Raw genomic sequence first — 57,671 nt, 5'->3', positions numbered from 1 at the left:
GCAGCCCACCGAGCTCGCGCCCGGGCTGCCCGAGCAGCGTGCCGAGCTCCAGATGAGGGTGCCCGCGGCGGCCGGGATCGCGGCCACCGAGGCGGCGGGATCCGGGCCCGGCGGCCACTGAGGGCCTGTCTTTGAACCACCGCCCGCGCCCCGACGCCCGGCACGCACGCCGGCGGCGAGCCCCGCGCGGACGGGCGGGTCTGGACGCGCGGCACACTGAGCCGTAACGTCTGCGGTCAGCAATAACTACCACTGCTAGTTTTAGCTGAGCCGCACAGGTTCTCAGGGACGCCGGAGGCATCCTCATGTCCGCACCCGCCAAGCTGCCCCCCTTCGACCCGGCCGACCCCCTCGGGATCGACGACCTGCTGAGCGACGAGGACCTCGCGATCCGCGACACCGTCCGCTCCTGGGCCGCCGACCGGGTCCAGCCGCACATCGCCGAGTGGTACGAGAAGGGCGAGGCGCCCATCCGCGAGCTCGCCCTCGAACTCGGCGGCATCGGCGCGCTGGGCATGTCCCTGACCGGCTATGGCTGCGCGGGCGCCACCGCCGTCCAGTACGGACTGGCCTGTCTGGAGCTGGAGGCCGCCGACTCCGGCATCCGCTCGCTCGTCTCGGTCCAGGGCTCGCTGGCGATGTACGCGATCTGGAAGTACGGGTCCGACGAGCAGAAGGAGCGCTGGCTGCCCGGTATGGCGGCGGGCGAGATCATCGGCTGCTTCGGCCTCACCGAGCCGGACCACGGCTCCGACCCGGCCGGGATGCGTACCTACGCGAAGAAGGACGGCACCGACTGGGTGCTCAGCGGCCGCAAGATGTGGATCACCAACGGCTCGGTCGCCGGGGTCGCGGTGGTCTGGGCGCAGACCGACGACGGCAGCGGCGGGATCAGGGGATTCGTCGTCCCCACCGACACCCCCGGCTTCTCGGCGCCGGAGATCAAGCACAAGTGGTCGCTGCGGGCCTCGGTCACCAGCGAGCTGGTCATGGACGAGGTGCGGCTGCCCGCCGACGCGGTGCTGCCGGGGGTCACCGGGCTCAAGGGCCCGCTGAGCTGTCTCTCGCACGCGCGGTACGGAATCGTGTGGGGCGCGATGGGCGCGGCCCGCGCCTCGTTCGAGTCGGCGGTGGAGTACGCGAAGACCCGCGAGCAGTTCGACAGGCCCATCGGCGGCTTCCAGCTCACCCAGGCCAAGCTCGCCGACATGGCGGTCGAGCTCCACAAGGGCGTCCTGCTCGCCCACCATCTCGGCCTGCGGATGGACGCGGGCAGGCTCCGTCCGGAACAGGTCAGCTTCGGAAAGCTCAACAACGTCCGGGAGGCGATCGAGATCTGCCGCACCTCGCGCACGATCCTCGGGGCCAACGGGATCTCGCTGGAGTACCCCGTGATGCGGCACGCCACCAATCTGGAGTCGGTGCTCACCTATGAGGGCACCGTGGAGATGCACCAGCTGGTGCTGGGCAAGGCGCTCACCGGGCTCGACGCGTTCCGCTAGGACGGCGCCGGGGGCCGCGGCGGTCCGGTGAGCACCTCGCTCAGCTCTGGTTGAAGAAGCCGCCGGTGGCGCGGCCCGCGGCCTCGCCGCTGAGGATCTGGGTGTCGGCGGGGGTCAGCAGGAAGACCCTCGTCGCCACGCGCTCGATGGAGCCGCGCAGCCCGAACGTCAGACCGGCCGCGAAGTCCACGACGCGCTTGGCGTCACCGGGCTCCATGGCCGTGAGGTTCACGATGACCGGGACGCCCTCGCGGAAGAGCTCGCCGATGCCGCGCGCGTCACGGAAGCCGTCGGGCGTGACCGTGGCGATCCGGCGGCCCTGCTCCTGGGCCGCGTCGGAGGCCACCCGCACCCGCGGGTCCGTCACCCAGGCTTCGCCGGACGCGGCTTCCTCGGTGTACTCGTCGTCGTAGTAGCGGTCGTCGTTGTCCTCGACAAGTCCCAGCCAGGCACTCGCCTTGCGCACCGATCCCATGGACGCCTCCTCTCACAGCGGACTTCTTCTAGCTACTTCTCGCGTTCCGCACCCCTATGGTCGTCCATGATGCGGATACCGCGCCAAGTGGATAGCCGCCGTGCAGGGGATTCGTGACGGGACTGGTGCAGAAGATGTGGCGAATCGTCAGCTTTCTTCCGCTGTATGACGGGTAACGGATACAAAATATGAACTTCCGTCCAGACGGGTGATGCGGCAGACGTACGGGTGAACGGATCGCTCGATACGATGCCTGCCGCACTGTTGAACGAGGCGTGGGGCGGGGTGCTCCACGGCACCCGGGGGAGCGTCGTGTTCGGAATCGTCAGGCCCTGCTCGCATCGGCTCACCGAGGGGCTGCGGACCGAGTGGATGGCCCATCTCTGCGGGCTCTGCCTGGCACTTCGCTCCGACCACGGCCAGCTCGCCCGGGTGGTGACCAACTACGACGGCCTGATCGTCTCGGTGCTGACGGAGGCTCAGGTCGAGAGCGCCACCGGGCGCAGGCGCACCGCCGGGCCCTGTCCGCTGCGCGCGATGCGGACGGCCCCGGTCGCCCAGGGCGAGGGCGCCCGGCTCGCCGCGGCCGTCTCGCTGGTCCTGGCCTCGGCGAAGGTCCGCGACCACGTGGCCGACCGGGACGGCCTGTTGAAGCGCAGGCCGGTGGCGCTCGCCGCCCGCCGGCTCGCCGCGAGCTGGGACCGGGCGGGCGCCCGTACCGGCGCCTCCCTCGGGTTCGACACGGCGGTCCTGGTCGACGCGGTCGACCGGCAGACCGGGATCGAGGCGCTGGCGGGGCCGGGCACCCCCCTGCTCACCGTCACCGAGCCGACCGAGACGGCCACCGCGGCGGCCTTCGCGCACACCGCCGTACTCGCCGGACGGCCGCACAACGCCGACCCCCACCCGCCACCGCGGTCTCGCGAGACGCACCAAGGCAGTCGCCCTCGCCGCAGGGCTCCTCGCCGCCGGCGCCCTCGCGGTCCCCACCGCACACGCCACCCCGTCCCAGGCGTTCAGCGCCTCCCAGCTCTCCGCGGCCGGTGCCGCCGTGCTCGGCGCCGATGTCGCGGGCACCGCCTGGAACGTCGACCCCGCCACCCACACGCTGGTCGTGACCGCCGACTCCAGCGTCAGCAAGGCCGACATAGCCAAGATCAAGCGGCAGGCCGGCGCCAACGCGTCCGCCATACGTGTCGAGCGGACCCCGGGCAGGTTCAGCAAGCTGCTGTCCGGCGGTGACGCCATCTACGCGCCGAGCTGGCGCTGCTCCCTCGGCTTCAACGTCAAGAAGGGCAGCACCTACTACTTCCTGACGGCCGGTCACTGCACCGAGGGCTACCCGAACTACTACACCAGCTCCTCGCACTCCACGAGCATCGGCCCGACGGTCGGCACCAGCTTCCCGGGCAACGACTACGGCCTGGTGCAGTACAGCAACACCTCGCTCTCCCACCCGAGTGCCGTGGGCAGCCAGCACATCAGCAGCGCGGCCAACCCCACGGTCGGCCAGACGGTCACCCGGCGCGGCTCGACCACCGGCATCCACAGCGGCCGGGTCACCGCGCTCAACGCCACCGTCAACTACGGCGGCGGCGACATCGTGTACGGCCTCATCAGGACCACGGTGTGCGCCGAGCCCGGTGACTCCGGCGGCCCGCTCTACGCCGGCTCGACCGCCCTCGGCCTCACCTCCGGCGGCAGCGGCAACTGCTCCTCCGGCGGCACGACCTTCTTCCAGCCCGTGGTCGAGGCCATGAACGCCTACGGCGTCAGTCTCTTCTGACGGTCGAACATCCCGCTGCCGCGGCAGCGCGAGCCCTCGTCCGGCCACCGGACGGGGGCTCGTTCCCTGCGCCCGTCCGACGGGCCGGACTGGACGCGATGCGCCTTTTTGGGAGGATGTTCACGGCGGAGAGGCGACCGGACACACGGGGTGAGTCAGTGAAACGCATCGGAGTGACCGGTCACCGAGACATTCCCTCCGAGGCGCTGGGGGAGATCCGCACCTGTCTGCGGAGCCTGCTGTGCGGACACGACGGGTCGCTGGAGGCCCTCTCCAGTCTCGCGGCCGGCGCGGACCAGCTGTTCGCGGCCATCGCCCTGGAGTGCGGCGCCGCCCTGACCGTGGTCATCCCCAGCGGCGACTACGAGACGGGCTTCGCCGAGCCCGCCGAACTCGCCCGCTACCAGGGGCTGAAGAGGCGGGCCAGCCAGGAGGTCCGGATGGACTTCCCGCACGCCACGGACGAGGCCTACTACGCGGCCGGCGCCTATATCGCGGACAACTGCGACCGTCTGGTGGCCGTCTGGGACGGCCAGCCCGCGCGCGGGCTCGGCGGCACCGGCGACATCGTCCAGTACGCCCGCGGCCTGGGGAAGTCGGTCACGGTGGTGTGGTGCGACGGGGTACGACGTCCCTGACGCCCCATCAGGACAGTCAACTGCGGAGCCGGACCAGCCAGTCGGTGTGCTGGGGCGACACGACCCGCTCGGTCTCGTAGACCGCCGCCGGCCACTCCCGTTCGCTGACCGTGTTCTCCATGGCCACGTGCATCTCCTTGAGGTCCTGCTCCACCAGGGAGTGCGCCGAGATCAGCGGCTGGTGGCGGCGGATCTCGCTCCACGCCAGACACGCGGCCGCCGCCGCCGAGAGCAGCCCGGCGACCTTGACGTCCTGGGCCGCGCCGAACATGTGCAGCGTCGCGAAGAGCAAGGCGAGAACGGTGAGCAGGGTGATCGCCGAGGTCCACAGCGCGGTGGCCCGCCGGGACGCCTCCTGTCGGCGCCGGTACCAGTTGCGCTGCTCGATCAGACGGTCCCGGACGTACGTCTCCTTGCGTACGGCGAACGCCTTCGCCCGTAACTCCCGCATGGGCGCGGTGACGAGGGGCACATCGGCCAGGCCCGATGCCCGGTCCTCGCGCGGATCCCGCCAGCCGACCTTGCGCAGTTCCCGCAGTCCCTCCTCCAGACGGAGGGTGAACAGACCTTCGGGATCGGCCGCCTGGGAATCGAAGGGGGTGCCGTGGACGGCGTACCTCCACGACATGGATTTGATGAACTCGGCGGCCGACCGGTTCAGTTGCCAATGCGATTTCGCGTGCCCGCGGGCGGCGTGGAAGCTCACCGCGAGCACCCCCGCGTACGCCAGTGCGCTGAGCGCGCTGGTCAGCTGGAAGTCACCACCGAGCGTCATCTTCCAGGGCAGTGCCGCCAGCGCCGCCCCCACCACCAGCAGGCACAACTGCCAGCGGGTGCTGTTCACCGCGGCCCGCTGGCGCCCTATCGCGAGTGAGTCCGCGTGATGGAAGAGACCCGGCAGGTCGGCGTTGCGGAAGACCATGCTTTGCAGAGGACCGGGAATCGCCGTCACATCCACCCCTGTCTGCGGTTTTAGTCATCACTCTTTCGATGGAACGACCCGTTCCGTACACCTTCCGGCATTGCTGGGTCACGCCTTTGCGGCAAGCGGTCGTGCTCAGTTGCCAACAGTGGCCAAGAGAGTAAAGTCGTGCCGCCGACACTGCAACGGTGCATGTCGTCGGTACCACTGTCCACATGCAGGAATTACCCATCAAGGACGGCCGTGAAGACCTCCGTGAATTCTCTCTCCTTCGCCCCTGCGAAGAAGAGCCGTGTGCCCCTGGCCGAGATCGACGTCCGCGGCGCCGACGCCGCCAGGAAGCTCGGCCGCGTGCTGCCCTCGTCCCTCGGCCGCCCGGTGCAGGCATCGACCTTCAACTCGGCGCTCTAGTCTGTCGGAGAGCTCTAGACTGGCGGAATGACTGGACCCGTGGTCCCTTTCCGCGAGATCGTGCTCAAGGTTCACAGCAGATGCGATCTTGCTTGTGATCACTGCTATATCTACGAAGCCCCTGATCAGAGTTGGCGTACCCGCCCCAAGGCAATCTCTGACGAGGCGATTTCCTGGACGGCCCGGCGACTGGCCGAGCACGCCGAGAAACACGTACTGCCCTCCGTGTCAGTGATCCTGCACGGAGGGGAGCCGCTGCTGGCGGGCCCCGCCCGGCTGCGGAGGGTCTGCGAGGAGCTGACCGCCGCCCTCGACGGCGTCGCGGAGCTCGATCTGCGCATCCACACCAACGGCCTCCAGTTGAGCCCCCGCTACCTCGATCTCTTCGACGAGTTCAACGTCCGCGTCGGCATCTCCCTGGACGGGGACAAGGCCGCCAACGACCGCCACCGCCGCTTCGCCGACGGCCGCACCAGCCATCCCCTGGTCCTCAGGGCCGTCGAACTGCTCCAGAGCGAGCGCTACCGCCATCTCTTCCTCGGGCTGCTCTGCACCATCGACGTGGCCAACGACCCGGTCGCCGTCCATGACGCGCTGATCGCCCTCGACCCGCCGCGCATCGACTACCTGCTGCCGCACGCCACCTGGGACGCGCCCCCGGCCCGGCCGGGCGGCTCCCCGACCGAGTACGCCGAGTGGATCCTCAAGGTCTTCGACCGCTGGGAGGAACAGGGCAGACCGGTTCCGGTCCGGCTGTTCGAGTCCGTACTGTCGACGTTGAACGGCGGCCCCAGCCTCACCGAGTCCCTGGGCCTGGCCCCCACCGACCTGGTCGTGGTGGAGACCGACGGCACCCTGGAGCAGGTCGACTCGCTCAAGAGCGCCTACGACGGCGCCGCCGCCACCGGGTTCGACGTCTTCCGGCACTCCTTCGACGAGGTCGCCGCCCATCCCGGCGTACGGGTGCGCCAGCTGGGCCTGGCCGGGGTCGGACCCGAGTGCCAGGGGTGCCCGGTCGTCCGCTCCTGCGGCGGCGGGCTCTACACCCACCGCTACCGCTCGGCGAACGAGACGGCGGGCCGGGACGCCTTCGACGGGCCCTCGGTCTACTGCGAGGACCTGGAGGCGCTGGTACGGGGCATCGAGACCCGCACGGCCGCCCGTCTCGTTCCGGCCACCCTCACCGACCCCGGTGAACTCCTCGCGGCCGAGCACGAGCTCACCCGCACCCTGCTCGCCCGCCTCCACGCCGATCTGGCCTCGACCCCTACCGCGACTGCTTCGGCACCCCGGTGCTGCCGCGCCTGGGGCTCGCCGAGGCCGACGAGTGGAGCGGACACCTGGGCGCGGCCTGGGGGCTGCTCTCGGCCACTGTGCCGGGCCACGCGGCCGCCGCGGCCGCCGCGCTGACCACCCTCACCCCGCTCGCCGGCGACGGCGGGACGGTGGCCGGGCGGCACGGCTACGGGGCGCTGGGGGTGCCGGTGGGGCTCACGGGGGACGCGTTGGCCCTGGGGCTGCTGCGCGGCTTCCGCAGGGCCAGGTTCCGGGCCCTGCGCGATGTGGCGGACCTGTACGCGCTGGACGGCGGCTGGCACCACCGGGCCGACTGGCGGGAGGAGCCGGTACCGGTTTCGGTCCTGCTGGCCGAAACGCATGAGCGGGTGGCGGTCGCCGCGTACGACAGGAGTGCACGCACTCTGGCGGAGACCCGGCGCGCGCTGGAAGCTCTTCAGGGGGCGGCCGAACTCACCGTGGGCGGGAAGAGCCTGGTCGCCGACGTCCTGCTGGAGTGGGAAGAGGCAGCCCGTGGATGAGCGAGCCCGTGCGGCGCTGGAGAGCGAGTTACGCGACGACCTGGTCGCCATGGGGGTCAAGGAGGGGGACACCCTGCTGGTGCACGCCTCGATGAGCGGTCTGGGGCACGGCCCGAGAGTGCTGGGCCAGGCCCTGCGGTCGGCGGTCGGCGGCTCGCTCAAGGGCACCCTGGTGGTCCCGGTCTTCACCGCGGAGAACTCGCTCACCTCCACGGCCCATCTGCGCCGGGCCAGAAATGCGCGGGGCTCTGCCGCGTACCGGGACTTCAAGCGGCGAATGCCGCCTTTCGACCCCGACCTGACCCGAAGTCAGGGAATGGGCCGGTTGGCGGAGTGGGTGCGCACCTCCGAAGGGACGGTGCGCAGCACCCATCCCCAGACCTCCTTCGCCGCCTGGGGCTGCCGTGCCCTGGAGCTGATGGAAGGACATGAGCCCGATTGCCATCTGGGCGAGAAGTCGCCGCTGGGGGCGCTGTACCGCGCCGATGCCCGGGTTCTCATGATCAATGTCGGATTCGATGTCTGCACCGCCTTTCACCTCGCGGAATACCGCTATCTGTCGAACCCGCCCAAGAAGGTGTACAGCTGTGTGGTGCGGGACGGGAGCGGGCGCCGGGGATGGTTCCACTATCCCGACGTCGATCTCGACGACAGTGACTTCGAGGCGGTCGGGGCCGACCTTCCGGAGGAAATGCGCAAAGGGTGGCAGCTGGGACGGAGAACCGCCCGGTTGTTTTCGATCAAGGGGGCGGTGGACCATGCGGTGGACTGGATGACCGAAAAGCGGCCTTGTTTGACCGAACGGTGAGGGGATGGAGCGCCGTGCGCTCCGGAATGATGTTCTTCAATACTGCAGGACGGGGGTCGTGTGCACGCATCAGCGCAGCCGCGTCCGGCCGACCAACATCGGCCCTACTTCTTTCTGAGTTACGCGCATACGCCGAGGTACGGGGCGGGCGGCCCGGACCCCGACATGTGGGTGGAGCGGCTCTTCCGTGATCTCTGCGGCCATGTGATGGCCATGACCGACCTGCCCGCCGGTGCGCCCGCCGGCTTCATGGACCGGGAGATACGCTCCGGCGAGGGCTGGTCGGAGCGCCTCGGCGAAGTCCTCGCCTCCTGCCGGGTGTTCGTACCGCTGTTCTCGCCGCGCTACTTCGCGAGCGAGATGTGCGGCCGTGAGTGGTACGCGTTCGAACAGCGGACCATCCAGCACCAGGCGTACACCAACCGCCCGGCCGAGGCGATCGTGCCGGCCCTGTGGGTGCCGGTCCCGCCCGAGCAACTGCCCGGGCCCGCCGAGCGGTTGCAGTTCAATCACCGGGCCTTCGGCGACCGCTATGTCAGCGACGGCCTCTATGGGCTCATCAAGCTGCGCATATTCGCCGAGGAGTACGAACGCGCGGTCTACGAGCTCGCCAAACGGATCGTCAGCGTCGCCGACGCCACCGCCATACGGCCCGGCCGCCACGTCGACTACCGGCTGGCGCCCAGCGCCTTCGGCGCGGCCCCCAGCGAGGGGCCCCGCCCCATGCACGTCACCGTCGCCGCACCCACCCGCCACGAGCTGCCCGAGGGCCGCGACGACGTGTACTACGGCGACAGCCCGCTGGAGTGGAACCCCTACCATCCCATCTCCGCCCGGCCGCTGGCGCTGGTGGCGGAGGACATGGTGCGCTCGCTCAACTACCAGACCACCGTCTCCTCCTTCGACGAGGAGGTGCTGCACCTCGACGGCAAGCAGCCGCCCTCGCGGCCCGAGGTGCTGCTGGTGGACCGGTGGGCCCTGGAGGACGACGACCGGCGGGCCCGGCTCGCGGCCTTCGACGCCGAGCACCGGCCCTGGGTGAGCGTGGTCGTCCCGTGGAACCGGGACGACCAGCAGAGCCGGGCGTCGGAGACCGAGTTGTCGCACCGGCTGGAAGAGACCATGCCGTCCAAGATGCGCCAGGGGCGGGCCGCGTGCCGGGCCGCAGCCAAGGGCGTGCCGAGCATGGAGGCCTTCGGGCAGATACTGCCCCAGGTCGTGGAAGCGGCGGCACAGCAGTATCTGAGACACGCGACGGTCTATCCGCCCGCAGGGGGCGGGCACACCGAACGGCCGCGCCTGGTCGGGCCGATGGGCACCGATTTCGGCACCACGCAGTACATCCCCGACAGGCTCGATCACGCGCCCGATGCGGAGGAGACGGATGACAGCCAGTCGTGACGGACGCATCGTCACGTTCTACTCGTACAAGGGTGGTACGGGCCGCACCATGGCCCTCGCCAACACGGCCTGGATCCTTGCCGCCAACGGCAAGCGGGTCCTCGCGGTGGACTGGGACCTGGAGGCCCCGGGGCTGCACCGCTTCTTCCACCCGTTCCTGGACCCCTCGACGCTCGGCGCCACCACCGGGGTCATCGATCTCATCACCGAGTACGCCTGGGCCGCCACCAGTCCCGTGCCGCGCTCGGACGACTGGCACCGCGACTACGCGCGCATCCAGCCGCACGCGGTCTCCCTCACACCCGAGGCGCTCGGCTGGCAGTTCCCCGACGGCGGCACCCTGGACTTCGTCTCCGCCGGCCGGCAGAACCGCGAGTACTCGGCGACCGTCTCCACGTTCGACTGGGACAACTTCTACGACCGGCTCGGCGGCGGCCACTTCTTCGACGCCCTGCGCGAGGACATGAAGGAGAACTACGACTACGTCCTGATCGACAGCCGCACCGGTCTCAGCGACATCGCCGACATCTGCACCGTCCACCTCCCCGACGTCCTGGTGGACTGCTTCACCCTCAGCGACCAGTCCATAGACGGCGCCGCCTCCGTGGCCCGCCAGATCGACGAGCGCTACAGCGGCCAGAACATCCGCATCCTGCCCGTCCCGATGCGCATCGACGAGGGCGAGAAGGAGAAGGCCGACGCCGGCCGGGCGCTCGCCCGCCTCAAGTTCGACCGCTTCCCGGCCGGACTCTCGGGTGATGAACTCACCACGTACTGGGGCGCGGTGGAGATCCCGTACCGCCCCTACTACGCCTACGAGGAGACGCTGGCGACCTTCGGCGACGAGGCCGGGCTCTCCAACTCGCTGCTCTCCGCCTTCGAGCGCCTCGCCTCCGTGGTCACCGAGGGCCGGATCACCTCGATGCCGACGGTCAACGAGGAGATCCGGCTGCGGATCCGGGACGCCTTCACCCGCCGCAGGCCCGCCCTTCCGGCCGATCTGTTCCTCAGCTATGTGGCCGAGAACCGGATGTGGGCGGACTGGATCGAGTCCGTGCTGACCCGGGCCGGGTTCCGGGTGGTGCCCCGCGATGTGTCGGCCGAGCCCAGCAGCGCCGACGGGGAGGCGGTCGCCGCCGAGAGCGCCGCCCGTACCGTGGTCCTGCTCTCCAGCGCCTACCTCAAGTCGGCCCGCGCCGTGGAGATCTGGTCCCGGGCCGCCGCCGAGGACCCCTCGGGCGCCCGCCGCCAGCTGCTGCCGCTGCGGGTCGGCGACGTCCGGCTCACCGCGCCCTACATCGACCGCAACCCGGTGGACCTGTTCCGGCTCGACGAGGTGCACGCCACCACCGCGCTGCTGCGGGCCCTGGAGCGGCCGGTGCAGATCAGCGACGGGGTGGCGCCCGGACCGCGGTTCCCCGGCACCGTCCCCAAGATCTGGAACGCACCGCCGCGCAACCCCGGCTTCACCGGCCGCTCGCTGGTCCTGGAGCGGATGCGCGACCAGCTCGGCGGCGGCCTCGCCGTCGTCCTGCCGCAGCCGCAGACGCTGTACGGACTCGGCGGCGTCGGCAAGACCCAGGTGGCCCTGGAGTACGTCCACCGGTTCATGGCCGACTACGACCTGGTCTGGTGGATCTCCGCCGAGCAGCCCGACGACGTGGTGGCCGGCCTCGCCGAACTCGGCGTACGGCTCGGGGTGCAGGGCGGCGACGACATGAACTCCGCCTCCCGCGAGGCCATCGACCTGCTGCGGCGCGGGGTGCCCACCTCCCGCTGGCTGCTGGTCTTCGACAACGCGGACGACCCCGAGCAGCTCAAGCGGTTCTTCCCGCCGGGCGGCCCGGGCCATGTCCTGGTCACCTCAAGGAACCAGACCTGGTCGCAGTACGGCGACGCGCTGCCCGTCGACGTGTTCCTGCGCGAGGAGTCCGTCGAGCACCTCCAGCGGCGTGCCCCCGGGCTCTCCGTGGACGACGCCGACCAGGTCGCCATCGCGGTGGGCGACCTGCCGCTCGCCGTCGAGCAGGCGGCGGCGTGGATCGCGGAGACCGCGACGCCGGTCGCCGCCTATCTGGAGCAGCTGGCCCAGCAGGCCCCCAGCGTCCTGGCGCTCAACCAGCCCGCCGGATACCCCGAGCCGGTCGCCGCCACCTGGAACGTCTCCATCGAGCGGCTGAAGCAGCGCTCACCCGCGGCGGTCCGCCTGCTCCAGCTCTGCGCCTTCTTCGCGCCCGAGCCGATCTCCGCCAATCTCCTCTACAGCAAGGAGATGATCGACGCGCTCAAGCCGTACGACGCCACGCTCCAGGAGAAGCTGGTGCTCGGCCGGGTCATCCGGGAGATCGGCCGGTTCGCCCTCGCCAAGGTCGACCAGGTCGGCAGCTCCATCCAGGTGCACCGGCTGGTCCAGGCCGTGATCCGGGCGCAGTTGAGCGACGAGGAGCAGATGGACGCCCGGCACGCCGTCCACCGCATCCTCGCGGGCGCCCGGCCGGACGCCGACGAGCCGATCGACAACCCGGAGACCTGGGCGCAGTTCAACACCATCTGGCCGCATCTGACCCCGTCGGGGGCGCGCCTGTGCGACGAGCCGGAGACCCGTCGGCTGCTCATCGACCGGGTGCGCTATCTGTGGAAGCGCGGTGACTTCAACGCGGCCGCCAACCTCGCCGAGGACCTGCGCGAGGAGTGGCGCGAGAAGCTGGGGCCCAACGACCTCCAGTATCTGTATCTGCGCTTCCACCTCTCCAACATCCTTCGCTCGCGCGGCCGTTACGTCGAGGCGATGGAGCTGGACGAGGAGACCCTGTCCCGTCAGACGGAGGTGCTCGGCGCCTCGCACCCGCACACGTACATGACCACCAGCGCCCTGGCGATGGACCTCGGCGCGCTCGGCCAGTACAGCAAGGCGATGGAGCTGGCGACCGAGGCGCACGAGGGGTTCCGGCAGATCTTCGACGAGTCGCACCCGCGCACCCTCGCCGCCGCCAACAACCTCGCCCTGAACATGCGGATGCTCGGCCAGTACGCCCGGGCCCGCGAGCTCGACCAGGACGTCTACGACCGGCGCACCGAGGTGCTGGGCCCGGAGCACCCCTACACCCTCTCCTCCGCGATGAACCTGGCGCGGGACCTGCGGGAGGTGGGGCGCTACGAGGACTCGGTGGCGCTGCTCAGCCGGACCTACGACCTCTACAAGCAGCAGCTGGGCCGGGCCTTCCCGGGCACCCTGGCGGCGGCCAAGAGCCTCGCCGTGTCGCTGCGCCGGGCGGGCCGGCTCGACGACGCGCGGCGGCTGACCACCGCGACCCGCAACCGCTACCGCGCCAAGTACACCTCCGCCAACCCCGACTGGCTGGCCTGCGACCTCAACATGGCCGCCGACCTGTTCGCGGCCGGGGACTCGGCGGCGGCGCGGGACGCGGCCCAGGAGGTCGTCGACCAGTACATCAAGGTGCCGGGGGAGCGGCATCCGTACACCCTGGCGGCCACCAACAACCTGGGCATCTACCAGTGGGGCTGCGGGTCGCTCGACGCCGCCGACACCCTGTTGGAGAACACCATACGGACGATGCGCGACATACTCGGCGAGAACCATCCGCACGCGTTGTTCGCCACCGTCAACCTCGCCAATGTGAAGGCCGACATGGGTGATCTGGAGAGCGCCCTGGAGATCGAGCGCAACGCGGTCGCACGGCTGCGGGAGGTGCTGGGGGCGCACCACCCCGAGACGCTCGCCTGCGCCGCGAACATGGCGGTGACGCTCGACGGGCTGGGTCGCAAGGAGGAGGCGACGCACGTACGGGCGGAGGCCGTGGAGGAGCTCCAGCGTCTGCTCGGCGACGAGCACGCGTTCGTCCGGATCGCCCGGGACGAGCGCAGGGTGCAGCGGGACCTGGAGCCGCTGGCGGTGTGAGACGACCGGCGGTGTGAGACGAGGGGACGGCCGGTGCGACCGGAGTGATCGCACCGGTTCCCTCGCCGGGTACCGCGTGCGGTCAGTCCTCCTCGATCAGCCAGGTGAGGATGTCGGGCAGGGCGTGCAGGGCGTCGAAGTGGGCGGCGGCCGGCTCCAGTACGGCCGTGGCGCCCGGGATGCGTTCGGCGAGCCAACGGGAGTGGCCGACCGGTGAGAACACGTCCTTGACGCCGTGCCAGAGCAGCACCTCGCCGATGATGTCGGCGGGGTCGAACCCCCATGGGCTGCTCAGGGCGAGCGCGTCGTCGATCCACCCGTACGCCGAAGTGCGCAGCGCCTCCTGGTAGTTGCGCAGCAGCATGGAGCGCACACCCGCGTCCTTGACCACCATCCGGTCGGCGTGGGTGAGGTCGCGGCGCAGCTCGTCCAGGAGCTGGATGGGGTTCTTGCGGATCTCGTCGGAGCGCGGGATGAGCCGGGCCGCGAACTCCTCGGGGTCGACCGTGGCGGTGGTGTACTCCTCCACGTTGTAGGCGGTCATCCCGTCGAACCAGTCGAGCCCGGCCGCGTCCCGGGGCGCCAGGGTGACCAGCGCCGCGGTTCTGGTGACCCGCTCGGGCAGCAGGGCGGCGCAGGCCAGCGCGTGCGGGGCGCCGCCGGAGCGGCCGACGACGGCGAAGCGTTCCAGCCCGTAACTGTCCGCGATCGTCTTCACGTCCTGGACGACGTCGGCGACGCTGCGGCCCTCCAGCCGGTCGGAGCCGCCGTAGCCGGGCCGGTCGTAGGCGATCAGCTGCATCCGGCGCTGGTAGAGCACCATGCCGCGCGGCGCGGGGCCGAGACGGCTGCCCGGGGTGCCGTGCAGCAGGAAGACCGGCCTGCCCCGCGGGTCCCCGAAGCGCTCCACCATCAGATGCCGGCCGTCGGCCGCGCGCACCCGACCGCGCACTCGTGCCCCCTGAGGTCGTGGATCGCGATACCGATCGCCGGGCCCGTGCTCGTACCGCCCATATCGGTTGTCGTATACAGGCATCGACTGTTGCGGCATTCCCCTCCCGCCCGCGGTTTACCCATTCAGTGGAGTGTGACCGGGACTCCCCCTGGGACGGAAGCGGAGTTACCGTCGAAGTACACGTCCGATTCGGACCCTTGGGGGCCGTGATGGTCGAAGCAGTGGTGGCGACGGCCGTGGCCGTCGGTTCCGTCGGCATCGTGTATGTGATGGCGGCGGCCCGGGTCGTCAAGCAGTACGAACGCGGTGTGGTCTTCCGGCTGGGCAAACTCAGGGGATCGGTGCGCGGCCCGGGATTCACCCTGATCCTTCCGTTCGCCGACCGTCTCCACAAGGTGAACATGCAGATTGTGACGATGCCGGTCCCGGCGCAGGACGGGATCACCCGGGACAACGTCACGGTCCGGGTGGACGCGGTGATCTACTTCAAGGTGGTCGACCCGTCCGACGCGGTCATCCAGGTCGAGGACTACCGCTTCGCGGTCTCCCAGATGGCCCAGACCTCACTGCGCTCGATCATCGGCAAGAGCGACCTCGACGATCTGCTCTCCAACCGCGAGAAGCTCAACCAGGGTCTGGAGCTGATGATCGACAGCCCGGCGATGGGGTGGGGCGTGCAGATCGACCGGGTGGAGATCAAGGACGTCTCGCTGCCGGAGACGATGAAGCGCTCGATGGCCCGTCAGGCCGAGGCCGACCGGGAGCGCCGGGCGCGGGTGATCAACGCGGACGCGGAGCTCCAGGCCTCCAAGAAGCTGGCCGAGGCGGCCGGGGTGATGTCGCAGCAGCCCGCGGCCCTCCAACTGCGGCTGCTCCAGACGGTGGTGGCGGTGGCGGCCGAGAAGAACTCGACACTGGTCCTGCCGTTCCCGGTGGAGCTGCTGAGGTTCCTGGAACGGGCGGCCCCGCAGGCGGCGCAGCCACCCTCGGTGGTGACGGGTACGGAGACGGCGGCTGGTGCGGAGGCGGCAACCGGCGTGGAGGCGGCAGCCGGTGCCGAAAGTGAAGGCAAGGCTCCGTAACTCAGGGGAATCCGGAGCGAGTTCCAGGAGGGGGCTCAGGCGTCGGCGCGGGCGCCCACTTCGAGCGGGTCGTCCCCCGCGCCCTCGTCCCTCTTGCGCAGCCCGGCCATGACCAGGGTGACCACGGCCCCGCCCACCGCCCAGGCGGAGAGCACCAGGAGCGGGCCGGTGACCGAGTTGCCCCGGAAGTACGCGATGGAGCGCGCCACCCAGGTGCCCGCGCCCGGGGGCAGCGCGGGGCCGATCGCCTTCCAGAACGGCGGCAGCAGCGGATACGGATAGGCGCCGCCCGCGCTCGGGTTGCCCAGGACGACGACGACCAGGATCGCGAGGCCGATGCCGACGATCCCGGCGAGGCCCTGGAAGGCCAGGGTGGTGGCGCCGACGGCGAACACCACCAGGGCGCCCAGGCCCGCCAGGCTCGGATAGCTGCCCGGCAGCGCACCGAGCACCGGCCCGATGATCAGGGCGCCGAGCAGCCCGGCGGCGATCGAGTACACCGCGAGCGCGGCGAGGCGGATCACCGCCCGCTGGGTGTTGGCGGGCCGGGCGCCATGGCTGATCGCCAGGATCGCGGCGCACAGATAGCCGCCCACGCACCAGCCGACGACCAGGTAGAACGAGGACAGACCGCGAGCGTCCTGCCGGTCGGCCGGAGCGACGTCGACCACCTTCACGGTGCGCTGCTCGGCCTTCTCGATCGCGGTGACCACCAGCTCGACGGCCTGCGAGAGGGACGCCCCGCCACCGCCCGCGACGAGCAGGGTGTCGGTGGTGGACCCCGGGTCGACGATCAGCGCGCCGTCGATGTCGCGGTCGCGCAGCTTCCGGGTCGCCTCGGCCCGGTCCTTGACCGCACGGGCGTCCAGCGCGCCGCCGGGGAGCGCGTTCAGCCGCTGCACGGCCTGGGCGCTGATCTCCGCGGGCGCGACCACCCCGAACGGGACGTCCTTCGGCTTGGGGCTGTGGAAGGCCCCGGCATAGGACGCGATGAACGCGACCATCAGTCCGAGCACCCCGATGACCAGCAGCGCGGCCCGCACGGTGACGGCGCTCTTCACCTCGTCGACGAACGTCATGTCCCTCACGCTCCGGGGCGCGGCAGGGCGGCGCAGTCGGGGCGGGGCCGAATGGCTGACGTCCGCGGAGCGAGGTGCCCCATACGTATCGAACATGTGTGTCGTACGTGCGTTCGAAATTGGTCTATGGTGAAAGGAGGGGGAAGTGAGAACGACTGGTCCAGGAGGTGCGGGTGCCCGGCTTCACGCATCTGCGCACGGTTTCGGGTTACTCCCTGCGGTACGGGGCTTCCCACCCGGAACGGCTGGTCGAGCGCGCCGCCGACCTGGGGATGGACGCACTCGCCCTCACCGACCGGGACACCCTCGCCGGCGCCGTGCGCTTCGCCAAGGCGTGTGCGGCGGCGGGGGTGCGCCCGCTCTTCGGCACTGACCTCGCCGTCCCCGGACACCTCCCCGAACAAGCGGAGGGGGGCGCCCCGGCCCGGCGTCCGCGCACCCCGGTGCGGGGCGGCGCCTTCGTCGACGAGTCGGCGCCGCGCGCCACCTTCCTCGCCCGGGACGGCGCCGCCGGCTGGGCGGAGCTCTGCCGGCTGATCACCGCCGCCCACACCGCCACCGGACAGCCCGCCCTCTCCTGGTCCGCGCTGCCCGCCGACGGACTCACCGTGCTGCTCGGACCGGCCTCCGAGGTGGGCAGGGCGCTCGCCGCCGGCCGCCCGGACCGGGCCGTACACCTCCTCGCCCCCTGGCGCGAGCTGTACGGCGACGCCCTGCGCCTTGAGGTCGTGCACCACGGGCGCCCGGGCACCGGGCCCGGCTCGCTGCGGCTCGCCGCCCGCACCCTCGGCCTCGCCGCCGAACAGGGCGTACCGGCCGTGCTGACCAACGCCGTGCGGTACGCGGACGCCGGGCTCGGGCCGGTCGCCGACGTCCTGGACGCGGCCCGCAGGCTCGTCCCCGTCGATCCGCGCCGGGGGCTGGACAGCGGCGAGCGCTGGCTCAAGGATCCCGCCGCCATGGCCCGGGCCGCCGAACAGGTCGCCGAGGCCGCCGGGTTCCGCCGGGACACCGCGCACCGGCTGCTCGCCACGACCGAGGAGACCGCCGCCGCGTGCCTGGTCGACCCCGGCGAGGAGCTGGGCATCAAGACGTACAGCTACTTCCCCGAGCCCCACCTCGTCGGCGCCGCCGACCGCGCCCCGCAGCGGGTCCTCGCCTCCCGGGCCGCCGCCGGCATGGTGCTGCGCGGCTACGACGGCGACCGCGCGTACTGGGAGCGGATGCACCGGGAACTGGACGTCATCGCCGCCCACGGCTTCGCCGCGTACTTCCTCACCGTCGCCCGAGTCGTCGACGACATACGGGAGATGGGCATCCGGGTGGCCGCGCGCGGCTCCAGCGCCGGGTCGCTCGTCAACCACCTCCTCGGCATCGCCCACGCCGACCCCGTCGCACACGGCCTGCTGATGGAGCGCTTCCTGTCCGCCCGGCGCTATGCGCTGCCGGACATCGACATCGACGTCGAGTCCGCCCGCCGCCTCGACGTCTACCGCGCGATCATCGGCCGCTTCGGCAGCGAACGTGTCGCCGCCGTCGCCATGCCCGAGACCTACCGGGTCCGCCACGCCGTACGCGACGTGGGCGCCGCACTGTCCATGGACCCGGCCGAGATCGACCGGATCGCCAAGTCCTTCCCGCACATCCGGGCCCGCGACGCCCGCACCGCGATGGCCGAACTGCCGGAGCTGCGCGAGATCGCGGCGGAGCAGGGGCGGCACGGCAGGCTGTGGGAGCTGGTCGAGGCGCTGGACGGGCTGCCGCGCGGGATCGCCATGCACCCGTGCGGAGTGCTGCTCTCGAACATCACGCTGCTGCGCCGCACCCCGGTGGTCCCGACCAGCGGCGAGGTCCCCCAAGGCCTCAAGGGCCAGGGAGGTGCCCCCATCCCCATGTCCCAGTTCGACAAGGAGGACGTGGAGGACCTCGGACTGCTCAAGCTGGACGTCCTCGGCGTACGGATGCAGTCGGCGATGGCGCACGCGGTCGCCGAGATCGGCCGCACCACCGGCCGGAAGCTGGACCTCGACGACCCGCGCCAGGTCCCCGAGGGGGACCTGCCGACCTACCGGCTCATCCGTTCCACCGAGACGCTCGGCTGCTTCCAGATCGAGTCGCCGGGCCTTCTCTACTGTCTGAGTCACTGTCGGTTTTCGGCTCGGACATCGGCGCGGAGGCATATGCATGGAGGAGCCCGAGGGTTCCTGGGCTGTCGAGTTCTACGACCTGAGCCGGGACTTCCCTGTCCCTGCGGGCGGTGTGGATCTGGGACAGCTGGGCGACGTACACGAAAGAGCACGCGAGAACGGCGCGCGGGACGGCACACCCATCATCTGGTCAAGGCGACACGGCACGGATCCGTGGATCAACCTCTTCTTCCGTGCTGACGAGATCGTATCCAAGCAGCGGACCACGTGGCGCCGGTATGCGTACGCGCTCGTCGTCTGGCTGAACTTCCTGGAGCAGCGGGGACGGCTCTGGTACGAGGCGAGCAAGCGCGACTACACGGACTTCAAGCACTGGCGGATGACTGATGCCCGTAATTACTGGCGGGTGGAGGGGACGTCCTTCGACACCGACAGGGCGGGGCTCAAGAGGTTCTACGCGTGGGCCTCTGGCGAGTACGAGGTCTTCAACCCGATCCCGTCCCAGTCCGCGCAGTCCGGTGGCAACGGCGGGCACGGGACGGCGCGCCGGGACCCGTCTCGTCCGGCTGGAGCGCCTCGCCGTCAGGTGAAGTGGCTGCTGCGCAAGGCTTTCGAGCAGTGGAAGGACGTGGGGCTGAGGGGCTACGGGTTCGACGGCCTGCGTCCGGGGAGCTGGCACGGCTTCAACGAGGACCGGAACACGGCGTTCGTCGAGGGGCTGTGGGGTACGGGGCTTCGGCTGGAGGAGTGGGCGAGCGTCCTGGATGTCGAGCTGCCGCCGACACCCGTGACGAGCAGGTACCCGAAGGTGTGGCTGGCGCAGTCCTGCGCCAAGGGGCGGCGCTACGGACGTAACTTCCGGATTCCGCGGGCGGTTGTGAAAGCCGTGGCAGGCTACATGGACCCGATGGAGGGTTCGCGGGCGGAGGCGATCGGGCGGGCGCAGCGGGCCGGCCGGTACGAGCGGGTGCCCGGCCTGGTGATCGTGACCGGGCACAACCCGCGGTCGAAGACACTCAAAGTGCAGGCCCCGCTCGGGAGTTCCGCGACGCTGTCCCTTGATGTTCTGGGGCCGCAGGAGCGGATCCGTTTGTTCCGGGAGACGGCGGGCGGGCTGGAGCCGCTCGCCGTCTGGCTGAGCGTCGACGGCATGCCGCATCGGGCCCACAGCTGGGAGAACACGTTTACCACCGCCAACTCCCGGGTCGCCCAGGCGTGGGCGCGCTCGCGGTGGCCCGGGTTCGACGACCTGGAGGCGGAGGAGCGGGAGAGGCGGGCAGCCCAGTGCCCGCTGTGGGCTCGGCCGCACATGTTGCGGCACTCCTACGCGCTGGTCTGGTACTCGATCCTGAGCGCCGTGTGGGAGCAGCGCCTCCAAGGGTTCACCGAGGCCGAGAAGCATGCGTTCCGTGAGCAGTTCGGCGATGTCTGGTACCAGTTGGCGACGATGCTCGGGCATCGCAACCCGCAGACCACCAGGGACTGGTACCTGGCTCCCTTCACGGCGCTGGAAGTCGACTACCTGATGGCGCTGGTCGATGGTGATCAGCGGGAGGCCGTTGACATCCTGCTGGGGAAGGTCGCTGCGGACAGTGAGCTGGTCCTGTCTCCGGTTCCCGAGGATGTGGAGCTTCTCGACGACCCGGAGGGCGACGCGTGAGCCGCAGAGGTCGTAAGGCGAGCGTGCCTCCCGGGAACTGGCAGTCGCCGGAGCGGCTCATCATTACCGAGGACGAGTGCAGCGTCTTCTTCGTCGAGGAGAAGGGGCGGCGCAGCAAGGTCTACGACTTCACGAAACTGCAGGTCAGTACCGGCATTCAGCGGTGGTTGGCCCGGTCCTTCGCGCGGGCTACTGGACCGACTTCCGGAGTCAAGCGGGCCAGCGCTGCCGAGGGGCTCTGGTCCGGTGTGCAGCTCCTGGCGGGATATCTCGCGAAGGTGGACCCGGTTGTGCACGAGCCCGCGCACATTACGGCCGTCCACATCAAGGAGAGCTTGCTCGCAGTTTCGCTGGGCTCCAGGAAGTCCCACGTAGAGCGGCTGCGGGCGACCTTCCGTGCAGACAAGGAGCTGTCGACCGAGGCGCGGAACGCCATCCTGCACGGGCGGTTGCCCGCGTACGAGTCGAAGGTGCAGCCGTACAGCCACGACGAACATCAGGAGCTCATGACCGCGGTCCGTCACGACATCCGCGTCGCCCGTGACCGGATCCAGGCTGGGCGTGAGGTCCTGGCCGCGTACCGCCGCGGCGACCTCGGCCCACCCGGCCGCTTCAACCATGCCGAAAAGCTCGGCCGCGTGCTGGACACCCTCGACCGGACTGGAGACGTGCTGCGGCGCGTGACGCCGTCGAAGCCGCAGGGTGGCATCCCTTCCTGGGTGCAGGCACTGGGCGGGACCCACGAACTTGTGTCCCGGCTGACGCTGACGCGCACGGAGACGGTGGCGTTCTGCTTGATGTTCATCGATCTCACCAGCGAGAACTTCGGCACCATCGGGGAATGGCCGGCGGCGCACTTCCGGCCGGACGGTGACCTCGGAGGGCCCGCACTGGCTCTCGTGGACGAGGTGAAGCCACGGCGCGGGCCGTCGTTGGAGTTCATGGTGACATCATTGGAGGACGTGCCCGCATCGCTTGTCGGCGTCCTGCAGACGGAGGATGACGACAAGCATCTGTTCCGTTCCGCCTTCCGCGTCTACCAACTGCTGCTGGACCTGACGGAGTTGGCGAGACGCCACGGCGGAGAAACACACGCCTTCTGCTATCCGAAAGTCCGCGCTCGGGGAGGTCTCGCGTGGGGGAACGGCACCCATCGGAGCGGGATCGTGGCCTGGGCGGCGGGGCACGACTTCCGTCCTGAGGTGAGAGCCGACCGCCCGGAGCGCGGGGGTGGTTCACCTGGTGAACTCCCTGACGATGACGATGGTGCGACGACCGAGCAGGACAGGGGGAAGGAGAAGGCCGAAGAGGCGGAGGACAAGGGGCTGTCGGTCAATGTGCACCGGCTTCGGCGGGCGGCGCTGGAACGCGGGGGAAGGCCCGTGGCGCACACCAGGGAGACCTACCAGAACTATCTACGGACGAGCCGGCCGGCGACCGAGCGCGGGCGCACGGTCATGCGCGAAGCTCTGGAGGAGGAGGTCACCAAGGCGCGGGCGGTGCAGGAGGTTCCGGTGCTGACCGACGACTTCCTCGCACGCGCCGCCGAGGCCCCGGAGCAGGCCGCGGCCGATATTGGCGTAGACACGAAGACTCTAGCCCGACTGATCTCCGGTGAGCAGGACACCGTGCTGGTGGGCTGCACGGCCCCGGAGGACAGCCCGTTCACGGGGCCCGGGAAGCCGTGCGGCGCCTCTTTTCTCGACGACTGTCTGCGGTGCGAGAACGCGCGTGCACTGCCCCACCAGCTGCCGGTCCAAGTCGAGGCACACGGTCGACTCAAGCATCTGAAGCGCGACCTCGATCCGCGCCTGTGGGCCCACCTCCACGCCGAGACGTTCGCTCGCCTGTCCAACCTGCTGAGGGATTACACCCCGGCCGAGCGCTCCGCCGCCCGCGACCGCGTCACGGCCGCCGAGCGGGCGCTCGTGGACGACCTCATCAACGGAAGGATGGATCTGCGATGACCTCCGTGCCGACATCCGACCCCTCGGTCGGGGCAGCGCTGCTGCCGGGACCGGACACCGTGGTCCTGGCTCACCGACCGCTCCGCGACTCGACGGACAAGGCCACACTGTCCCGGTTCGGGGACCCGGTCTGGCACCTGGGCCCCGGGCTGCTTGATGATCAGTTGTGTCCGGTCAGTGAGAACTGGCCGCGCCTGATGCCCGACTCCTTGCGGGAAGGCTTCACGACGTGTGCATGGGTCGCGCTCAACACCAACTGGCCCGCTCAACTGCGGCCTGGACTGATCGATGAGCAACCCGAGGTCCTGACGATTCACAAATGGATCATGTCCATGTCACCCTTTGCTGCATGGCTGGATACGCGCGGGTTTACGCGCTTGTGCGATGTCAGCAGTCGGGACCTGGGCCTGTACAAGAGTCACGTCCTTGCCCTGACCAACTCCACGGAGGACAAGCGGCGCCTGTTGCACGCAGTTCGGGTCGTCTGGGGTTACCGGGACACGCTGCCCGACGAGCACCGTCTCCCGCACCGCAGACCATGGGGTGCCGCCTCGGCGGATGACCTGGTCGGCGTCAAGCGCGTTCAGAGCCGGTACAACAAGACGCCGCGCATCGATCCCGTCACCATGGATGCCTTGCTGGCGTGGGCCCTTCGGATGGTTGAGGACTTCGGGCCCGACATCCGCGACGCGGCCCGGGAAGCACGACTGCTCTTGGACGGGCGGCACCCGGCGACCCTGGCGGCACGCGACCGATTCAGCTCCGGTTCCTTGAAGGGGCGTCTGGCGGTCTACGTGGCCGAACTTCACCGCGCGGGCCGCGGGCTGCCCGGCACGAAACGCCGCGAGCGGCACGGCGGCCGGCTCGGAGTGGATCACCAGCACATCGCCCGTATGGTGGCGTCCACCGGACCCCATGTGAAGCCGTACGACGGCCTGCTGCTGTCCATGGCCGAGGACTACGGCCTTGAACTGGAATCCGACGCCTACTTCCTCGGTCCGATCACCGGCAGCTTCCAGGGCGCCCCGTGGCGCGACCGCCCGATCGGCGTGCGCGAGGTCAACCAGTTGGTGCGCTACCTGACGGCCGCATGCTTCATCGTCATCTGCTACCTCTCCGGCATGCGCAGCGGTGAAGTTCTGCAGCTCCGCCGCGGATGCCTGCGCGAGGACGAGTACGGCGGACTTGTACTCGTCGGGCGGCGCAGCAAAGGCTCCGACCATGATCCTGATCCCGACCCGGAGGAGACGGAGGAACGGGCGTGGGCCGTGGTCGGCGCGGTCGCTCCGGTCGTGCGGATACTGGAGTCGCTTTCCGATGCCGAGCTGCTGTTCCCGCCGAGCCGGCAACGTACCACCACGGTCCGCTCACGCCGGAAGCAGTCGAAGCCGTCGGGCACGATGAACGACGACATCCGGGAGTTCATGGGCTGGGTGAACGCCCAGTTCTCCGGTCGGGACGATCCGGCCATCCCGCCCGACCCGACGAAGGACATTCACGCGGCACGTTTCCGCCGTACGCTCGCCTACTTCGTGGTGCGACGCCCGGGCGGACTCGCGGCGGCGCAAGCGCAGTACGGGCACATCCGGGCCAAGGTGACCCTCGGCTACGCCGGAGACGCCGACACCAGCTGGATGGAGGACCTCGCCCTCGAGGAACTGGAGATGGTCAGCGAGCAGGTGGACGAGGACCTGCGAGCGCTCGACGACGGCGAACACGTCAGCGGACCCTCCGCACAGGAGTACCGCCACCGGGTCCGGAAGTCGGCGGCCGTGTTCACCGGGCGCGTCGTCATCCACGCCGACAACGCCCAACGGCTGCTGTCCAGCAAACATCCCGACATCCACCACGGACGGGGCATGACCTGCGTATGGCGATACGAGACCGCGGGCTGCCGAGAGGAACGCGAAGCAGCCGGGGTGGACGTGCACGGACCGGACGAGCCGCTCTGCCGCACCGCATGCGTCAACCTCGCCTACACCGACCGCGACATCGAGGACAAGAAGAGAGAACTCACCCGGCACGAGGCCGCCGCAGCCGATCCGCTGTCGCCCAGGCCCCTGAGGGAACGGGAGGCGGCGAAAGCCGCCCGGGCGCGCGCGGTGATCGCCGCACATGAGCTGGGGCGGCACGGAAGCAGCCGACAGAAGCAAGCGGGAAAGGAGCGGCTCGATGGGGCGCAGACCTCGTGACCGGGACAGAGACGCCACCGCGATCAAAGCGGCGGCCGAGCGGCTGCTGGCCGGCACTCCCCTGCGCTCGGCCTCGGGCAAGCTGACCGCCACCGAGCTCATCGTCGAGTCGGGGTTGCGCCGGGACGTGGTCTATCCCCACCACCAGGACCTGGTCGATGAGTTCCGGCTTCGCGCCCAGGCGCAGGACCGCGTGCCGACTGCCGCCCAAGAACTCGCGGAGCGGTACGCGGCCGTCGTCGATGAATTGAAGGAGACAAAGCAACAGCTCGTAGCGGAAAGGGAGTTGACCGCTTTCCTGCGCCGGACTGCGGTGGAGCTCGCGGTCGAGGTGGAGAACCTGCGCCGCGACCAGGAGGACGTGGCCGACGCCACGGTGGTGTCCATGCCGCGGCGGCGCGGGCCCGGTCGCAGGTCCCTGTCGGCGAACCCGGAGGACTGATCTGCCATGGCCCCGACCTGCGCAGACGGTCCTCACACAGGGCAATCATTGGCGGCATCGAGTGTGGAATAATCCGAGGTGCTATTCTGAGGATTGGATTGAGGTCGAAGGAGGTGAAGGAATGGCCGGCAGGCAAGCCCATCCCGGAATGCTCGTTCTGCTGCGTGAGTCCCGCGGACTCACGCAGGTGGACGTCTCTGTCGCCATGACCAAGGCATCTCCCATGGGGGCGACGGCGGTGTCGCAGGGATACGTGAGCCGAGCGGAGTCCGGACGACTCGCCGTCTGCGACGACCGACTGGAGTGGTATGCGGCCGCGCTGGGCTACCCGCAAGACCTGCTGTGCGTCGATCCGCAGGTGGGAGGGGTTGGTGTCGGGCTGATCCATCACCGCAAGAAGGCCGCCCTGTCCGCCTCCGTGCTGCGCCAGGTGCACGCTCAACTGGCCCTGACTCGCATGCAGTTGGAGGGGATCACGTCGGCGGCAGGGGCTTCTGATCAAGCCTCTGATTTCCTGCGCGTTCCACTGGATCTGCTCACGACCCCGAAGGATGCTGCACGGCAAGTACGCAAAGCGTGGCGGTTGCCGCCCGGACCGCTCCCGGATGTGATCAAGGCGGTCGAGAACGCCGGCGCCCTGGTGGTCGTACGCGATCTCGGCAGCGATCTGCTGGACGCCGTCAGCCAGTGGGACGGGAGCGGTTCGCCGCTGCTTCTGGTCAACGGTCAGGCGCCCGGTGACCGTTGCCGGTTCAGCGTCGCCCATGAACTCGGCCACCTGGTCATGCACGTGGAACCCGGTACCGGATCCCGGCAGGAGAAGCAGGCCGACGCCTTCGCGGCGGAGCTGCTCATGCCGGCCGCGGATATCCGGAACGCCTTCAAGGGCGGTGTCGATCTGCAACGGCTCATGGAGCTCAAGCGGACCTGGCGAGTGTCCATGAGCGCATTGTTGCGCCGCGCCCTTGACCTGAACGCGCTGACCGAATGGCAGCACCGCACCCTCGTCATCGAGATGTCCGCGCTCGGCTACCGCACGGCCGAACCCGTCGAGATCCCCCGCGAGCAACCCCGGACCGTCCCCGCACTCGTACGAACATTGCTCGACGAGCGCGGGCTTACCCTCGAATCGGCAGCCGGCTGCGCCCGGTTGCTGCCAGAGGACTTCCAGCACTTGTACGTCGAAGGTCACCGCACGTCACCGTTGTCGTCGCATTGAAGGACCGTCCATGACCGACCCTTCCGCCGTCCCGCCCCGTCCTCGCCCCTCCGACTCGACTCCGGACGGTATCGGCCTGCTGCGCGGCCGCATGCTGATCCAGACCCGCCCCACCCTTGTCAAGAGGGTGTCGGAACAGATCGCCCCCAGCCTCAGCGGCCTGCTCCTGTGTGGCGACACTGCCGCGCGGACGGCGCAGCGGATGCGACGGAACGAGGGGTACAGCGGAGTCCTGCTTGCCGATCCGGCCTGCTACGAATCGACTCCCGCCACTGAGGAGGCCCCGTTCCCCGAGAACGAACCGGACGGGTTCTTCATGAACGACCCGCTGGAGGTCTCCCTCTCCCGGCAGCGGGCGGCTGGCGTCACCGTGCCGATCTCCCCGACCGGCTATATCCAGGCCGAAGACTCCGACGCGCTCCGGGCCGCAGCCCGCCGCATGGTCGAGCTCGGCGACCCGTCCGTGATCTTCTCGGTGCCGATCGACGTGGCATGGCTCCGGAACGAGGAGTCGACAAAACAGTTGATCAGCTTCCTTCAGCTGGTCCCGGGCCCCAAAGCGATCATGCTGGGCGGGCAGATGGACCCGCTTTCGCGATACGCGAAGGCAGTCACCCACCTGCGCCTGCTGATCACCGAAGTGTCGGACGCCGCGCTGGTTCGCGCCGATCTCGCCGCCTTCGGCGCTCTGGCAGCCGGTGCGCTCTTCACCGCTTTCGGCGGGAGCAGCGGCCTGCGGCACATCGTCGCTCCCGGGGAGAAGGCGCAGACCAGCAGGAAAGGGGGCGGCGGGCCCACGGCGCCGCACGTGCTTCACCCCGAGTTGATGGACTTCTACCTGGGGGACAACCTGGCGGACAAGTACGGTGGAGGCCCCGCACCCATCTGCGAGTGCTACGCCTGCGAAGGGAGGGCCCTGGACATTTTCACCAGCAACCACGCGCCCCTGCCCGCGCAGGCCACCGCCCACAACATCGCCGTGCTCATGAGCTGGCTCCGCGATCTCCGCGCGATTCCCGCGGGGATCGAACGGGAGCGGTGGTGGCACAACCGGTGCCTCACTGCCGTCGACCAGTACCCCTTGGTGAACGCCACCCTCCGGCAGCCCGGCGCCTTCAAGGTGCCCGAGCAGCTCAACCGATGGGCCCTCGCCGCGCCTGAAGCCACCCCCGCCGCGGCCGAAGCCCCATGTATTCAGCGCACCCGCTGATACAGCTCCTCCACGAACCGCCAGGCCGCCGCGGTATGCCGCTGCGGCCGGTGGGCCTCAGGTTCCAGCGCCATCTCGATCTCGTCCCCCCGGTCGATGAGAACTCCGATGCCGTAGAAATCCGCTTCGGCCAGCACCTCGTCCAGGCGCGCGGGACGACGGCTGAGCAGCATGGCCCGACGGCAGAACGGGGCGAACCGACCGGCCCTCTCCAGTCCCTGGCGCCACCCGGACGCCGGCACCACGGCGAGATCCACCTGCAAGGGGCGCACCGCACGCCGCGTCACCGTCCGGCGGTCACGGTCCGCCGCTCCGGTCGGCAAGGAACGCAGCGCCCGCTTCTCGTGCTGGTCCAATGAGGCCAGCGGAACCGGCATGCCAACCGGAAGCGACAGCAGCGTCTCCAGAGGCCGCCGCTGGTCCAGGTGTTCCGCGCCGACCTCCCGGCGACGCTCGTCCTCGATAGGGTCCAGGCGGTAGAAGAACAACGCCTTTTCCCCCATGACCTCGGCAAACACTGTCTGCGCGCCCTGCTCCGCAAGCTGGGCGGACACCGTTTTCACCGAGCCGTCGAGCACGGAACCCACCGAGGTCATCATGGTCTCCACCCTGCCTCACCCGGCCGTGACCGCAAACACCGGCCCCGTCGGTCATCCAACCCGTTCCGTTCCTGTCACCGCTGCCAAACGACACAAGACGCCCTCCAGGTACTGCCAGAGCTCGTTGTCGTCACTGCGGCGGTAGTGCTGACGCCGCTCCCCAGGACTCCGCGGAAGCCGTACGGCCAGCCCCGCCCGCACCAGCGCCCGAATCGGAGCCTGATAGAGGCTGGCGGAGATCCCGTAGGAAGCCGCCAGGTCTCCCATGCAGACACCCCGGTCATCGGCCTGGGCGAGCGCGAGCAGCACTTCCGCCCGGTAGCGGTTCCCGAAGAGGCTCACCGAGAGTTCCCGCATTCCCTCGGGTGCACTTTGAGACATGATTCATGATTCGTTTATCACTGTTCATGTGTCAAGATGCCGGTCCGAATCCTTCGGTTCTTTCTGCCTGCAGGGGGTTCGTCGCCGCCAGTCGCTCACTGCAGACCCGCGGTGCTGGCGGGTCGCACCGCGCCCGGTCCGAAGCGGGCGCGGGCCCGGTCGGCCGCGGCTTCGATGCGGCGGTTCTTGTCGTCGTCGGGGCCGAAGGTCAACTGCCGGGAGGCCGATGAGGTGCCACCGAGCTTGTCCGCACGCAGGGTCAACGAGCGGACGCGGGCTCGTTGCAGCCCCAGGGACCAGTGCAACGCGTGGGCAGCTGCTCGAAGCTGCGGGCTGTGCGCTGTGGACTCGGACAGGGTGCGGCTGCGGGTGGTCGTCGAACGGTCGGCGTACTGGACGGTCAGTGCCAGTGAACGACACGCCTGCCGCTCGTCGCGGAGCCGGGCGCCGAGTTGTTCGGCGAGATGGGTCAGAGCGGCGCGCTGGCGCCCGGAGTCGAGCTCGTCGCGGGTGAAGCGGTGCTCGGCGCAGAACGTACGGGGCGGGGCGCCCGCAACGACCCGCGCGGGGTCGATGCCGGCCGCGCGCTCGCGGATCGTGCGGCCGGTCGCCGTGCCCAGGATGCGCTGGAGCGTCAGCAGCGGGGTGGCGGCGATCTGGTCGGCGGTGTGCAGGCCGTACGAGGCCAGAGTGCGGGCGGTGGCCGGGCCCACGCCGGGCAGTGCCGCGGCCGGAAGGCCGGTGAGGAACCGGACGATGGCCTCGGGATCATCGGGTATGGAACGGATGGCGCCGGGCGCCCCGCGGTGCGCGGCGAGCTGGGCGAGCAGCGGGTTGGGGCCGATGCCGACCGTCACGTCGAGGCCGTGGACCGCCGCCGCGCGCATCCGGATCAGGGCCGCGAGCCCGGCGGCGTCGCGGTCGAAATAGCGGGTGCTCCCGGACACGTCAGCGAGCGCCGCGTCCGGCGGCAGGGCCTGCGCGACGGGCGTGAACTCGCCGATCATGTCGAGGAGTTGACGGTAGGTGGCGTCGGGCTGTGGGTCGCCGAAGTGAAGGTAGAGGATCATCGCCGGTCACCCCGCGCTTCCGGGACTCGCATGGTGGAAGGACCTTCCCTTGAGGGGGTCGAGAGTGTTCCCTGCGGTCAGGGCGGCCGAGGCGGAGGTGCCGGGCGGCTGCAGATCGGCCCAGGGGTGCAGGGCGTAGCCGGTCGGCTGGGTGATGGTGCGGCGCGGGCCCGTCCGGCGTGCGGCGGTCTCGGGGCGGGTGAGGCGATCGGCGACGGCGCCGGGGCCGCCTTCGCGGTACAGGTCGATCAGCTCGGCCAGGTTCCAGGCGGCGGTGCCGGTGATGCTGAAGGCGCGCGGCGCGCGGCGGGCCAGGGTGCCGCGGACGAGAAGCAGGCTGCTGTGGAACACCGTATGGGCGCAGCGCGCGTGGCTGTCCTCGAAGAACGCCAGATCGGACAGGCCGGTGGGGTCGTCCAGGGTGGCGAAGATGACGCGCTTACCGGAGCGGATCGGCGGGGTCTGGGTGGCGACCTTGACGCCGGCGACGAGCACGGTTGCGCCGTGCCGGAGCCGTGGCAGATCGGCGGCGGGGGTCGCGCCGATCTCGGCGAGCAGGGACCGGTGCTCGTCGAGGAGGTGGCGGGAGATATCCATGCCGAGCACGTCCAGTTCGGCGGCGAGCTGCTCCGAGCCGCTCATAGCCGGCAGGCCCGTGGTGATGGCTGCGCCGGTGCAGTCCGGCCCGGCGCCGGCGTCCTCTGCGCTCTCCGTGTTCTCCATGGGGAGTTGGCCTGCGGTCGAGCCGCCCTTGCTGCGACCCGAGCGGTGCAGCTCGGCGACCTTCAGCAGCAGCTCGCGGCGGGGACCGAACGCGTCCAACGCACCGACCTGCGCCAGGCGTTCGGCCAGCGGGTGGCTGGGGCGGGCGCGCTGCCAGAAGTCCTCGAGCGAGGTGTACGGCTGCCCGGCGGTGATGCGCCCGCTCTCGGCCTCCGTGATGCCGCGGACCTGCGACAGGCCGATCCGCACCCCCCACCTGTCAGACGCCAGTTCGATTATGTGTGCGGACCGGGACTCATTGATGTCGGGCAGCAGCAGCGGCACCCCGTGACGCCGCGCGTCCGCGGCCAGAACGCGCTTGTGGTACATCCCCGGATCGTGAGTGAGCAGCCCCGCGAGCAGGGCCGCCATCCGATGGGCCTTGAGCCAGCTCGACTGGTACGCGGGCTGCGCGAACGCCGCGGCGTGCGCCTTGGCGAAGCCGAAGCTGCCGAAGCCCTCCAGGATCTTCCACACGTCGCGCACGGCCTGGACCGGATAGCCGCGCTTCCGAGCCCGGTCCGCGAACCAGGCTCGTACCCGGCCCTGCCGCTCGGGGTCCGACAGGGCACGCCGTGCCTCGTCGGCCGTGCCCCGGTCGCAGCCGGTCAGCGTCGTCATGATCGCGATGACCTGCTCGTGGAAGACGACCTGCCCCTCGGTCTCCTCGAGGATCGGCTTCAGGTCCGGATGCGCGTAATGGGGACGGTTCTGGCCGTCGCGGGCCTTGATCAACGGCTCCACCATATTCGCCGCGACCGGTCCCGGCCGAAACAGGCTGATGTCGAGCGCCAGGTCGTCGAACGACCGCGGCCGCAGATTCTGCACCATCTCTCTCTGCCCCGGACTTTCCAATTGGAAGGTCCCCAGGGTGTCCCCGGAGGTGATCAGGTCGTAGGTGGCCGGGTCGTCCGGCGGCACCTGCGCGGGGTCGTCCAGGTCGAACCGTTCTCCGGTGACGCGTTCTATCTCGGCGGCCGCGTGCGCGAGCGCCGACTGCATCCGTACGCCGATGACGTCGATCTTCGGGTGGCCGGTGTCCTCGATGTCTTCCTTGTCGAACTGAGACATGGCGATGTTCTCCACCGTGGTCGGCGCCACCGGGGTGCGCCGCAGCAGTCCCGCGTTGGAGACGAGCAGTCCGCACGGATGCATCGCCGCCTCGTGCGGCAGCCCGTCGAGCGCCTCCACCAGCTCCCATAGCCGGCCGTGGTCCTCGGCGGCGACCTCGCGCAGCTCCGGCAGCTCGGCGAGCGCGGCCCGCACGTCCTTCGCCCGGATGTGCGGGAACGCCTTGCCGAGCCGGGCCGCCTCGTCCGGCGCCATGCCGCGGGCGCGGGCCACGTCCTCGATCGCCCCGCGCGCCCGGTACGTCTTGTAGACCGCGAGCGTCGCCACCCGGTCGGCCCCGAACCGCTCCTGTACCGCCTGATACACCTCCAGGCGGCGGGCCGACTCCACATCCAGGTCGATATCGGGCAGCGCGGACCGCCGTGCGGACAGGAACCGCTCCATGAGCAGGCCGTGCGCCACCGGGTCGACCGGGCTGATGCCCAGAAGATGTGTGACGAGGGAGCCCACGCCCGAGCCGCGGGCCGCGACCCGGATGCCAAGTCGCTGAGCCCCCGCCGCGACCTCGGCGACGGTCAGGAAGTACCCGGCGAAACCGTGCCCGGCGATGATCCTCAGCTCGTCCTCGAGCCGGTCCCAGCGCTCCACCTCCCGGTGGTAGCCGCGGTTCATCATGCCCGCCGCGCACTTCTCGGCGAGAACGCGGTCGGCGGTGTCCGCCCGCGCGCCCACCAGCTCGGCCTCGGGAAGATTCAGCCGGCCCAGACCGAACGCCTCGCCCGGGTCGACCACGCAGGCTGCCGCCGTCTCCTCGGTCACTGCGAGCAGCCGCCGCGCCTGAAGGCCCCGGCCGCCCACTGCCTCGGCGATCCGCCCGGCGATCCGCTCCATCTCCCCGGCATCCTTCAGCCACCGCTGCCCGCCGTCGAGACGAGACGCGTCCCGGCCGTCGATCGGCACCAGCGAACGGGCGGAGTCCAGGATGTCGGCGACCTCACCCTGATGCGGGTCGGCATACCGCACGGCGTTGCTCAGCACAGCCTCCACCTGCTGTTCGGCGGCGAAACCCGCCATCCGTGCCGCAAGACGCAACGAACCCGGACCCGTACCGGTCCGCCCGTGCCACGACACCTCAAGGCGCAACGACCGGCCGAACCGCTCACGCCACGGATCAAGTAGGGCAGTGGCCCGGTCGGGACGTCCCGACGCCAGCGCCTGCCCCACCTCGGAATCGGCCCCGAGCAGCACGAACACCTCGCCGTTCGCGCAGGCCAGGTCCTCCCAGGTGACGCCCTGATCGGACGCCGCCGACACGAGACGGCACAGCTCGGCCCAGCCGTGTGCGGTCCGGGCCAGGAACACCGCCCGCAGTGGCGCCTCCGTCACGAACGCACCGCCCCTGGCGGGGGTCCGCTGCCGCACCGCCGACGCCGCCCCGGACGGGGACGCGCCAGGCACGGCCAGATCAACGCCGAAGAGAGGCCTGACCCCGACTTTCGCGCACGCCTTGGCGAAGCGCACCGCACCTGCGAGAGAGTCCCGATCGGTCAGCGCCAGGGCGTCGAGACCCCGCTCTGCAGCCCGCTCTGCCAGTGCCTGCGGGCGGCTGGCCCCGTAGCGCAGCGAATAGCCGCTCGCTGCACGGAGATGCGTAAACGACATACACACCTCCTGTTGCCCATAACCCCCCTTTGGATCATCTATGTCGTCTCGACTATGAGGAGCACCCTAACTCAATGTTCGCACATTCGTTCGATGGGCTGGAAGCCTCGAGGGGCGGCTTGAGCTAGGGCAGGTCGCCGAGATCGAGGCGTCGACGTGTGCGGGTGACGACAACGTAGGCGAGCCGGGCTTCGCTGCCGTTGATTGGTGGGGGCACGGTGGGCTGTGTGCCATTGGGTTCGCGGAGGGGCGGTGGTTCGAAGTCCGCGGCGATCTTCACTGATGCCCATTCCCGGCGGTCGCGGCCGCTGGGGTCGTACGCGGCGTTGTGGCGTGTTCGAGTTGGGCGAGGAAGACCTGCTCGACCACAGGGTGGTGGCCTGGGCCTTGTTCAGGAGGGGGTGGGAAGCAGGGGTGGCGAGGCAGTGGGTAAGGGGATTCCGGATGAAAAGGAAGGTTCCGCCATACGCTTGGGCGGCCAGATAGTCTTCGATGCTAGGAGGACTCGCCGGTGACGGGTAGAAGCGGAGCGTACGCATGTCCATAGCTGTTCCCACTCCTCGAAGCCGGGTTCCGGCAGCGGTAGCGGAGCAGTTCGCGGCCGCCCGGGGTGGGCAGGTGTCGGCGTTCGCGACTCGGGCCAGTCGGGGAGCCGGCCAGCGATGCCCGTGGGAGCTGGTGTCTATGGGTGGGCATTCGGACTCCGAGCGCGGGGCGGTGGCATGGATCATCGCGGAGGCTTTGATGCGGCAGCGGTGCGGCAAGGTGACACACGCATTCGACTCTTGGAGAGCGGCCACGCTGGGCGGCACTCCGCTGACTGGGCAACGCCGGCAGTTGGTCACGGCGTTTGCGGAACCGGTATTCAAGCCGCAGATCGATCCGGCGGCTAAGCCGCATCACGGAGTGCCGGGTCATGTAGGTGAATGGCTCTGGTACTTGCTGGCGTTGGAGAGCCCGGATACGCCCGCACGGGTACGGGAGTACCTGACCCCGCCCAAGGACAACGTCAACGACTCCGGCGGAGACGGTCTGGTCATCTACCGCTCACGTTCAGGTACCGGACCAGAACTTCTCTTCCGTCTGTGGGAGATGAAGAAATACACCGGGAAGGATGATTCAGTCACCGACACGGTCCGCGGTGCGTGGGATCAGCTATCGGAACACGGCATCAACTACGTGATCTCCCAGATCGCCTGGGCCGACCGGGAAGTCTCTGGCGACGTCGGTATATTCGTCAGCGAGCTGGCCGATCTGTGGCTGGAGGGGCATCCCAGCAGCGGTGCCGGGGTGAGCGTGGCCACTAACACGTCTGCGGCTCCCAAACAGCGCGCCTTCACCACGGCTCACGAACGGATTCCTCACCTACGGCACGATGGTCAACTCGAAGGCATGATCGTGGCCATCGATGACTTCCCCGATTTCGCCCGGCACGTTCAGGAACTGGTGTGGACCGCACTGTAAACCCCGAAATCCTTGCGATCGCGCTCGGCGTCCACGAGGCTGGCCTGCTGCCGTCCCCAGACGAACTCGCCGCACTGATCGCCGAGGTTGAGGTCGGCGCTATCAGGTCCGAGGCTGGCGTTCCGGACCAACTGCTAGGGACGGCCTGGTACCTGCACGGGGTCGCTGCGGCACTTGAGGGCACCGACTTGTATGACCCGGTCCGGCGCCGACACGCCTTTGCCGTCAGTGCCCACATCCTTGAACTGGCTCTGGACGACCGCCGTAATCGTCTCGACACCACCAACGGTCCCGAGGACGACAGGACCGGCGAAGAGGACGACCTGGCGGAGACAGCGGACGCGGAAACCACGGGCACGCCACAGGATCCCGATGAGGTTCGAGCCCGCCGGCTGTCACTGGCGTTCGGCGCCCAGGTTGGCTACCGGCGATGCGAGCAGGACCCGAACGCTGCCGCGGTCTTCCGGCAGGTCGACCCGCTCCTGGTCACCGAGGAATCACTTGCCTCTCACCTGGACACCCTCGCGGTTGAGGCCGGGGTGGCATTTTTGGGTTTGCAGCGGCGCAGGCTGACCCGGGTGGTGCGCGTGTGGCGACGGCAGTTGGGTGACCTGCAGCGGCTGGCTGGCGTCACCGATCTACGAGAGAGTATGTACGGCCCAGCGCAGGCCGTCATTGAGGCGGTTCACAACCTGACACTGTTTCTTACCCGTGCCGACCCCGCAGCATTGGAGACCGCTCGGACTCATCTGCGGGATGTGGTCACTGGCAGCGCCGGCATAGCGGACCGCTCCGCCCGCTGGGTAGCCGCCCATCTGCTGGAACTCCTGGACGACCTGGCCGACGGCAGTCTCCAGCGGCTGCTGCCTCCCGATACCCCGCCAGCACTCGCCCAGGCCTTCGCCCTCTCCGACCCTCCAGTGATGACGCTGTGGCCGCCGCAGCGGGAACTGCTGCGACAGTCCCGCCCGCTGGACCCAGCCACCTCCCGGCTGCTGATCAGCGTGCCGACCAGTGCTGGCAAGACGCTCATGGCACAGCTAGTCATCTGCGCCCATCTGGCTGCTGGTGCCGGTCGGGTGCTGTATGTCTCGCCGCTGCGCAGCCTGGGCCGGGAGATGCGCCAGGCCCTTCGCTCCCGGCTACGAGTGCTGGGCCGCAAACTTGGCGACGACCTGCCCGACTTCCCCGCGCCGGGCGCCCAAGCCACAGTCGGCGATGGAGATGTGGAGGTCCTCACTCCCGAGCGGCTGATGCACGCCCTGCGGCAGGACGCGAATGCAGCACTGGAGGGGGTGGGCCTGATCGTGGTCGACGAGGCTCATCACATGCAGCACACGGAGCGCGGCTTCCTCCTCGAAGGACTCTTGGCGTTCTGCCAGGCCCATCCGAGCCCACCGCGGCTGGTCCTGCTGTCTGCCGCGGTCGGCAACCACGCTGAGCTCGCAGCCTGGCTCGACCCCAGCCAGCCCGCCGAGGACGTCGTGTTCACCTCGCAATGGCGCGGGCCCCGTCGGTTGCACGGTCTTCTGAGCCCAATCAAGTTCTCTGACCAGCTCACCCGTACCAAGCTCCCGCCGCGCGCAAACCGGACCCGCAACACAGAGGCGGTCCTGCCGATGGGCCTGCGCATCAGCGTCCGCCCGACCTCGGCCGGCAAGACTTTTCACATGGCCACTCAGCGTGACCAGCCGCTAGGGCAGCGGGTCTACCGTGAGAAGTTCCCCGGCGACACCACCGGCAAGCAGGCCTCATCGGTGACGAACTACGCCCTATTCGCATTTGGGGCTGCACACCTATCCCGCACTGGCAGTGTCCTGGTGGTCTGCACCTCCCGCCTCGCCACACGCAACACCGCCCAGGCCATCGCCGCTCTCCTGCCCGAATTCCCGCCCGCAGCCCCACTCGCTGGCTTCCTCGCCGACACCCTCGGCGCCGACCACCCGATCGTGGACTGCGCCCGACACGGGGTCGCCTACCACCACGCCCAACTGCCCGCCGAAGTCCTGCACGCCGTCGAGGACGCCCTGCGCAGCGACCAGCTCAAAGCACTGTGCTGTACCAGCACGCTCACCGACGGCGTCAACCTGCCGGTGCGCTCCGTCATCATCAACAGTGAGGTCGACGACGGTCTGCCACGCACCTGGTCCGGCCAGCCGCAAATGGGACCAGCGCAACTGCTCAACGCCGTTGGCCGTGCCGGACGGGCCGGACGCGAAAGCGAAGGCTGGATCCTGCTCACCCGCCACCGCGACCCGCGCTCCCCCGACTTTTCCCTGCTCGAACCTGGCGCGGAGCGCCTGCAGGTGCTGTCCGCGCTCGGCACCGACGACGCCCTGACCGACCTCGCCGCCGCCGAACAGCTGATTGCTGAGACCGCCGATGCCATCTTCAAGCTCGCCGAGAATCACGCTGCCAACTTCGCCTCCTACGTGTGGTTCACCCTAGACGCGCTCTCCCGCGTTCCCACCCTCACGGCCATCGAGCCGATGGCCGCCGTCGAGCGGCTGTTGGCCATGCGACAGCTACCGCCCGATCTCAAGGACCGCTGGCTGCAACTGGCCACAAAGGTCGCCGAACAGTACGAGGCCACCGAACCGGCCGCCCGGCGGCGCTGGACCACCCCGGGCACCAGCATCGGCACCGCCCGCGCCCTGGACTCGATCGCCGAAGCCCTCGCCCAGGCCCTCCTGCGAGACCCCGCCGCCACCGCGCCGGCCTACGAGGGCATCTGGGCAGAGGTCTTGGCTGGCGTGCTCCCTGACGAATGGCCACTCCAGCGGACTCTGGACTTCTTCACCCAGTACGGCGTGTACGGCGTTCTGCTGACTTTCCCAGAAGCCAAGGAAGCGTGGACTTTCACTGAGAAGCGGACCAGCACCAGCGCTCGCCGCCACGTAGACATTGCCGCGGCGATCACCGGATGGACCGGTGGTACGACCATCCCCGACCTCGCCGACGCCTGGCTGCCGGGTCTGCCTCGCGAATGGGCTTTGGAACAGACCGTCAGCAACATCAGCGTTACCTTCGAGCACTATCTCGCCTGGACCCTCGGCGCGCTGACCAACCTCATCAACACTCGTCTGGAACAAGCCCGGGCCGAGATCAGGCTGCCCGCCACCGTCGGTTGGCACCTGCGCCACGGTGTTGACACCGCTCAGGCCCTCGCCCTGCTAAACGCTGGTGTCACCTCCCGCCGCCTCGCCCACCAGATCGGCCGGTCGGCCAACGACCGGAACATTGGCGCTGATGAACTGCGCGCCTGGCTGACCGACCTCCACATTGACGGATGGCGCCGCGAATTTTCCGCCACCTCCTATGAGATCAACGACCTGCTGGAATACGTCCGCACTCGCCGCCCCAGTATGATCGGCAGCCTGCTCGATGCCAGACATACCTCCTTGCATGTCACGACCACCGGAGTGGCCGTCGCTGACGGCCTCCCCGTCCAGTTGAGGTTCTCCGCCGGTCCTCAGCCGTCACCCCTGACCGCCGACGCAAACCAAGACACTGTGGCTATCATCCCGGCCGACACGTATCTCGACGTCCTCACGATTATCGACAGCGGAATCGATTTCGACGCGACCCTCACTGACGACCGGCTCACTTTGAGCCTGCGGGCCGCCTGGTGACATCCATACCATCCAGCAACTCGGACTTTAGGAATGAGAGGGAATCTCCAAGGCGTTGGGCATTAAGGGAGCCTGTTGCATAGTTGCTAATGGTGTGTTCTATTCGTGACGGATCTGCCTAAGAGCGACTTGTAGCCAGGCCCTGTGCTGGTCGCCGTAGGTGGCACTACATTTCTGGAACTGGCCCGTTCTGGGCGCGCCGAGCCTCTGGGAACCCTCGTGGAGCTGGGCGCGTCCTCGTTCGTATAGTGCTGGTCGCAAACGGACGGAGACGGGGCGTGACGGCAGGGAGTAACCCAGAGGCGGCTACGCCCCTGCAGGTGCGGCAGGTCCGGCAGGCTCTCGCGAGTGAGTTCGACGGGCTGATCGACCTGGGGGAGAGCGAGTTCGCCCGCAACCGCGAGACCCTGTTCTTCTCCCGTGCCCTCGCGGCGAAGGCAGTACGGATCGCGACAGACTGCACCTCGCAGGAGGCGGCCGCCGCTGTCACCGACGGAGCTGATGACTTCGGCATCGATGCCGTGGCCGTGTCGCAGGCTACAGGTGAGTTGTGGTTGATCCAGGCCAAGTGGAGTGACCAGGGCGCTGCCCGGTTCACGTCCGCCGACGCCTCTAAGCTCCTCAACGCCTTCCGGATGCTGGACAACCTGGACTTCGACCGCTTCAACGCCCGATTCCAGGGCTTCGCGGATCGAATCCACCGTGTGCTTGCCCAGCCCATGCCCCAGGTCCACCTCGTTGCTGCCGTCATGGGGCCGGCGGCACCGGCGACGAGCGCCCTGCAGCTGATCCACCGCGAGTCTCCCGACTTGGACACCCGCACCAATCTGACGGTGCTCGCGAGCAGCGATCTGGTCGCGGCGATCCGCCAGGACCTGGCGCCACAGCCAGTGACCGTGACGGCCACCTTCGTCGACGGCTGGTACGGGCAGGATCTGCCGTATCCCGCCCATGTCGGCACGGTCACCGCCGACGAGATCGCCCACTGGTACGAGCGGCACGGCGGAGAACTATTTAACGTCAACGTACGCCGCTCGCTGGGGCACACATCGGTCAACGCCACGCTGGACGACAGCCTGGCCAAAAACCCCGAGAAATTCTGGTACTTCAACAACGGGATCACGGTGCTGTGCGAGTCGGCCACCGCCGAGTACTTCGGTCGCCGCGCCCAGGGCGCGCCGGTGCGCCTCACCCTGACCGACGCGCAGATCGTTAATGGTGCACAGACTGTGGCATCGCTGTACCGCGCTTTCGCGGACGATCCGCAGGCGCTCGCCGAGGTGAAGGTCATGGTAAGGATCATCACCGTCGGACAGACCCCGCCCGGGTTTGCCAGCTCTGTCACGGTGGCCACCAACACCCAAAACCATGTGGAGCAACGCGACTTCATCGCACTGGATCCGGTGCAGGCCTACATCCGCGACGACTTCCGGCTCACCCTTGAGAAGGACTACATCGTCAAGCGCGGTGAACTTGAGCCCGCGCCCGACGCGGGCTGCACCGTATTGGAAGCAGCCACCGCCCTGGCCTGCGCTCACTCCGACGCACGGATGGTTGCAGGGACTCGTGCCTCCACCGACTTCCTGTGGCAGTCTGCCCCGGAGGGCGGCTATACGCAGCTGTTTGCCGAGCCGCCCTCCGCCGTGCAGATCTGGCGCTCGGTGCAGCTGCTACGCACCGTGCAGCAGACCGTCCACGACCTGGCCGCGACCTTGCCCGGCCGGGCTGCCGCAATCGCGGAGAGCGGTGCCCTCCTGGTGGCTCATCTGGTGTTCCAGCGCACGGACATTGAGGCTATCGACGACCTTGATGCGGACTGGCAGCCCATGCTGGACGCTGCCGTGAAACTCACTGCTCAGGCCCTGGCCCACCTCATCGCCGAAGTCGATCTGCTGTACGGGCCGCACAGCTTCGTCTCGCGCACGTTCTCACAGGCGGCCGTTTGCCGGGACCTGGCGGCAGCCGTCCTGGAGTCGTTCGAACGACCGGGGCACGACCCCGAGCTCGCCGTCTATCAGCGTCCCCCCGAGTCGCGCCGCGGGCGGCGTCCCAACCCCGTGCGGCTCCTGGTCGATCAGCGCCGGCTGCCAGAGGGCACCCAGCTCATGTACCACCCCGGCCCCCGGGAGGACGAGGCGATCGGGGAGTGGCTGAATGCCGACCCGAACCGGTTCATGGCGACATGGACCAACGACACGGCCAAGCCGCTGCTGTGGGCGGCGGACGGAGGCCGCTACTCCCTTGCCGGTCTGATCGTGCACATGTGGCGGCAGGCTGGCTGGGACGACGCCCCGCTCGCGGTCCAGGGCAGCACGCGCTGGGCTATGCCCGGCGGCCCCACACTGAGCGACCTTGCGCAGGAACTGTGGCACGAGACCCAGACGGCTGAGTCGTACCCGGGCGAGAGCGGTGGGGACGTGAGGCGGGAGGACGGCACGAACGGTGCCTGAGCCACGGATCATCGCCAAGCGCTACGCGCTGCGCGAATCGCTCGACGAAGGCGGCATGGGGCAGGTCTGGCGCGCCTACGATCTGCTCTTGGGCCGCGATGTCGCCGTCAAACTCATCCTGGATGACCTCGCCGCCCACCATGACGCTGCCGCCTTCGTGGAACGCTTCCAACGGGAGGTGCGCGTGACCGCGCAGCTGCACCACCCGGGCATCCCCCAGGTGCACGACGCCTTCCTTGACGGCACCGCAGATCGCATGTTCATGGTCATGGAACTCGTACAGGGCGTCTCCCTGAAGCGGGTGATCGACGCTTCTGGGAGCGTGCCTCCAGTGTGGGCCGTATGTCTGGCCTTGCACGTATGCGCCGCCCTGCACCACGCCCACGAAGTCCACGTGATCCACCGCGACATCAAGCCAGCCAATATCATGATCGCGGTCGACGGCACTGTGAAGGTTCTCGACTTTGGCATCGCCATGGCCCTGGGAGCGGATGCGCCCACCCGCCTGACGAAACCCCAACAGATCATCGGCAGCCCGCACTACATGGCCCCCGAACAGTTCGATGCGGGTCATATCACGCCACAGACCGACCTCTACGCCCTGGGCGTGGTCCTGTACGAGCTTCTGGCAGGTGAGCGGCTGTTCGACGGGGACAACATCGTCAACCTGATGTGCGCGCACGTGCTCCAGCCCCCCTCACCGTTGCGCAGCGCCCGCAGGGACGTTGACCCGCGACTGGAACGGCTCGTTCTGGACCTGCTGGCCAAGCGCGCCGACGATCGCCCCAACAGTGCTCGCCACGTGATCGACGAGCTCCTGGGCCACCTGCCACACCAGCATCCCGGCTACCTGTTCTTCCCCGACCTGCCGACCTTGACGCTGCCCCCGGTGCCGATACCTGGCGACGCACTACGCTTGTCGGCCGCCACGTCGACAACCGGTCCTCAGCAGCGCCACACGCAGGTCAGCGCGGAGGGACGGGCCGACCGCCTAGCAGCCGCCCAGGCCCTGTTTGAGGCGGGCAAACTGAGTTCGGCACTGCCAGCCTATGACGCCTTGGCCGCCGAACTCGGGCTCCTCGGCGCACAGGCGGCGGACGACGCCCGCGCCTGCCGCATTCAGGCCGCCCGCTGTCGTATCGGACTCGGCCAGCACCAGCGCGCACTGGATGACCTCCAGCGTGAACTGACCCAGTTGCGCGCTCACCGGGCGCCCACGAACACTGTGGTCTTGGAGGTACGTCTGTACGTCGGCCTGTTGCTCCGCGACGTGCACCGCTTCGCGGACGCAGCCCGGGAGTTGGGCAGCCTGTACAACGACCTGGTAGATAGGCGCGATCCGGATTCTGCCCTGGTGGACCAGGTGCGTGAGGCTCTCATCGGTATCCGTCGGCGGCCGCCCGGCTACCGCTCCATTTGACGAGGTATCGGGGACGGTTCAAGAGGGCCCGGGGCCAGCAGGGAAGCCGACACATAGAAACCCGACACATGACTTGACTAATGAACGGGCCAGCGCGATCTGATCGGGCGGCTCCAGCCCTCGACCTTCCACGACCTGGTCGTGGACATCTCGCTCTTCCGGCCGGGGCCGGTCGCCGCCGACATGGTCCGGCCGTTCATCGAGGCGCGCCACGGGCGGGCCCCGGTGCGCCATCCGCACGAGGACCTGGCGGGCGTCCTGGGGGAGACCTACGGCGTCGTCGTCTTCCACGAGCAGCTCATCGAGATGGTGTCCGTGATGACCGGCTGCGACCGGGCCAAGGCCGACCAGGCGCGGCGTGCGCTCTCCGACCCCGAGTCGCAGGAGAAGATCCGCGTCTGGTTCGCCGCGTGCGCGGCCGGGCGCTCGTACACACCCGAAGTGATCGACCGAACCTGGGAGATCATCAAGGCCTTCGGCTCGTACGGCTTCTGCAAGGCGCACGCCGTCGCGTTCGCCGTGCCGACCTACCAGTCGGCCTGGCTCAAGGCCCACCACCCGGCCGCCTTCTACGCCGGGCTGCTCACCCACGACCCCGGGATGTACCCCAAGCGGCTGCTGCTCGCGGACGCGCGGCGGCGCGGGGTGCCGATCCTGCCGGTGGACGTGAACCGGTCGTCGGCCGTCCATCGAATCGAACTGGTATCCAATTCCCGGATCTGGGGGCTCCGTCTGGCGCTCGCGGACGTCCAGGGGATCAGCGAGGCCGAGACCGCCCGGATCGCACAGGGGCAGCCCTACTCCTCGCTGCTCGACTTCTGGCGGCGGGCCAGGCCGAGCCGCCCCGTGGCCGAACGGCTCGCCCAGGTCGGCGCGCTCGACGCGTTCGGCGGCAACCGGCGCGACCTGCTGCTGCACCTCGCCGAACTCCACCGCGCCCGGCGCGCGGCCGGGTCCGGTGGCGGCCAGCTCCCGCTCGGCGACGGGCGGCGGACGGCCCGCGCCGGACTGCCCGACCTCGACGAGGCGGAGCGGCTCAGCGCCGAGCTGGGCATCCTCGGCATGGACACGTCCCGCCATCTGATGGTGGATCACGAGACGTTCCTGAAGGAGCTGGGAGTGGTCTCGGCCAAGCGGCTGCGGGACGCCGGGCACGGGGAGACCGTCCTGGTCGCGGGCGCCAAGGCGGCCACCCAGACCCCGCCCGTCCGGTCCGGTCAGCGGGTCATCTTCACCACGCTGGACGATGGAACGGGCCTGGTCGACCTCGCCTTCTTCGGCGACAGCCACGCCGCCTGCGCTCACACGGTCTTCCATTCCTGGCTGCTGCTGGTACGAGGGGTGGTGCAACGGCGCGGCCCACGCAGCCTGAGCGTGGTGGGCGCGGCGGCCTGGAACCTGGCCGAACTGGTGGAACTGCGCCGCGAGGGCGGCCTGGACGCGGTCTCGGCCCGTCTGGCGACGCCCGGCGGCGAGGGCGGCGGCGACGGCAGGGACAAGGACAAGGACAAGGACAAGGACAAGGACAGGGGCAAGGGTGCGGGCGAGGGCGAAGGGGTGCCCGGGGAGGAGCCCGGCGGCGGACGCCGTATCGAACTGTCCACGGGGTATCAGCTGAACCCCTGGGCCGACCTCCAGCCCCCCGGCGAACGGGCCGCCACCGGCCGGAAGCTGTGGCACCAGAGCCCGGGGAGCGCGGGATGAGGCGCGGGATGAGGCGCGGGATGATCCTCTGTGTCCGGTTCCATGTGCCTCCTGAGGGCGGGGGATGCGCTGCCGGTGGGAACGCGGGTGCGGGCGGCGGGTGCGAGGCCGTGCTCCCCGCGCTGCTCGCGGTGCTCGGCGGTCTCACCCCGGTCGTGCAGGCGCTCCCGCCGGACGCCGCGCTCGTCGATGTCCGGGGCGCCGAACGGTACTTCGGGTGGAACGCGGCCCAGCTCGCCTCCGTCATCCGGGTCAGGGCGCTCGCCCACTGCGGAGTGGACTGCGCCATCGGGGCCGGGCCCAACCCGATGCTGGCCCGGATGGCCGCCCGGGGCGCCCGGCCGGGCACGACCCTGGTGCTGCCCCCGGACGAGGTGAGGGAGTTCCTGGCCGGCAAGCCCGTCGCCGCGCTGGACGGCGTCGGCTCCGCGACCGCCCGTACCCTCTGCTCGTACGGGCTCGACTCGGTCGGCCGGGTCGCCGCCGCCCCGCTCGCCACCTTGCAGCGGATCGTCGGCGCGCGGACCGGGCGCGAGCTCCATGAACGGGCCCTGGGCATCGACCGCACACCCGTCGTGCCGAACGCGGCGGCCCGCTCCCTCGGTGCCGAACGCTCCTTCCCCCACGACGAGTTGGACCCCGACCGCCGGCGCCGTGCGCTGCTCTCCCTCGCGGAGGAGCTGGGCGCCCGGCTGCGCGGCACGGAGCAGGTGTGCCGCTCCCTGACGCTCACCGTCCGGTACGCCGACCGGTCCACCACCACCCGTGGCCGCACCCTGCGCGAGCCCACGGCCCACTCCCCGGCGCTGACCGCGCTGGCGTACGCGATCCATGAGTCGCTCGGCCTCCAGCGAGCCCGCGTCCGGGGCGTCTCCCTGCGGGCCGAGGGACTGACGCCCGCCCGACTGGCCTCCCGGCAGCTGACGTTCGACCCCACGGACGACCGGGCCCGCCGCATCGAGGCGGTCGCCGACCGCGCCCGCGCCCGCTTCGGCCCGGCCGCGATCGTCCCGGGCACCCTGGCCGACGCCGCCTGATCGGCCCCTCCGCCGATGGGGGCAATACCGATGAAAGCGTAGGTGATCGGGGCAAGGGGGCCCGCAGGCCGGGCCGGCGCCGGGCGCGTACCACGAGGCGGAGACCCAGGGGGCGTACGAGCTGCCGCGCGACCCGGCGCACCCGCCCCCGTACGCGCCGGTGGACGCGGGGCGGCGCAGGCAGCGGGCGGTCGTCGCCGCGGTCGCCGCCGCCGTCCTCGCGGGCGGCGCGGCCGGTGGCTGGCTGCTGTGGGGCCGGGACGGCGGCTCCGGGAGCGGGGGAGTGGCGGCCGCCTCGTCCTCGGCGTCGGTCGAGGGGACCGACCCCACCGGGACGCCGACGGACTCGCCCACGGCCACGTCCACCGACGAGTCGACCGCCACGCCGACGCGGGAGCCCACCGACACCGCCACGCCCGACACCGGCCCCCCGGTGCCGGACGGCTTCCGCCGGGTGGAGGACCCGCTCGGCTGGAGCGTGGCCGTACCGGCCACCTGGACCCGCACCGAGGAGCGCAGCAGCGCCCTCTACCGCTCGCCCGACCAGCGCTATCTGCTCCAGATGTTCCGGCTGACGGAACCGGGCATCACCCCGTACGAGGCGCTGCGCATCACCTCGGACAACCTCTCCCTCCACCGCGGGTACCAGGAGATCTCGCTGCGCCGGATGACCGAGGTGACCGCCACGGACGCGGCCGAGCTGGTCTACGCGTACAACCGCAGCGTCCAGACCGATCGCATCCAGGGCATCGCCCGCTCCTTCGTCGCCGGGAACGGGGTGCCGTACACGGTGCTGGTGTACGGCCCGGACGAGGACTGGCCGGCTCAACTCGGGGTCCTGAACAGGGTGCTCGGCACGTTCGTGCCGGAGTGAGTGCGGGGCCGGCGGCCTCGGGCCCGGCCCCGCACGCCCTCAAAGACAGGCTCTCAGCCGGTGCGCAGCTGCTCCGCGGCCTCCCGTACCGCCTTCATCGCGCGGCGCTGGAGGAGCGGGCCGAACGTGACGCGGGCCGCGCCGAGTTCGCCGAGGCGGCGCGGGGTCGGGCCGTCCGCGAGCGCGACCTGGTTGACCGGGGCCGGTACGGCGGCGGCGATCTTCGGCAGGTGCTCGGCGGGAGCCCCGTACGGGTAGACGCAGTCGGCGCCCGCCGCCACGTACGCGCGCGCCCGCGCGATCGTCGCGTCCAGGTCGGTCACGCCCTCGATGTACGTGTCCACGCGCGCGTTGATGAACAGTCGGTCCCCGGCCTCCGCGCGCACCTCCGCCAGCCAGTCGGCGTGGCGCGCCGGGTCCTTGAGGGCGCCGTCGGCCGAGTCCTCCAGGTTGCAGCCGACCGCGCCGGTGTCGAGCAGCCGGGCCACCAGCTCCTTGGGGGCGAGGCCGTAGCCGCCCTCGACGTCCGCCGAGACGGGCACGGAGACGGCCCGGACGATCCGGGCGACCGCCGCGAACATCTCGTCCCCGGGCGTCTCGCCGTCCGCGTAGCCGAGCGAGGCGGCGACCCCGGCGCTCGGCGTGGCGAGCGCCGGGAAGCCCGCCTCCTCGTAGACCCGTGCACTGGCCGCGTCCCACGGACCGGGCAGGATCAGGGGGTCGCCCGGTCCGCGCCCGTGGTGCAGGGCGCGGAAGGCGGCGACGGGGGTCAGCTGTGCCATTCGGTCTCTCCGGGTGCGGTACGGCGGGCCACCATCAGCCGGTTCCAGCTGTTGATGGCGGTGATCGCGGCGATGAGATGGGCCAGTTCGGTCTCGTCGAAGTGCTTCGCCGCCAGCGCGAACAGCTCGTCGGGAACGAACCCGTCGGTCAGGACCGTTATGCCTTCGGTGAGTGCGAGGGCCGCACGCTCGCGCTCGCTGAAGCGGTCGCCCGCTTCGTGCCAGGCCGCGACGAGATCGAGCCGTCCCTCGGTCTCGCCGTGGTCGCGCGCGAGGTCGAGGTGCATGTCCAGGCAGAACGCGCAGTGGTTGAGCTGCGAGGCGCGGACCATGACCAGCTCCGTCAGGGTCGGGTCGAGCGCCTTCTTGGCGGCCGCGCTCACCGCCGCCAGGGCCCGGTAGACCTCCTGCGGGACCTGCCAGGCGCGCGCCGTCACTTGTACATCCCGGGGGTGTAGTGGCCCGGGACCATCCGGGTGGTGACGCCGAAGCGGTTCCAGGCGTTGATCACCGTGATGGCGGCGATCAGATGGCCCAGCTCGGTCGCGTCGAACTGCTCGGCCGCCTTCGCGTACACATGGTCCGGCACGAAGCCGTCGGTGAGGACGGTGATCGCCTCGGTCAGCTCGATCGCCGCCAGCTCCTTCGCCGTGTAGAAGTGCTGGGACTCCTCCCAGGCGCTGAGCTGCACGATCCGCTCCACCGACTCGCCCGCCGCGAGCGCGTCCTTGGTGTGCATGTCGAGGCAGAAGGCACAGTGGTTGAGCTGCGAGGCACGGATCTTGACCAGCTCGTGGATCACCGGGTCCACCCCGCGCCCGGCCGCCGCCTCCAGCTTGACCATGGCCTTGTAGACCTCCGGTGCCGCCTTGGCCCAGTGCAGACGGGGCGCCTGCTCCGTCGCGTAGGAGGCGTCCGGGCTCTCGTCGTTCTGCGTCACCGTGGTCCCCGTGTTCCCGTTCGTCGTCATGGAAGTGACGGTACGCGGCACATGTCACACGGGTATGGTCCATTTTCATGGTGGAATCCTGGGCCACTTCCTCCGGAACTCTGGCCGAAGTCTTCGGTGTCGACCTCCATGTGGAGGTGGGCGCCGGCGGGCTGCGCGCCGGCCTCATGGACGCGCTGCGCGAGGCCGTCCGCAGCGGCCGGCTCGCCCCCGGCGCCCGGCTGCCCTCGTCGCGCTCGCTCGCCGCGGACCTGGGCGTCGCGCGCAACACGGTGGCCGACGCGTACGCCGAACTCGTCGCCGAGGGCTGGCTCACCGCCCGCCAGGGCTCCGGCACCCGGGTCGCCCAGCGGACCGCGCCGCGCCGCCCGCAGCCGTCCGGGCCCCGGCACCCGGCGCGCCGCACCCCCGCGTACAGCCTGATCGCGGGCAGCCCCGACCTGGCGTCCTTTCCCCGTGCCGAGTGGCTGAAGGCCTCCCGGCGGGCGCTGACGGCCGCGCCCCACGAGGCCTTCGGCTACGGCGACCCGCGCGGCCGCATCGAGCTGCGCACGGTCCTCGCCGACTATCTGGCGCGGGCGCGCGGGGTCCACGCGGACCCCGAGCGCATCGTCGTCTGCGCGGGCTTCGTGCACGGTCTGATGCTGCTCGGGCGGGTGCTGCGGGCGCGCCGGGTCCGCGAGATCGGCGTCGAGGCGTACGGGCTCGACGTCCACCGGGACCTGCTGACGCGGGCCGGGCTGCGCACCCCGGCGCTGCCGTTCGACGAACACGGCACGCTCACCGGCGAGTTGGGGGAGTCGAAGGGGCTGGGGGCGGTGCTGCTGACACCCGCGCACCAGTTCCCGGTCGGGGTGGCGCTCCCGCCGGACCGGCGCGCGGCCGTCGTCGACTGGGCGCGGGCCACGGACGGGCTGATCCTGGAGGACGACTACGACGGCGAGTTCCGCTACGACCGCCAGCCCGTCGGCGCGCTCCAGGGCCTCGATCCCGAGCACGTCGTCTACCTCGGCACGGCCAGCAAGTCGCTGGCGCCCGGGCTGCGGCTGGCCTGGATGGTGCTGCCCGAGCGGCTCGCGGGGGAGGTGGCGGAGGCGAAGGGGGACGTCGACTGGTCGTGCGGCGCGCTGGACCAGCTGACCCTTGCGGAGTTCATCGCGTCCGGCGCGTACGACCGCCATGTGCGCGGGATGCGCCTGCGCTACCGGCGGCGGCGCGACCAGCTGGTGGCGGCGCTGGCGGCGCGGGCGCCGGAGGTGCGGGTGAGCGGGATCGCGGCGGGGCTCCATGCGGTGCTGGAGCTCCCGCCCGGTACGGAGCGCGCGGTCATCCAGGCCGCGGCCTGGCAGGGCCTGGCCCTCCAGGGCCTCTCGGCCTTCCGCCACCCGGGGACGCGTTCGGAGCGGGATGCGCTGGTGGTCGGGTACGCGGCGCCGCCGGACTGGGGCTGGGCGGGGGCACTGGACGCCCTGTGCAGGGTCCTGCCTTAGCCCCCCACCCCGCCCGTTCCCTTAAGCCCTCTGGCGGGCGGCCGGGGGCTTCGCCCCGGGGCCCGGTCCTTACCTGCGGCTCCGGTGGGGGCTGGCCGCGCAGTTACGTGACCCCCGCCGCCGGGGGCCCCGCCGCCCTCCACCTCACCGACCGGCTGCTCGAACTCGGCCCGGACGAAGCCGTACTGCGGCCGAAGTCGCTGGTCGTGGGCGTCGGCGCGTCCAAGGGCGCGCCCGTCGAGGAGGTGCTCGGCCTCGTCCGGGACGCGCTCGCGGACGCCGGTCTCAGCCTGCTCAGCGTGGCCGCGCTGGCCACCGTGGACGCGAAGTCCGAGGAGCCGGGGATCGTGGAGGCCGCGGCCCGGCTCGGGGTGCCGCTCACCACGTACAGCGCGCAGGAGCTCGCCGGGATCGAGGTGCCGAACCCGTCGGACGCGCCGCTGGAGGCCGTCGGGACGCCGAGCGTCGCGGAGGCCGCCGCGCTCGCGGGCGGGGGCGAACTGCTGGTGCCGAAGCGGAAGTCGAGCCCCGAGGGGCGGGCCGCGATGGCGACCTGCGCCGTGGTGCGGCGCGCTCCGCGCGGACGGCTCGCGGTCGTCGGGCTCGGGCCCGGCGCCCGGGACCTGCTCACCCCGCGCGCCAAGGACGAGCTGCGCCGGGCCTCGGTGCTCGTCGGGCTCGACCAGTACGTGGACCAGATCCGCGATCTGCTGCGGCCCGGCACCACGGTCCTGGAGTCGGGGCTCGGTGCCGAGGAGGAGCGGGCCCGTACCGCCGTCGCCCGGGCGCGCGCGGGCCACGCGGTCGCGCTGATCGGCTCGGGCGACGCGGGGGTGTACGCGATGGCGTCGCCCGCGCTCGCCGAGGCCGCCGACGACATCGAGGTGGTGGGCGTGCCGGGCGTGACGGCAGCGCTGGCCGCCGCCGCGATCCTGGGTGCGCCGCTGGGGCACGACCACGTCTCCATCTCGCTCTCCGACCTGCACACGCCGTGGGAGGTCATCGAGCGCCGTGTACAGGCCGCCGCCGAAGCCGACATCGTGGTCACCTTCTACAACCCGCGCAGCCGGGGCCGCGACTGGCAGCTGCCCAAGGCGCTCGGCATCCTCGCCGAGCACCGCGCCCCGCACACCCCGGTCGGCGTGGTGCGCAACGCCTCCCGCCCCGACGAGAGCAGCAGGCTGACCACGCTCGGCGCACTGGACCCGGCGAGCGTGGACATGATGACGGTGGTGACCGTCGGCAACACGGCCACCCGTGAGATCGCCGGCCGCATGGTGACTCCGCGCGGCTACCGGTGGCAGACCGGTACCGCCGAGGAGGCCCGGTGAGCAGGCCCTGGGAGCGTACGGTCCACCCGATCGAGGTGGAGTCGTACCGGCGGATGCGCGCCCGCCTCGACACCACCCACTTCGCGCCGCTGACCAGGGCCGTGGTGGAGCGGGTCGTCCACTCCGCCGCCGACCTCGGCTACGCCGCGGACCTCGTCATGGACGAGGAGTCGCTGGCGAAGGCGCACGCGGCGCTGCACGCCGGGGCGCCGGTCGTCACCGATGTGGAGATGGTCGCGGCCGGGATCACCCGGCGCGAGACCGTCTGCCGCCTCAGGGACGCCAAGTCCGGCCCGGACCTGACGCGTTCGGCCCACGCCGTCCGGCTCGCGTACGAGGAAGTGGGCCCCGGCGCGCTCTGGGTGATCGGCAACGCGCCCACCGCCCTTGAGGAGCTCCTCACCCTCGACACCGCACCCGCGCTGGTGATCGGGCTTCCGGTCGGCTTCGTCGGAGCCGTCGAGTCCAAGCAGGCGCTGCGCGAGAGCGGTCTGCCCGCCGTCAGCAACGTTTCCGAGAAGGGCGGCTCGGCGGTGGCGTCCGCCGCGCTCAACGCCCTTCTGTACCACCCCCTCGCCAAGGAGAACCAGTGACCACCCCCCAGACCAGGCCCGCACTGCTCATCGCCGGGCACGGCACCCGGGACGACGCCGGGGCCGAGGCGTTCCGCGCGTTCGTCGAGGAGCTCGGCCGCCGCAACCCCGAACTGCCCGTGGCGGGCGGCTTCATCGAGCTGTCGCCGCCGCCGCTGGGCGAGGCCGTGACCTCGCTGGTGGAGCGGGGCGCGAAACGGTTCGCCGCGGTGCCCCTGATGCTGGTGTCGGCCGGGCACGCCAAGGGCGACATCCCGGCCGCGCTCACCCGCGAGAAGGAGCGCCACCCGGGCATCTCGTACACCTACGGGCGTCCGCTCGGCCCGCACCCGTCGCTGCTCGCGGTCCTGGAGCGCCGGGTCGACGAGGTCATCGGCGACCTCGACCGCTCCGAGGTGACGGTCCTGCTCGTCGGCCGGGGCTCGACCGACCCGGACGCCAACTCCGAGGTGCACAAGGCGGCCCGGCTGTTCTGGGAGGGGCGCGGTTACGCGGGCGTGGAGACGGCGTTCGTCTCGCTCGCGGCGCCGGACGTGCCGTCCGGTCTGGACCGCTGCGAGAAGCTGGGCGCGCGGCGGATCGTGGTCCTGCCGTACTTCCTGTTCACCGGCATCCTGCCGGACCGGGTGCGGCAGCAGACCGAGGAGTGGGCGGCGGCGCACCCCGGCCTCGACGTCCGGTCCGCCGACGTCATCGGCGCGGCCGAGGAGCTGCACGCGCTGGTCATGGAGCGGTACGAGGAGGCGGTGAAGGGGGATCTGCGGATGAACTGCGACTCCTGCGTCTACCGGATCGCACTGCCCGGATTCGAGGACAAGGTGGGACTGCCCCAGCAGCCGCACTTCCACCCGGACGACGACGGCCACCATCATCACCACCATGGCAGCCATGCGCACGCACATCACTGAGCACGATCTGCGCCACCACGGTGACGCGGAGGTCCGTGACGGCGGCGAGGGTCTGACCGACCTCGCGGTCAACGTACGGGCGGGCACTCCCCCGGACTGGCTGCGGGAGCGGATAGCCGCGTCCCTGACCGGGCTCGCCGCCTACCCCGACGGGCGGGCGGCGCGGGCGGCGGTCGCGGGGCGGCACGGGCTGCCCGAGGAGCGGGTGCTGCTCACGGCGGGGGCGGCGGAGGCGTTCGTGCTGCTCGCGCGGGCGCTGCCGTTCCGCCACCCCGTGGTGGTGCACCCGCAGTTCACCGAGCCCGAGGCGGCGCTGCGGGACGCGGGGCACTCGGTGCGGCGGGTACTGCTGCGCCCGGAGGACGGGTTCCGGCTCGATCCGGCGGCGGTCCCCTCCGAGGCGGACCTCGTGGTGGTGGGCAACCCCACCAACCCCACGTCGGTGCTGCACCCCGGCGGGGTCCTGGCCGCGCTCGCCCGGCCCGGGCGGACGCTGGTCGTGGACGAGGCGTTCATGGACGCGGTGCCGGGCGAGCGGGAGGCGCTGGCGGGGCGTACGGACGTGCCGGGCCTGGTGGTCCTGCGCAGCCTGACCAAGACATGGGGCCTGGCGGGCCTGCGGATCGGCTACGTACTGGCCGAGCCGTCGGTGGTGGACGCGCTGTCCCGCGCTCAGCCCCTGTGGCCCGTCTCCACTCCCGCGCTGGTGGCGGCGGAGGCGTGTGTGTCGCCCCGGGCGCTGGCGGAGGCGGAGGAGGCGGCGTGCCGCCTCGCCGCGGACCGGGCGCATCTGGTGGCGGGGCTCGGGGAGTTCGAGGAGGTACGGGTGTGTAGAGCAGTCGGTTGGGGGTGCCGCTGCCGGCGTTGGAGACCGCGCCCTGGGTGGCGGTGTCGATCAGCCGCCGCTGTACGTCGGCGGGCCGGGCGTCGGGGTGGGCGGAGAGCCACAGGGCCGCCGCGCCGGTGACGTGCGGCGCGGCCATCGAGGTGCCGGTGAGCGACTTGGTGGCGGTGTCGCCGCTGTTCCAGGCCGAGGTGATGCCGGTTCCGGGGGCGAACAGATCGGTGCAGCGCCCGTAGTCGGAGTCGGAGCGCCGTTTGTCGGAGGAGTCCGCGTTGTTGACGACGACGGCCTCGGCGATATCGCCCGGCGAGTTGTGGCAGGCGTCGGTGTTCTTGTTGCCCGACGAGACGACCCAGGTGATCCCGGCCGCGATGGACTTCTTGATCGCCGCGTCCTCGCTGCTGATCACCGAGGTGCTGTTGATGCTCATATTGACGACGGCCGGTTTGGCCGCGTGCGCGGTGATCCAGTCCGCCGCCGCGATGATCGCCGACGTACTGGCGCTGTCGTGGCAGTCGGTGACGCGGACGGCGACCAGCTTGACGCCCTTGGCCACGCCGTGGTCCCTGCCGCCGACCGTGCCCGCCACATGGGTGCCGTGGCCCAGGCAGTCCTGGCCGCCGCGTCCGTCGCCCACCTCGTCCACGCCGATGCTCGCCCGGCCCTGGAACTGGGCGTGGGTGGTGCGCAGTCCGCTGTCGACGAGGTACACGGTGACGTTGCTCGCGGTGGTGGCGTACGTATAGCTCTTGTCCAGCGGCAGGGCCCGCTGGTCGATGCGGTCCAGGCCCCAGGAGGGCGGATTGCTCTGGGTCGCCGAGAAGTGCTGGCGGGCGTCCTGCTCCACGTACGCCACTGCGGGGTCCGCGGCCGTGGCCCGGGCCTGCTCCGCGGTCATGTCCGCCGCGAAGCCGTGGAGGACGGTGCCGTAGGTGTGCCGCACGGTCCCGCCGTGCAGTCGGGCGAGACGGCCGGCGGCCGCGGCGGGCGAACCGGCGTGTACCGCTTGGTCCTTGAGGACCACGATGTACCGGCCGCCGATCGCGTCCGGCACCTGGCGGACCCGGGCCGGTGGACTCTCCTCGGCCGGTGGCCGGTTCGCCGCGTGCACGAGTTGCGCGGGCAGTACGGGAACGGCGGCCAGCAGGGCGGTCACGGCGCAGAGTCGGGCACGTGCGTGCACGTCAGCTCCTAGGGGGAGGCGGTGGGGGGCGGACCTTCCGTGTCCGTTTGGTGTACTGCCGATGGCGGACGGGTGGTGTCCCGTCGTCGCCAATGGCGAGAACGGGCACCCGGTCCGTGGGGGCAAACCGGCCCGAACGCCACCTTCCGTATCCCGTGCCGCGCGGGCGCGCCGGCATGGCACGATGTCCGCCATCGATGACACGGGCCTGCCAACAGAGCTGCGCCGACTGGGACTTGGGCCCGGTGAGGCCGCGGTGTACACCACGCTGCTGAGATGCGGGCGCATGCCCGTGGCCGAACTGGCCGAGCGGCTCGGCCAGGGACCCGAGGAGGCGGAGCACCTCACCCGCCGGCTCACGGGCCTCGGCCTGGTCGCCCTGCTCGACGCCGACTCGGACGTGCTCTCGCCGGTCGAGCCGACGATCGCGCTCGACCAGCTCGCCCATGCCCGCTCGGCCGAGCTGCGCCACGCGCATGTGGCGGCGCTCAACGCCTTTCGCGCGTTCCGCCGTTCGGTGCACTCGCAGCCCACCGACGACCTGGTGGAGGTCGTCTCCGGACCCCAGGTCGCCGAGCGCGTCTGGCAGGTGGAGGGCGCCGCCGTGAGCGAGGTCCTGCGCTTCGACTCACCGCCGTACCACACGGCGGGCGGCCCGAACCCGACCGAAGTGGAGAAGCTGGCGCGGGGTGTGGTGTACCGGGTGGTGTACTCCGCGTCCGCGGTGCGCAGCACCTCGTACTACACCGGCAACATCCAGCCGTGCATCGCGGCGGGGGAGCAGGCCCGGGTGCTCCCCACCGTGCCCGTCAAACTCACCGTCTTCGACCGGCGGTTGGCGATCGTGTCGATGTCGTCGGTCGAGGCCGAGTCGAACGACTCCCTGCTGCTGGTACGCCCCTCCAGCCTGCTCTCCGCCCTGACGGGCCTCTTCGAGACGGCCTGGCGCGCCGCCCACCCGATGCATCTGAGCGGACAGGTGCCGCGTGCGCTGCGCCCCGTCCAGCGCCGCATCCTGGAGCTGCTCGCCACCGGGGTGAACGACGACAACATCGCGGACCTGCTCGGTATCAGCCGCCGGACCCTGTCCAGGAACCTGGAACAGCTCCACCAGCTCGCGGGCTCCGTCTCCCGCTTCCAGCTCGCGCTGCACGCGGCGCGGCACGACTGGATCTGACGGGCGGGCCGGACCGTGGTGGGGCCACGGAAAATCGTGGGACTTCCGGTGCGCCCGCGTAATACCCTCCCCGGATGCCTGAACTCACCGGTGACGAGCCCCTGTCCGGCCCCTCGCGCTCACTGTGGCGCGACCGCGACTTCGGCGTCTTCTGGGCCGCGCAGACCCTTTCCGTCGTCGGTGACTCGTTCGCCCTGATCGCCCTGCCGCTGCTGGTGCTGCACGCTACGGGGTCGGTGGCGCAGATGGGTCTGCTGACGGGTGCCGCGGGCGCGGCCGCCGTCGGTGCGGGGGTGTTCGCCGGGGTCGTGGTCGACCGGCTGGACCGCCGGAAGCTGCTGATCGGGTGCGATCTGGCCCGGCTGGTGCTGTACGCGCTGATACCGCTGGTGTGGGTGTTCGGCCCGCAGATCTGGCTGCTGTACGTGGTCCTGCCGCTGGCCGAGGCCGTCGGGATGCTGTTCTCCGTCACCTATGTCACCGCCGTACGGGCGCTCGTGCCGGGCGACCGCATCACGGAGGCCAACGGAAGGCTGAACGCCACGGCCGCGGCGGCCGGGGTCATCGGGCCGCTGCTCGCGGGTGTGCTGGCGGCCTGGCTGGGCCCGGCGGCGGCCGTCGCCGTGGACGCGGTGAGCTTCGGGGTGTCGGCCGTCTGTCTGAGCTTCGTACGGTTCAAGGGCCGTCCCGAGTCCGGTGGCGAGGACGCGCGGGGCCCGCAGCGGGAGTCGATGGGCAAGGAGCTGGCCGCCGGGGCGGCGTTCCTGCGGCGGCATCCGGTGCTGCGGAGCCTGACCGTTCTGCTGTCGTTCTTCAGCTTTCTGACGCTCGGCCTCAACGACCTGATCATCTATCACCTCAAACACGACCTCGGCCAGGGCGACGGCGCGGTCGGCACCGTCTTCGCGGTGGGCGCCCTGGGCACGGTCGTGGGGGCGCTGTTCGTCGCCCCGATCCGCCACCGGCTCGGCTTCGGCGCGACCTGGATCAGCGGTGTCGCCCTCTGCGGGCTCGCCCTCGCGGCGATCGGCTCGGTCGGCGCGGTGGCGGGCATCGCGGCCCTGACCGCCGCGTTCCTGGGATGCGTCAGTGTGTCGGGGACCTGCTCGATGTCGCTGCGGCAGGAAGTGACTCCGGACCACCTGCTCGGCCGGGTCACCTCGGCCTTCTGGACCATCCACTACTCGGCGGCCCCCATCGGCGCGGCCGTCCTCACCTGGGCCGCGCAGCGCTACGGCACGGAGTCGGTGTGTCTCGTCGCCGGGCTGTGCTGTCTGCTCATCGCCGTGCTGGCGCTGTTCACCCCCGTCCGTGCGCGCCGCCCCGAGCAGGCCGGGCCGGTCGTGGCCGAGCCCGTCAGGGGCGGGTCCGGCCAGGAGTCGGCCCATAGTGGATCATGACAGGATGACTGATCCACTGTTCTCGGCGCCGCCCACGGTGGTGCGGCTGGCCGGATACACGAAGGCAGACCAGAGCGAGATCCTGGGCGACGGCGCCGACCCGTTCGGTGTCGCGGACGCCGGTCTGACCTGGCTGCCCAAGGAGGACCACTTCGGCGTCCGCCACGAGGGCCGACTGGTGGCGCACGCCGGGCTGCTGCCGCTGCGGATGGCGGTCGGCGGTGTCGAAACGCGGATGATGGGTGTCGGCGGGGTGGCCGTCGCTCCCGATCTGCGCGGGCACGGCCTGGCGCGGCAGGTCGTGGGCGCGGCGGTGGACCACGCGCGCACCAGGGGGCCCGGGCACGCGTTCCTGTTCTGCCGGCCGCCGCTCGTCGCGCTCTACCGGCGGCTCGGCTGGCGGACCCTGGACCGGGACGTCGAGGTGGAGCAGCCCACCGGGCCCGTCACCATGCCGCTGCGGACCATGTGGATCCCGCTGCACGACGACGAGCCCTGGCCCGAGGGATCGGTGAGGCTGCTCTCGTACCCCATGTGAGCGCCGGTCGGGCGCCGGGTCAGCCCTTGTGCTGCGGTGCGGGCTTGAGGAGGGCGAAGGGGGCGCCGTGGGGGTCGGCGATCCAGGCGATCCGGCCGACGTCCGGCACGTCCGACGGGGGCATGAGGACCGTTCCGCCGTGCTCGGTCGCCCGGCCGGCCGTGGCGTCCGCGTCGGCCACCGCGAAGTAGGGGATCCAGCGCGGCTCCATGCCCTCCTGGGCGGGGGCGAGGCCGCCGAACGAGGCGTCCTGCTGGTCGCCCTCGGCGGAGGACAGCACGGTGTAGGTCATACCGGGCGCCTCCATCTCCTGGGAGCGCCAGCCGAACAGCGAGCGGTAGAAGGACAGCGCGGCCGGTACGTCCTTGGCGTGCAGCTCGGCCCAGCACAGCGCGTTCTCCTCGGAGGTCTGCTCAAGGCCCTTGGTGGCGGCGGGCTGCCACACCGAGAACTCGGCGCCGCCCGGGTCGGTCAGACACGCCATCCGGCCCGCGTCCATGACGTCGAAGGGCGCCGCCCGCACGGTCCCGCCCGCCTGCTCGACCGCCTTGGCGGTGGCGTCCGCGTCCGGTGTCTGGAAGTACACCGTCCACGCCGGGCTCGCGCCCTCCTCGGTGAGTGGCCCCAGGGCGGCGACCGTCCTGCCGTCCTTCTGGAAGAAGCCGTACCCGCCGGCCTCGGGGCCCGCGGACTGGAAGTCCCAGCCGAAGACCCCGCT

The 57,671-nt window shown here is 70.6% G+C and carries 39 protein-coding genes and 7 pseudogenes (2 of these 46 only partly in view); 33 read left to right on the top strand and 13 right to left on the bottom strand.

The window, feature by feature from the left end:
* A protein-coding gene (locus tag A8W25_RS05315) for an MFS transporter (protein WP_067156434.1) crosses the window boundary here: on the top strand, window positions 1-121 show its 3' end. Its footprint begins 1,538 nt before the window's first position; 121 of the gene's 1,659 nt are visible here — the last part of the coding sequence; its start codon lies off the left edge, out of view; it ends in the stop codon at window positions 119-121.
* 184 nt (window positions 122-305) lie between these two features.
* Entirely contained in the window at window positions 306-1,502 is a 1,197-nt protein-coding gene (locus A8W25_RS05310; protein ID WP_067156432.1) for an acyl-CoA dehydrogenase family protein, read from the top strand.
* Between the two features lie 40 nt (window positions 1,503-1,542).
* Here A8W25_RS05310 and A8W25_RS05305 read toward each other — a convergent pair whose 3' ends face one another.
* Window positions 1,543-1,977, bottom strand: coding sequence for a cell division protein SepF (locus A8W25_RS05305; RefSeq protein ID WP_067156430.1), 435 nt, complete (start codon window positions 1,975-1,977; stop codon window positions 1,543-1,545).
* 312 nt (window positions 1,978-2,289) lie between these two features.
* On the opposite strand from A8W25_RS05305, the pseudogene A8W25_RS34720 reads away from it, so the two are divergent.
* The 3 genes and pseudogenes from A8W25_RS34720 to A8W25_RS05290 all read left to right on the top strand — a co-directional run.
* A pseudogene (locus A8W25_RS34720) lies at window positions 2,290-2,880 on the top strand (DUF5685 family protein); the annotation flags it as partial.
* A pseudogene (locus tag A8W25_RS05295) lies at window positions 2,864-3,763 on the top strand (S1 family peptidase); the annotation flags it as partial. The pseudogenes A8W25_RS34720 and A8W25_RS05295, both read left to right, overlap by 17 nt.
* 158 nt (window positions 3,764-3,921) lie before the next feature.
* Window positions 3,922-4,401 (top strand): hypothetical protein, encoded by a 480-nt coding sequence (locus A8W25_RS05290; RefSeq protein WP_067156425.1) that lies wholly within the window; start codon window positions 3,922-3,924, stop codon window positions 4,399-4,401.
* 16 nt (window positions 4,402-4,417) lie between these two features.
* Here A8W25_RS05290 and A8W25_RS05285 read toward each other — a convergent pair whose 3' ends face one another.
* Window positions 4,418-5,323: a DUF4231 domain-containing protein gene (locus tag A8W25_RS05285; protein WP_067156422.1), complete on the bottom strand. Its 906-nt coding sequence runs from the start codon at window positions 5,321-5,323 to the stop codon at window positions 4,418-4,420.
* A gap of 243 nt (window positions 5,324-5,566) precedes the next feature.
* Between A8W25_RS05285 and fxsA the strand changes: the two genes are divergently transcribed.
* The 5 genes and pseudogenes from fxsA (at window position 5,567) to fxsT (ending at window position 13,679) form a co-directional block, all read left to right on the top strand.
* Window positions 5,567-5,734, top strand: a complete 168-nt coding sequence (gene fxsA, locus A8W25_RS34285; RefSeq protein WP_067156419.1) for an FxSxx-COOH cyclophane-containing RiPP peptide — start codon at window positions 5,567-5,569, stop codon at window positions 5,732-5,734.
* A gap of 27 nt (window positions 5,735-5,761) precedes the next feature.
* Window positions 5,762-7,551, top strand: a pseudogene (locus A8W25_RS05275) (FxsB family cyclophane-forming radical SAM/SPASM peptide maturase).
* Entirely contained in the window at window positions 7,544-8,359 is an 816-nt protein-coding gene (locus A8W25_RS05270; RefSeq protein WP_234386190.1) for an aminoglycoside N(3)-acetyltransferase, read from the top strand. The pseudogene A8W25_RS05275 and the gene A8W25_RS05270 overlap by 8 nt, the downstream one beginning before the upstream one ends.
* A 60-nt stretch (window positions 8,360-8,419) precedes the next feature.
* Complete coding sequence (locus A8W25_RS05265) at window positions 8,420-9,760, top strand: TIR-like protein FxsC (protein ID WP_158942397.1); 1,341 nt, start codon at window positions 8,420-8,422, stop codon at window positions 9,758-9,760.
* The gene (gene fxsT, locus A8W25_RS05260; protein ID WP_067156412.1) at window positions 9,744-13,679 is read left to right on the top strand and encodes an FxSxx-COOH system tetratricopeptide repeat protein; all 3,936 of its coding nucleotides are present in this window, start codon (window positions 9,744-9,746) and stop codon (window positions 13,677-13,679) included. Before A8W25_RS05265 ends, fxsT begins: the two co-directional genes overlap by 17 nt.
* An 82-nt stretch (window positions 13,680-13,761) precedes the next feature.
* On the opposite strand, the gene A8W25_RS05255 is transcribed toward fxsT, so the two are convergent.
* Entirely contained in the window at window positions 13,762-14,631 is an 870-nt protein-coding gene (locus A8W25_RS05255) for an alpha/beta fold hydrolase (RefSeq protein ID WP_079125812.1), read from the bottom strand.
* Window positions 14,632-14,843: 212 nt separating this feature from the next.
* Between A8W25_RS05255 and A8W25_RS05250 the strand changes: the two genes are divergently transcribed.
* Window positions 14,844-15,716: a slipin family protein gene (locus A8W25_RS05250; protein WP_067156407.1), complete on the top strand. Its 873-nt coding sequence runs from the start codon at window positions 14,844-14,846 to the stop codon at window positions 15,714-15,716.
* A gap of 35 nt (window positions 15,717-15,751) precedes the next feature.
* Here A8W25_RS05250 and A8W25_RS05245 read toward each other — a convergent pair whose 3' ends face one another.
* The gene (locus A8W25_RS05245) at window positions 15,752-16,795 is read right to left on the bottom strand and encodes an ABC transporter permease (protein WP_067156404.1); all 1,044 of its coding nucleotides are present in this window, start codon (window positions 16,793-16,795) and stop codon (window positions 15,752-15,754) included.
* Between the two features lie 173 nt (window positions 16,796-16,968).
* Here A8W25_RS05245 and A8W25_RS05240 point away from each other — a divergent pair.
* From A8W25_RS05240 to A8W25_RS05210, 7 genes and pseudogenes are all read left to right on the top strand, one after another.
* Window positions 16,969-18,918 (top strand): annotated as a pseudogene (locus A8W25_RS05240) (PHP domain-containing protein); the annotation flags it as partial.
* A gap of 136 nt (window positions 18,919-19,054) precedes the next feature.
* Window positions 19,055-20,602, top strand: a complete 1,548-nt coding sequence (locus A8W25_RS33820; RefSeq protein WP_158942395.1) for an integrase — start codon at window positions 19,055-19,057, stop codon at window positions 20,600-20,602.
* Window positions 20,599-22,569 carry a hypothetical protein gene (locus A8W25_RS05230; protein WP_158942393.1) on the top strand — a complete coding sequence of 657 codons (1,971 nt, stop codon included), beginning with the start codon at window positions 20,599-20,601 and terminating at the stop codon, window positions 22,567-22,569. Before A8W25_RS33820 ends, A8W25_RS05230 begins: the two co-directional genes overlap by 4 nt.
* Window positions 22,566-24,761 (top strand): site-specific integrase, encoded by a 2,196-nt coding sequence (locus A8W25_RS05225; RefSeq protein ID WP_067156395.1) that lies wholly within the window; start codon window positions 22,566-22,568, stop codon window positions 24,759-24,761. The genes A8W25_RS05230 and A8W25_RS05225 overlap by 4 nt, the downstream gene beginning before the upstream one ends.
* Window positions 24,742-25,203 carry a hypothetical protein gene (locus A8W25_RS05220; RefSeq protein WP_067156392.1) on the top strand — a complete coding sequence of 154 codons (462 nt, stop codon included), beginning with the start codon at window positions 24,742-24,744 and terminating at the stop codon, window positions 25,201-25,203. Before A8W25_RS05225 ends, A8W25_RS05220 begins: the two co-directional genes overlap by 20 nt.
* Window positions 25,204-25,351: 148 nt before the next feature.
* The gene (locus A8W25_RS05215) at window positions 25,352-26,422 is read left to right on the top strand and encodes an ImmA/IrrE family metallo-endopeptidase (RefSeq protein ID WP_067156390.1); all 1,071 of its coding nucleotides are present in this window, start codon (window positions 25,352-25,354) and stop codon (window positions 26,420-26,422) included.
* A gap of 10 nt (window positions 26,423-26,432) precedes the next feature.
* Window positions 26,433-27,632, top strand: a complete 1,200-nt coding sequence (locus tag A8W25_RS05210) for a hypothetical protein (protein ID WP_067156387.1) — start codon at window positions 26,433-26,435, stop codon at window positions 27,630-27,632.
* Here A8W25_RS05210 and A8W25_RS05205 read toward each other — a convergent pair.
* The 4 genes from A8W25_RS05205 to A8W25_RS05190 form a co-directional block, all read right to left on the bottom strand.
* The gene (locus A8W25_RS05205) at window positions 27,617-28,240 is read right to left on the bottom strand and encodes a hypothetical protein (protein ID WP_079125809.1); all 624 of its coding nucleotides are present in this window, start codon (window positions 28,238-28,240) and stop codon (window positions 27,617-27,619) included. The genes A8W25_RS05210 and A8W25_RS05205 overlap by 16 nt on opposite strands.
* Before the next feature lie 42 nt (window positions 28,241-28,282).
* Window positions 28,283-28,573: a hypothetical protein gene (locus tag A8W25_RS05200; RefSeq protein ID WP_158942391.1), complete on the bottom strand. Its 291-nt coding sequence runs from the start codon at window positions 28,571-28,573 to the stop codon at window positions 28,283-28,285.
* 134 nt (window positions 28,574-28,707) lie between these two features.
* The gene (locus A8W25_RS05195; RefSeq protein WP_067156381.1) at window positions 28,708-29,682 is read right to left on the bottom strand and encodes a DNA polymerase Y family protein; all 975 of its coding nucleotides are present in this window, start codon (window positions 29,680-29,682) and stop codon (window positions 28,708-28,710) included.
* A 6-nt stretch (window positions 29,683-29,688) separates the two neighbouring features.
* Complete coding sequence (locus A8W25_RS05190; RefSeq protein ID WP_067156378.1) at window positions 29,689-33,177, bottom strand: DNA polymerase III subunit alpha; 3,489 nt, start codon at window positions 33,175-33,177, stop codon at window positions 29,689-29,691.
* Between the two features lie 717 nt (window positions 33,178-33,894).
* Here A8W25_RS05190 and A8W25_RS05185 point away from each other — a divergent pair.
* From A8W25_RS05185 to A8W25_RS05155, 7 genes and pseudogenes are all read left to right on the top strand, one after another.
* Window positions 33,895-34,641: a hypothetical protein gene (locus A8W25_RS05185; protein ID WP_158942389.1), complete on the top strand. Its 747-nt coding sequence runs from the start codon at window positions 33,895-33,897 to the stop codon at window positions 34,639-34,641.
* Complete coding sequence (locus tag A8W25_RS05180; protein ID WP_067156372.1) at window positions 34,626-38,273, top strand: DEAD/DEAH box helicase; 3,648 nt, start codon at window positions 34,626-34,628, stop codon at window positions 38,271-38,273. Before A8W25_RS05185 ends, A8W25_RS05180 begins: the two co-directional genes overlap by 16 nt.
* Before the next feature lie 320 nt (window positions 38,274-38,593).
* The gene (locus A8W25_RS05175) at window positions 38,594-40,723 is read left to right on the top strand and encodes an AIPR family protein (protein WP_158942387.1); all 2,130 of its coding nucleotides are present in this window, start codon (window positions 38,594-38,596) and stop codon (window positions 40,721-40,723) included.
* A complete protein-coding gene (locus tag A8W25_RS05170) occupies window positions 40,716-42,143 on the top strand; it encodes a serine/threonine-protein kinase (RefSeq protein WP_067156365.1) in 1,428 nt (475 codons plus the stop codon). Before A8W25_RS05175 ends, A8W25_RS05170 begins: the two co-directional genes overlap by 8 nt.
* Window positions 42,144-42,230: 87 nt before the next feature.
* Window positions 42,231-43,847, top strand: a pseudogene (locus tag A8W25_RS05165) (OB-fold nucleic acid binding domain-containing protein); the annotation flags it as partial.
* A gap of 20 nt (window positions 43,848-43,867) precedes the next feature.
* Entirely contained in the window at window positions 43,868-44,884 is a 1,017-nt protein-coding gene (locus A8W25_RS05160; RefSeq protein ID WP_079125806.1) for a DNA polymerase Y family protein, read from the top strand.
* 160 nt (window positions 44,885-45,044) lie between these two features.
* On the top strand, window positions 45,045-45,758 hold the full coding sequence (locus A8W25_RS05155; RefSeq protein ID WP_067156363.1) for a hypothetical protein: 714 nt from the start codon (window positions 45,045-45,047) through the stop codon (window positions 45,756-45,758).
* 53 nt (window positions 45,759-45,811) lie between these two features.
* On the opposite strand, the gene A8W25_RS05150 is transcribed toward A8W25_RS05155, so the two are convergent.
* Genes A8W25_RS05150 through A8W25_RS05140 form a run of 3 tightly spaced genes read right to left on the bottom strand, consistent with a single transcriptional unit; the run spans window position 45,812 to window position 47,510 of the window.
* The gene (locus A8W25_RS05150) at window positions 45,812-46,531 is read right to left on the bottom strand and encodes an isocitrate lyase/PEP mutase family protein (RefSeq protein ID WP_067156734.1); all 720 of its coding nucleotides are present in this window, start codon (window positions 46,529-46,531) and stop codon (window positions 45,812-45,814) included.
* A complete protein-coding gene (locus tag A8W25_RS05145; protein WP_067156360.1) occupies window positions 46,528-46,977 on the bottom strand; it encodes a carboxymuconolactone decarboxylase family protein in 450 nt (149 codons plus the stop codon). Before A8W25_RS05145 ends, A8W25_RS05150 begins: the two co-directional genes overlap by 4 nt.
* On the bottom strand, window positions 46,974-47,510 hold the full coding sequence (locus A8W25_RS05140) for a carboxymuconolactone decarboxylase family protein (RefSeq protein ID WP_079125830.1): 537 nt from the start codon (window positions 47,508-47,510) through the stop codon (window positions 46,974-46,976). The genes A8W25_RS05145 and A8W25_RS05140 overlap by 4 nt, the downstream gene beginning before the upstream one ends.
* Window positions 47,511-47,557: 47 nt before the next feature.
* Here A8W25_RS05140 and A8W25_RS05135 point away from each other — a divergent pair, with 47 nt between their 5' ends.
* The 5 genes and pseudogenes from A8W25_RS05135 (at window position 47,558) to cobC (ending at window position 52,778) form a co-directional block, all read left to right on the top strand.
* Window positions 47,558-48,979, top strand: coding sequence for a PLP-dependent aminotransferase family protein (locus tag A8W25_RS05135; RefSeq protein WP_067156357.1), 1,422 nt, complete (start codon window positions 47,558-47,560; stop codon window positions 48,977-48,979).
* Between the two features lie 140 nt (window positions 48,980-49,119).
* Window positions 49,120-50,310 (top strand): annotated as a pseudogene (gene cobJ, locus A8W25_RS05130) (precorrin-3B C(17)-methyltransferase); the annotation flags it as partial.
* The gene (locus tag A8W25_RS05125; protein ID WP_079125805.1) at window positions 50,307-50,903 is read left to right on the top strand and encodes a precorrin-8X methylmutase; all 597 of its coding nucleotides are present in this window, start codon (window positions 50,307-50,309) and stop codon (window positions 50,901-50,903) included. The pseudogene cobJ and the gene A8W25_RS05125, both read left to right, overlap by 4 nt.
* Window positions 50,900-51,811, top strand: coding sequence for a sirohydrochlorin chelatase (locus tag A8W25_RS05120; protein WP_067156354.1), 912 nt, complete (start codon window positions 50,900-50,902; stop codon window positions 51,809-51,811). Before A8W25_RS05125 ends, A8W25_RS05120 begins: the two co-directional genes overlap by 4 nt.
* On the top strand, window positions 51,792-52,778 hold the full coding sequence (gene cobC / locus A8W25_RS34715) for an Rv2231c family pyridoxal phosphate-dependent protein CobC (RefSeq protein ID WP_234386250.1): 987 nt from the start codon (window positions 51,792-51,794) through the stop codon (window positions 52,776-52,778). Before A8W25_RS05120 ends, cobC begins: the two co-directional genes overlap by 20 nt.
* On the opposite strand, the pseudogene A8W25_RS33815 reads toward cobC, so the two are convergent.
* Window positions 52,744-54,033: pseudogene (locus A8W25_RS33815) on the bottom strand (S8 family peptidase); the annotation flags it as partial. The gene cobC and the pseudogene A8W25_RS33815 overlap by 35 nt on opposite strands.
* Between A8W25_RS33815 and A8W25_RS05100 the strand changes: the two are divergent.
* The 3 genes from A8W25_RS05100 to A8W25_RS05090 all read left to right on the top strand — a co-directional run bounded on the left by A8W25_RS05100 (window position 54,023) and on the right by A8W25_RS05090 (window position 56,953).
* Window positions 54,023-55,015, top strand: a complete 993-nt coding sequence (locus A8W25_RS05100) for a helix-turn-helix transcriptional regulator (protein ID WP_067156344.1) — start codon at window positions 54,023-54,025, stop codon at window positions 55,013-55,015. The pseudogene A8W25_RS33815 and the gene A8W25_RS05100 overlap by 11 nt on opposite strands.
* A 74-nt stretch (window positions 55,016-55,089) precedes the next feature.
* A complete protein-coding gene (locus A8W25_RS05095) occupies window positions 55,090-56,415 on the top strand; it encodes an MFS transporter (RefSeq protein ID WP_067156341.1) in 1,326 nt (441 codons plus the stop codon).
* A gap of 4 nt (window positions 56,416-56,419) precedes the next feature.
* Window positions 56,420-56,953: a GNAT family N-acetyltransferase gene (locus A8W25_RS05090; protein WP_067156338.1), complete on the top strand. Its 534-nt coding sequence runs from the start codon at window positions 56,420-56,422 to the stop codon at window positions 56,951-56,953.
* 19 nt (window positions 56,954-56,972) lie between these two features.
* On the opposite strand, the gene A8W25_RS05085 is transcribed toward A8W25_RS05090, so the two are convergent.
* Window positions 56,973-57,671: the 3' portion of a VOC family protein gene (locus A8W25_RS05085; RefSeq protein WP_067156335.1), read on the bottom strand. 84 nt of this gene lie beyond the right edge of the window; 699 of the gene's 783 nt are visible here — the last part of the coding sequence; its start codon lies off the right edge, out of view; it ends in the stop codon at window positions 56,973-56,975.

It is taken from the genome of Streptomyces sp. ERV7, from assembly GCF_001653515.1.
Taxonomy (GTDB): domain Bacteria; phylum Actinomycetota; class Actinomycetes; order Streptomycetales; family Streptomycetaceae; genus Streptomyces.
The sequence above is the reverse complement of the archived record's forward strand: the minus strand, read 5'-3'. Positions and strand labels throughout refer to the sequence as shown.

What these genes read in the sequence shown, in the direction of transcription:
- A8W25_RS05310 (WP_067156432.1), top strand. Translation starts at nt 306, where the DNA reads ATGTCCGCACCCGCCAAGCTGCCCCCCTTCGACCCGGCCGACCCCCTC.
- A8W25_RS05100 (WP_067156344.1), top strand. Translation starts at nt 54,023, where the DNA reads ATGTCCGCCATCGATGACACGGGCCTGCCAACAGAGCTGCGCCGACTG.
- A8W25_RS05245 (WP_067156404.1), bottom strand. Translation starts at nt 16,795, where the DNA reads ATGACGTTCGTCGACGAGGTGAAGAGCGCCGTCACCGTGCGGGCCGCG.
- A8W25_RS05160 (WP_079125806.1), top strand. Translation starts at nt 43,868, where the DNA reads ATGATCCTCTGTGTCCGGTTCCATGTGCCTCCTGAGGGCGGGGGATGC.
- A8W25_RS05225 (WP_067156395.1), top strand. Translation starts at nt 22,566, where the DNA reads ATGACCTCCGTGCCGACATCCGACCCCTCGGTCGGGGCAGCGCTGCTG.
- A8W25_RS05285 (WP_067156422.1), bottom strand. Translation starts at nt 5,323, where the DNA reads ATGGTCTTCCGCAACGCCGACCTGCCGGGTCTCTTCCATCACGCGGAC.
- cobC (WP_234386250.1), top strand. Translation starts at nt 51,792, where the DNA reads ATGCGCACGCACATCACTGAGCACGATCTGCGCCACCACGGTGACGCG.
- A8W25_RS05305 (WP_067156430.1), bottom strand. Translation starts at nt 1,977, where the DNA reads ATGGGATCGGTGCGCAAGGCGAGTGCCTGGCTGGGACTTGTCGAGGAC.
- A8W25_RS05220 (WP_067156392.1), top strand. Translation starts at nt 24,742, where the DNA reads ATGGGGCGCAGACCTCGTGACCGGGACAGAGACGCCACCGCGATCAAA.
- A8W25_RS05190 (WP_067156378.1), bottom strand. Translation starts at nt 33,177, where the DNA reads ATGTCGTTTACGCATCTCCGTGCAGCGAGCGGCTATTCGCTGCGCTAC.
- A8W25_RS05090 (WP_067156338.1), top strand. Translation starts at nt 56,420, where the DNA reads ATGACTGATCCACTGTTCTCGGCGCCGCCCACGGTGGTGCGGCTGGCC.
- A8W25_RS05140 (WP_079125830.1), bottom strand. Translation starts at nt 47,510, where the DNA reads ATGACGACGAACGGGAACACGGGGACCACGGTGACGCAGAACGACGAG.
- A8W25_RS05135 (WP_067156357.1), top strand. Translation starts at nt 47,558, where the DNA reads ATGGTGGAATCCTGGGCCACTTCCTCCGGAACTCTGGCCGAAGTCTTC.
- fxsT (WP_067156412.1), top strand. Translation starts at nt 9,744, where the DNA reads ATGACAGCCAGTCGTGACGGACGCATCGTCACGTTCTACTCGTACAAG.
- A8W25_RS05215 (WP_067156390.1), top strand. Translation starts at nt 25,352, where the DNA reads ATGCTCGTTCTGCTGCGTGAGTCCCGCGGACTCACGCAGGTGGACGTC.
- A8W25_RS05095 (WP_067156341.1), top strand. Translation starts at nt 55,090, where the DNA reads ATGCCTGAACTCACCGGTGACGAGCCCCTGTCCGGCCCCTCGCGCTCA.
- A8W25_RS05195 (WP_067156381.1), bottom strand. Translation starts at nt 29,682, where the DNA reads ATGATCCTCTACCTTCACTTCGGCGACCCACAGCCCGACGCCACCTAC.
- A8W25_RS05210 (WP_067156387.1), top strand. Translation starts at nt 26,433, where the DNA reads ATGACCGACCCTTCCGCCGTCCCGCCCCGTCCTCGCCCCTCCGACTCG.
- A8W25_RS05250 (WP_067156407.1), top strand. Translation starts at nt 14,844, where the DNA reads ATGGTCGAAGCAGTGGTGGCGACGGCCGTGGCCGTCGGTTCCGTCGGC.